65 protein-coding genes, 1 pseudogene, 2 riboswitches and 1 other annotated feature are annotated in these 57328 nt (G+C 41.4%); of the genes and pseudogenes, 14 read left to right on the top strand and 52 right to left on the bottom strand.

Annotated elements, in window-relative coordinates:
• The 30 genes from safA to CHH48_RS05015 form a co-directional block, all read right to left on the bottom strand.
• The coding region (gene safA, locus CHH48_RS19290; RefSeq protein WP_141230050.1) for a SafA/ExsA family spore coat assembly protein at window positions 1–574 on the bottom strand (574 nt) is incomplete at its 3' end.
• A gap of 89 nt (window positions 575–663) precedes the next feature.
• The gene (gene pheA, locus CHH48_RS04875; protein ID WP_095218204.1) at window positions 664–1527 is read right to left on the bottom strand and encodes a prephenate dehydratase; all 864 of its coding nucleotides are present in this window, start codon (window positions 1525–1527) and stop codon (window positions 664–666) included.
• An 18-nt stretch (window positions 1528–1545) separates the two neighbouring features.
• The gene (locus CHH48_RS04880; RefSeq protein WP_038561641.1) at window positions 1546–1995 is read right to left on the bottom strand and encodes an ACT domain-containing protein; all 450 of its coding nucleotides are present in this window, start codon (window positions 1993–1995) and stop codon (window positions 1546–1548) included.
• Between the two features lie 27 nt (window positions 1996–2022).
• Entirely contained in the window at window positions 2023–3303 is a 1281-nt protein-coding gene (gene obgE / locus CHH48_RS04885; protein WP_095218205.1) for a GTPase ObgE, read from the bottom strand.
• A 9-nt stretch (window positions 3304–3312) separates the two neighbouring features.
• The gene (locus tag CHH48_RS04890) at window positions 3313–3846 is read right to left on the bottom strand and encodes a Spo0B domain-containing protein (protein WP_176466364.1); all 534 of its coding nucleotides are present in this window, start codon (window positions 3844–3846) and stop codon (window positions 3313–3315) included.
• A gap of 130 nt (window positions 3847–3976) precedes the next feature.
• Window positions 3977–4267 (bottom strand): 50S ribosomal protein L27, encoded by a 291-nt coding sequence (gene rpmA, locus CHH48_RS04895; RefSeq protein ID WP_038561650.1) that lies wholly within the window; start codon window positions 4265–4267, stop codon window positions 3977–3979.
• A gap of 14 nt (window positions 4268–4281) precedes the next feature.
• Complete coding sequence (locus CHH48_RS04900) at window positions 4282–4611, bottom strand: ribosomal-processing cysteine protease Prp (RefSeq protein WP_095218207.1); 330 nt, start codon at window positions 4609–4611, stop codon at window positions 4282–4284.
• A gap of 8 nt (window positions 4612–4619) precedes the next feature.
• Entirely contained in the window at window positions 4620–4928 is a 309-nt protein-coding gene (gene rplU, locus CHH48_RS04905) for a 50S ribosomal protein L21 (RefSeq protein ID WP_038561656.1), read from the bottom strand.
• 11 nt (window positions 4929–4939) lie between these two features.
• Window positions 4940–5008: a sequence feature (ribosomal protein L21 leader region), on the bottom strand.
• A 36-nt stretch (window positions 5009–5044) separates the two neighbouring features.
• Window positions 5045–6457 carry a ribonuclease E/G gene (locus tag CHH48_RS04910; RefSeq protein ID WP_095218208.1) on the bottom strand — a complete coding sequence of 471 codons (1413 nt, stop codon included), beginning with the start codon at window positions 6455–6457 and terminating at the stop codon, window positions 5045–5047.
• An 8-nt stretch (window positions 6458–6465) separates the two neighbouring features.
• Window positions 6466–7320 carry a M50 family metallopeptidase gene (locus CHH48_RS04915; protein ID WP_095218209.1) on the bottom strand — a complete coding sequence of 285 codons (855 nt, stop codon included), beginning with the start codon at window positions 7318–7320 and terminating at the stop codon, window positions 6466–6468.
• Window positions 7307–8071 (bottom strand): M23 family metallopeptidase, encoded by a 765-nt coding sequence (locus tag CHH48_RS04920; protein ID WP_095218210.1) that lies wholly within the window; start codon window positions 8069–8071, stop codon window positions 7307–7309. Before CHH48_RS04920 ends, CHH48_RS04915 begins: the two co-directional genes overlap by 14 nt.
• Before the next feature lie 99 nt (window positions 8072–8170).
• Window positions 8171–8920, bottom strand: coding sequence for a methyltransferase domain-containing protein (locus CHH48_RS04925; protein ID WP_095218211.1), 750 nt, complete (start codon window positions 8918–8920; stop codon window positions 8171–8173).
• A 154-nt stretch (window positions 8921–9074) separates the two neighbouring features.
• Complete coding sequence (locus CHH48_RS04930) at window positions 9075–9680, bottom strand: trimeric intracellular cation channel family protein (protein WP_095218212.1); 606 nt, start codon at window positions 9678–9680, stop codon at window positions 9075–9077.
• Between the two features lie 76 nt (window positions 9681–9756).
• Window positions 9757–10554, bottom strand: a complete 798-nt coding sequence (gene minD, locus CHH48_RS04935) for a septum site-determining protein MinD (RefSeq protein WP_095218213.1) — start codon at window positions 10552–10554, stop codon at window positions 9757–9759.
• Window positions 10547–11233, bottom strand: coding sequence for a septum site-determining protein MinC (gene minC, locus CHH48_RS04940; RefSeq protein ID WP_095218214.1), 687 nt, complete (start codon window positions 11231–11233; stop codon window positions 10547–10549). Before minC ends, minD begins: the two co-directional genes overlap by 8 nt.
• Before the next feature lie 35 nt (window positions 11234–11268).
• The gene (mreD, locus tag CHH48_RS04945; RefSeq protein ID WP_095218215.1) at window positions 11269–11808 is read right to left on the bottom strand and encodes a rod shape-determining protein MreD; all 540 of its coding nucleotides are present in this window, start codon (window positions 11806–11808) and stop codon (window positions 11269–11271) included.
• Window positions 11808–12704: a rod shape-determining protein MreC gene (gene mreC, locus CHH48_RS04950; protein ID WP_095218216.1), complete on the bottom strand. Its 897-nt coding sequence runs from the start codon at window positions 12702–12704 to the stop codon at window positions 11808–11810. The genes mreD and mreC overlap by 1 nt, the downstream gene beginning before the upstream one ends.
• 12 nt (window positions 12705–12716) lie before the next feature.
• Entirely contained in the window at window positions 12717–13757 is a 1041-nt protein-coding gene (locus CHH48_RS04955) for a rod shape-determining protein (RefSeq protein ID WP_095218217.1), read from the bottom strand.
• 245 nt (window positions 13758–14002) lie between these two features.
• Entirely contained in the window at window positions 14003–14677 is a 675-nt protein-coding gene (gene radC / locus CHH48_RS04960) for a RadC family protein (protein WP_095218269.1), read from the bottom strand.
• A gap of 165 nt (window positions 14678–14842) precedes the next feature.
• On the bottom strand, window positions 14843–15670 hold the full coding sequence (locus tag CHH48_RS04965) for an SPOR domain-containing protein (protein ID WP_095218218.1): 828 nt from the start codon (window positions 15668–15670) through the stop codon (window positions 14843–14845).
• Window positions 15671–15798: 128 nt separating this feature from the next.
• A complete protein-coding gene (locus tag CHH48_RS04970) occupies window positions 15799–16287 on the bottom strand; it encodes a hypothetical protein (RefSeq protein ID WP_095218219.1) in 489 nt (162 codons plus the stop codon).
• Window positions 16284–16787 carry a hypothetical protein gene (locus tag CHH48_RS04975; protein ID WP_095218220.1) on the bottom strand — a complete coding sequence of 168 codons (504 nt, stop codon included), beginning with the start codon at window positions 16785–16787 and terminating at the stop codon, window positions 16284–16286. The genes CHH48_RS04970 and CHH48_RS04975 overlap by 4 nt, the downstream gene beginning before the upstream one ends.
• 14 nt (window positions 16788–16801) lie before the next feature.
• Window positions 16802–17749, bottom strand: a complete 948-nt coding sequence (gene pilM / locus CHH48_RS04980; RefSeq protein ID WP_095218221.1) for a type IV pilus biogenesis protein PilM — start codon at window positions 17747–17749, stop codon at window positions 16802–16804.
• Between the two features lie 13 nt (window positions 17750–17762).
• On the bottom strand, window positions 17763–18518 hold the full coding sequence (locus CHH48_RS04985; protein ID WP_095218222.1) for a prepilin peptidase: 756 nt from the start codon (window positions 18516–18518) through the stop codon (window positions 17763–17765).
• Between the two features lie 67 nt (window positions 18519–18585).
• Complete coding sequence (locus tag CHH48_RS19885) at window positions 18586–19002, bottom strand: type II secretion system protein (RefSeq protein ID WP_095218223.1); 417 nt, start codon at window positions 19000–19002, stop codon at window positions 18586–18588.
• 52 nt (window positions 19003–19054) lie between these two features.
• A riboswitch (cyclic di-GMP riboswitch) is annotated at window positions 19055–19137 on the bottom strand.
• 85 nt (window positions 19138–19222) lie between these two features.
• Window positions 19223–20428 carry a type II secretion system F family protein gene (locus CHH48_RS04995; protein WP_095218224.1) on the bottom strand — a complete coding sequence of 402 codons (1206 nt, stop codon included), beginning with the start codon at window positions 20426–20428 and terminating at the stop codon, window positions 19223–19225.
• Window positions 20429–21469, bottom strand: a complete 1041-nt coding sequence (locus tag CHH48_RS05000; protein WP_095218225.1) for a type IV pilus twitching motility protein PilT — start codon at window positions 21467–21469, stop codon at window positions 20429–20431. It lies immediately after the preceding gene.
• An 11-nt stretch (window positions 21470–21480) separates the two neighbouring features.
• Window positions 21481–23103, bottom strand: a complete 1623-nt coding sequence (locus tag CHH48_RS05005; protein ID WP_095218226.1) for a GspE/PulE family protein — start codon at window positions 23101–23103, stop codon at window positions 21481–21483.
• Between the two features lie 129 nt (window positions 23104–23232).
• A complete protein-coding gene (locus CHH48_RS05010; RefSeq protein ID WP_095218227.1) occupies window positions 23233–23613 on the bottom strand; it encodes a hypothetical protein in 381 nt (126 codons plus the stop codon).
• A complete protein-coding gene (locus tag CHH48_RS05015) occupies window positions 23597–24049 on the bottom strand; it encodes a prepilin-type N-terminal cleavage/methylation domain-containing protein (protein WP_095218228.1) in 453 nt (150 codons plus the stop codon). Before CHH48_RS05015 ends, CHH48_RS05010 begins: the two co-directional genes overlap by 17 nt.
• 37 nt (window positions 24050–24086) lie before the next feature.
• Between CHH48_RS05015 and CHH48_RS05020 the strand changes: the two genes are divergently transcribed.
• A complete protein-coding gene (locus CHH48_RS05020) occupies window positions 24087–25859 on the top strand; it encodes a type II secretion system protein (protein WP_176466365.1) in 1773 nt (590 codons plus the stop codon).
• Between the two features lie 40 nt (window positions 25860–25899).
• Here the strand turns inward: CHH48_RS05020 and CHH48_RS05025 are convergent, their stop codons facing one another.
• From CHH48_RS05025 to CHH48_RS05035, 3 genes are all read right to left on the bottom strand, one after another.
• Window positions 25900–26427, bottom strand: coding sequence for a YceI family protein (locus tag CHH48_RS05025; protein WP_095218230.1), 528 nt, complete (start codon window positions 26425–26427; stop codon window positions 25900–25902).
• A 107-nt stretch (window positions 26428–26534) separates the two neighbouring features.
• On the bottom strand, window positions 26535–28274 hold the full coding sequence (locus CHH48_RS05030) for a sensor domain-containing diguanylate cyclase (RefSeq protein WP_095218231.1): 1740 nt from the start codon (window positions 28272–28274) through the stop codon (window positions 26535–26537).
• A gap of 54 nt (window positions 28275–28328) precedes the next feature.
• Complete coding sequence (locus tag CHH48_RS05035) at window positions 28329–29564, bottom strand: bifunctional folylpolyglutamate synthase/dihydrofolate synthase (protein WP_095218232.1); 1236 nt, start codon at window positions 29562–29564, stop codon at window positions 28329–28331.
• 112 nt (window positions 29565–29676) lie between these two features.
• Between CHH48_RS05035 and CHH48_RS05040 the strand changes: the two genes are divergently transcribed.
• From CHH48_RS05040 to CHH48_RS05060, 5 genes are all read left to right on the top strand, one after another.
• Complete coding sequence (locus tag CHH48_RS05040) at window positions 29677–30570, top strand: ATP-grasp domain-containing protein (protein ID WP_095218233.1); 894 nt, start codon at window positions 29677–29679, stop codon at window positions 30568–30570.
• Window positions 30567–31430 carry an ATP-grasp domain-containing protein gene (locus CHH48_RS05045; protein WP_095218234.1) on the top strand — a complete coding sequence of 288 codons (864 nt, stop codon included), beginning with the start codon at window positions 30567–30569 and terminating at the stop codon, window positions 31428–31430. Before CHH48_RS05040 ends, CHH48_RS05045 begins: the two co-directional genes overlap by 4 nt.
• Window positions 31418–31930 (top strand): 2'-5' RNA ligase family protein, encoded by a 513-nt coding sequence (locus CHH48_RS05050; protein WP_095218235.1) that lies wholly within the window; start codon window positions 31418–31420, stop codon window positions 31928–31930. Before CHH48_RS05045 ends, CHH48_RS05050 begins: the two co-directional genes overlap by 13 nt.
• A 119-nt stretch (window positions 31931–32049) precedes the next feature.
• Window positions 32050–32841 carry an ABC transporter ATP-binding protein gene (locus CHH48_RS05055; RefSeq protein ID WP_095218236.1) on the top strand — a complete coding sequence of 264 codons (792 nt, stop codon included), beginning with the start codon at window positions 32050–32052 and terminating at the stop codon, window positions 32839–32841.
• A 312-nt stretch (window positions 32842–33153) separates the two neighbouring features.
• Window positions 33154–33435: a phospholipase gene (locus CHH48_RS05060; RefSeq protein WP_095218237.1), complete on the top strand. Its 282-nt coding sequence runs from the start codon at window positions 33154–33156 to the stop codon at window positions 33433–33435.
• Window positions 33436–33579: 144 nt separating this feature from the next.
• On the opposite strand, the gene CHH48_RS05065 is transcribed toward CHH48_RS05060, so the two are convergent.
• From CHH48_RS05065 to CHH48_RS05080, 4 genes are read right to left on the bottom strand one after another with little or no spacing between them, the layout of a single operon-like run.
• Window positions 33580–34212 (bottom strand): response regulator, encoded by a 633-nt coding sequence (locus CHH48_RS05065; RefSeq protein ID WP_095218238.1) that lies wholly within the window; start codon window positions 34210–34212, stop codon window positions 33580–33582.
• A gap of 13 nt (window positions 34213–34225) precedes the next feature.
• The gene (locus CHH48_RS05070) at window positions 34226–35266 is read right to left on the bottom strand and encodes a sensor histidine kinase (RefSeq protein ID WP_095218239.1); all 1041 of its coding nucleotides are present in this window, start codon (window positions 35264–35266) and stop codon (window positions 34226–34228) included.
• A 10-nt stretch (window positions 35267–35276) separates the two neighbouring features.
• The gene (gene liaF / locus CHH48_RS05075; RefSeq protein ID WP_095218240.1) at window positions 35277–36053 is read right to left on the bottom strand and encodes a cell wall-active antibiotics response protein LiaF; all 777 of its coding nucleotides are present in this window, start codon (window positions 36051–36053) and stop codon (window positions 35277–35279) included.
• Between the two features lie 14 nt (window positions 36054–36067).
• Entirely contained in the window at window positions 36068–37333 is a 1266-nt protein-coding gene (locus tag CHH48_RS05080; protein ID WP_095218241.1) for an MFS transporter, read from the bottom strand.
• Window positions 37334–37550: 217 nt separating this feature from the next.
• Here CHH48_RS05080 and CHH48_RS05085 point away from each other — a divergent pair, with 217 nt between their 5' ends.
• Window positions 37551–38189, top strand: a complete 639-nt coding sequence (locus CHH48_RS05085; protein WP_095218242.1) for a sigma factor-like helix-turn-helix DNA-binding protein — start codon at window positions 37551–37553, stop codon at window positions 38187–38189.
• Between the two features lie 81 nt (window positions 38190–38270).
• A complete protein-coding gene (gene clpP / locus CHH48_RS05090) occupies window positions 38271–38852 on the top strand; it encodes an ATP-dependent Clp endopeptidase proteolytic subunit ClpP (protein ID WP_095218243.1) in 582 nt (193 codons plus the stop codon).
• 83 nt (window positions 38853–38935) lie between these two features.
• Here the strand turns inward: clpP and CHH48_RS05095 are convergent, their stop codons facing one another.
• The 7 genes from CHH48_RS05095 to CHH48_RS05125 form a co-directional block, all read right to left on the bottom strand.
• Window positions 38936–39187 (bottom strand): hypothetical protein, encoded by a 252-nt coding sequence (locus CHH48_RS05095; protein ID WP_095218244.1) that lies wholly within the window; start codon window positions 39185–39187, stop codon window positions 38936–38938.
• Window positions 39188–39209: 22 nt separating this feature from the next.
• On the bottom strand, window positions 39210–40553 hold the full coding sequence (locus CHH48_RS05100; RefSeq protein WP_095218245.1) for a TRAP transporter large permease subunit: 1344 nt from the start codon (window positions 40551–40553) through the stop codon (window positions 39210–39212).
• Window positions 40554–40602: 49 nt separating this feature from the next.
• Entirely contained in the window at window positions 40603–41496 is an 894-nt protein-coding gene (locus tag CHH48_RS05105) for a DUF1932 domain-containing protein (protein ID WP_095218246.1), read from the bottom strand.
• Between the two features lie 12 nt (window positions 41497–41508).
• On the bottom strand, window positions 41509–42180 hold the full coding sequence (locus CHH48_RS05110; RefSeq protein ID WP_095218247.1) for an RraA family protein: 672 nt from the start codon (window positions 42178–42180) through the stop codon (window positions 41509–41511).
• 144 nt (window positions 42181–42324) lie between these two features.
• A complete protein-coding gene (locus CHH48_RS05115) occupies window positions 42325–43176 on the bottom strand; it encodes a MurR/RpiR family transcriptional regulator (RefSeq protein ID WP_095218248.1) in 852 nt (283 codons plus the stop codon).
• A gap of 171 nt (window positions 43177–43347) precedes the next feature.
• The gene (locus tag CHH48_RS05120) at window positions 43348–43662 is read right to left on the bottom strand and encodes a DMT family transporter (RefSeq protein WP_095218249.1); all 315 of its coding nucleotides are present in this window, start codon (window positions 43660–43662) and stop codon (window positions 43348–43350) included.
• Complete coding sequence (locus CHH48_RS05125) at window positions 43662–44003, bottom strand: DMT family transporter (protein ID WP_095218250.1); 342 nt, start codon at window positions 44001–44003, stop codon at window positions 43662–43664. Before CHH48_RS05125 ends, CHH48_RS05120 begins: the two co-directional genes overlap by 1 nt.
• 68 nt (window positions 44004–44071) lie before the next feature.
• A riboswitch (guanidine-I (ykkC/yxkD leader) is annotated at window positions 44072–44168 on the bottom strand.
• A 178-nt stretch (window positions 44169–44346) separates the two neighbouring features.
• Here CHH48_RS05125 and CHH48_RS05130 point away from each other — a divergent pair.
• Together CHH48_RS05130 and CHH48_RS05135 are read left to right on the top strand one after the other, a co-directional pair.
• Window positions 44347–44985, top strand: coding sequence for a DUF1349 domain-containing protein (locus CHH48_RS05130; protein WP_095218251.1), 639 nt, complete (start codon window positions 44347–44349; stop codon window positions 44983–44985).
• Window positions 44986–45154: 169 nt separating this feature from the next.
• Window positions 45155–45715 (top strand): class I SAM-dependent methyltransferase, encoded by a 561-nt coding sequence (locus tag CHH48_RS05135; RefSeq protein ID WP_095218252.1) that lies wholly within the window; start codon window positions 45155–45157, stop codon window positions 45713–45715.
• 208 nt (window positions 45716–45923) lie between these two features.
• Here CHH48_RS05135 and CHH48_RS05140 read toward each other — a convergent pair whose 3' ends face one another.
• From CHH48_RS05140 to CHH48_RS05155, 4 genes are all read right to left on the bottom strand, one after another.
• Window positions 45924–46775 carry an aldo/keto reductase gene (locus tag CHH48_RS05140; RefSeq protein ID WP_095218253.1) on the bottom strand — a complete coding sequence of 284 codons (852 nt, stop codon included), beginning with the start codon at window positions 46773–46775 and terminating at the stop codon, window positions 45924–45926.
• Between the two features lie 198 nt (window positions 46776–46973).
• On the bottom strand, window positions 46974–47573 hold the full coding sequence (locus CHH48_RS05145; protein WP_095218254.1) for a histidine phosphatase family protein: 600 nt from the start codon (window positions 47571–47573) through the stop codon (window positions 46974–46976).
• A gap of 358 nt (window positions 47574–47931) precedes the next feature.
• Window positions 47932–48189 (bottom strand): HPr family phosphocarrier protein, encoded by a 258-nt coding sequence (locus CHH48_RS05150; protein ID WP_342747518.1) that lies wholly within the window; start codon window positions 48187–48189, stop codon window positions 47932–47934.
• Between the two features lie 135 nt (window positions 48190–48324).
• The gene (locus CHH48_RS05155; RefSeq protein WP_095218255.1) at window positions 48325–49365 is read right to left on the bottom strand and encodes an NAD(P)-dependent alcohol dehydrogenase; all 1041 of its coding nucleotides are present in this window, start codon (window positions 49363–49365) and stop codon (window positions 48325–48327) included.
• Between the two features lie 235 nt (window positions 49366–49600).
• Between CHH48_RS05155 and CHH48_RS05160 the strand changes: the two genes are divergently transcribed.
• Together CHH48_RS05160 and CHH48_RS05165 are read left to right on the top strand one after the other, a co-directional pair.
• A complete protein-coding gene (locus CHH48_RS05160; RefSeq protein WP_095218256.1) occupies window positions 49601–50014 on the top strand; it encodes a MerR family transcriptional regulator in 414 nt (137 codons plus the stop codon).
• 154 nt (window positions 50015–50168) lie between these two features.
• Entirely contained in the window at window positions 50169–50915 is a 747-nt protein-coding gene (locus CHH48_RS05165) for an SDR family oxidoreductase (protein ID WP_095218257.1), read from the top strand.
• Window positions 50916–50997: 82 nt separating this feature from the next.
• Here CHH48_RS05165 and CHH48_RS05170 read toward each other — a convergent pair whose 3' ends face one another.
• On the bottom strand, window positions 50998–51906 hold the full coding sequence (locus CHH48_RS05170; RefSeq protein WP_095218258.1) for an AraC family transcriptional regulator: 909 nt from the start codon (window positions 51904–51906) through the stop codon (window positions 50998–51000).
• 180 nt (window positions 51907–52086) lie between these two features.
• On the opposite strand from CHH48_RS05170, the gene CHH48_RS05175 reads away from it, so the two are divergent.
• The gene (locus CHH48_RS05175; RefSeq protein WP_095218259.1) at window positions 52087–53067 is read left to right on the top strand and encodes an aldo/keto reductase; all 981 of its coding nucleotides are present in this window, start codon (window positions 52087–52089) and stop codon (window positions 53065–53067) included.
• A gap of 354 nt (window positions 53068–53421) precedes the next feature.
• On the opposite strand, the gene CHH48_RS05180 is transcribed toward CHH48_RS05175, so the two are convergent.
• Entirely contained in the window at window positions 53422–54270 is an 849-nt protein-coding gene (locus tag CHH48_RS05180; RefSeq protein WP_095218260.1) for an STAS domain-containing protein, read from the bottom strand.
• Between the two features lie 312 nt (window positions 54271–54582).
• Here CHH48_RS05180 and CHH48_RS05185 point away from each other — a divergent pair.
• Window positions 54583–54794, top strand: a pseudogene (locus CHH48_RS05185) (helix-turn-helix transcriptional regulator); the annotation flags it as partial.
• A gap of 128 nt (window positions 54795–54922) precedes the next feature.
• On the opposite strand, the gene CHH48_RS05190 reads toward CHH48_RS05185, so the two are convergent.
• The gene (locus CHH48_RS05190) at window positions 54923–55678 is read right to left on the bottom strand and encodes a GntR family transcriptional regulator (protein ID WP_095218261.1); all 756 of its coding nucleotides are present in this window, start codon (window positions 55676–55678) and stop codon (window positions 54923–54925) included.
• A gap of 157 nt (window positions 55679–55835) precedes the next feature.
• Window positions 55836–56933: a tartrate dehydrogenase gene (locus CHH48_RS05195; protein WP_095218262.1), complete on the bottom strand. Its 1098-nt coding sequence runs from the start codon at window positions 56931–56933 to the stop codon at window positions 55836–55838.
• Between the last annotated feature and the right edge of the window lie 395 nt (window positions 56934–57328).

Raw genomic sequence — 57328 nt, forward strand, 5'->3', positions numbered from 1 at the left:
GGCCTGTATGCATTCCCGGCATATTCCCGCCCCCATGAATCGGCATGCCGCCGCCATATCCTGGCTGCTGTATCAGCCAGCTTCCCTGGTGCGGCTGCTGCCAGGCACCTTGATGGGGTTGCTGATAAGATGGAAAGCCTTGCATCTGCTGACCTTGATGCATTTGTTGAATTGGCTGCATAGGAAGTGCTCCCGTATAAGCCTGCTGCTGCGGTATATTAGGATAGGAGCTTCCCCCTTGACCTGGCATAGAGATTTGCGGCATCTGCGGCATAATAGGATATGGAGTAGCAGACATGTCATCTTCCTGGATGGCCGGTGTGTTATGGAACGTTTGAGCAGGTGTTTGTTGTCCTGTGTTTGCAGGCGGTGTGCTTCCTCCAGCTTCAGAGCGCAGAACCGCTTCCTTTGCTACTGCTTTTGTTGTTGACGGTATCTTCAGCTTCATCCCTGGCACCGCAAGCTCCGGCTCACGGATATGCCCGTTCAATTCTCGCAATTCGTCAAAACTGACACCATATTTTCTCGCGATACTCCACATCGTATCGCCTTTCTGTACAATATGAATCTTCAAAACTGAAACTCCCCTTTCATGAACTCACGCACTACTCCACCATCTTATGCATCAGATTCAAAAAGGTTGAAATAGAAAAAGCCGGCACGCTATAAATTCGCGCCGGCTTTTTTCTCATATTGATGAATTGGGTAGCTTCCAAGTACCGTGAGACTGCAGCCTAAAGCTGTTAGCTCCTGTTGTACACCTTGGAAGAGTATATCCTCCGCTTCACACGTAACATCCATAATGAAGAAATAATTCCCTAGTCCGGTTTTCATCGGTCTGGATTCGATTTTCGACATATTGATATTCCGCCAGGCAAAAGCTGCCAAAACTTGATGCAGCGCACCTGCGTAGTCACGAGGAAGAGTTACGTATAAAGACGTTTTTCTGTTGGTACTTGAAACGATTGTTTCAGGTACTTTCGCTGCAGGGTTTGCCAAAATAAAGAAGCGTGTATGATTATTTGCATAGTCATGGATATCTTCTTGCAGGATCGTCAGGCCGAACTCTTTTGCAGCCAGTTCATTGCCGATAGCCGCTGCAGGCTCCTCCATTTCAGCAACCATCTCAGCTGCTGTACCAGTGGAGGAAGTTGCATGGGTAACTGCTTGCGGGAGCTTTGTATGCAAAAACTGATGACATTGCGCTATTGCATGACTATGCGAGTACACCGCATTAATCTCACTTAACTCCAGTTCATTCTTCGTCAGTAAATGCTGACGTATCGGAATGACAATCTCGCCAACAATCGGCAGTTTCGCTTGATGGATCAGATAATCCATCGTAATTGGCACTGTACCTTCAATCGTATTTTCAACTGGAACGACACAATAGTCCATTTCCCCATTTGTGACAGCATCCATGCATTGCGGGATTGTCGCATAGCTATATGCTTCTTCACCTGGGAATAACGCATCTACAGCCATTTTCGTGAATGTTCCCTTTGGTCCTAGATAACTGATCTTCATCTTCCTCTGCTCCCTTGCCTAAGCTTCCGAACTCAAAATCTCTACTTTATCTACATATGCTAATGCTCTCAGTTCATCCAGCAGCGACTGGATATCGGTATGCATGCCAGCCGTATTCAATGATATGGTAACGTTGGCTCTTCCTTGCAAGGGTATCGTCTGATGAATTGTAAGGATGTTGCCCCCTGATCTTGCTACGATGGCTAAGAGCTCGGACAGCGTACCAGTCCGATCCTCTAAGTGGAAGAAAAGGGTGATCATCCGCTGCTTCACCATGGCGCGAAACGGGAATACAGCATCCCGATACTTATAAAACACACTGCGGGAAAGGTCAACCTGCTGTACTGCATCGAAAACAGAAGCAACCTTTTTGCGCTCCAGCAGTTCCTTTGCCTGCAATGTTTTTTTCATCGATTCCGGCAGTACATCACTGCGCACGAGGTAAAATTGTTCTTCCTTCTCTGCCATGCTATCCCCACCTTGGCTCACACAGAATCAATCTATAAATTCGAACTCATATTCCAATAGGCGGATTACATCGCCGTTTTTGGCTCCACGTTTGCGCAATGCCGCATCTACGCCCATAGCACGCATCTGTCTGGAAAAACGTCTTGCAGCTTCATCTCGGTTGAAGTCTGTCATCTTGAACAGCTTCTCGATCTGTTCTCCATATAAGACATATGCTCCATCCGGATCGCGAGTGATTTCGAATGGTTTCTCTGATTCCTCGAAACGATACACAACGCGCTCTTTTTGTTCCTCGACAGGTTTTTCGTTTTTCGGAATCTGATCCAGCTTGTCCGCAATAGCGTACAGCACATCCTGAAGACCATCACGAGTAATGGCGGAAATAGGAAATACATCGATATCTGCTGGGATTTTCTCTTTGAAAACAACCAAGTTTTCTTCTGCTTCCGGAATATCCATTTTGTTGGCAATGATAATTTGCGGACGTGTTGTAAGATCCTCATTATATTTCTTGAGTTCTTCATTAATTGTCACATAATCATCGTACGGATCGCGTCCTTCAGTCGAAGCCATGTCAATCACATGGACAATAACACGAGTCCGCTCTACATGCCGCAGAAACTGGTGTCCCAGTCCAATACCTTCATGCGCTCCTTCGATCAATCCTGGTAAGTCAGCTAATACGAAGCTGCGCTGATCTTGCGTTTCCACAACGCCCAAATTAGGAGCAAGTGTCGTAAAATGATAATCCGCAATTTTCGGTTTTGCAGCACTTACGACAGAGATGAATGTGGATTTACCTACACTCGGGAAGCCAACTAGACCGACATCAGCGATCAACTTAAGCTCAATCTGAAGATTACGCTCCACACCTGGTTCACCATTTTCAGCAAAGTCAGGAGCAGGATTACGCGGTGTTGCGAACCGTGAATTTCCACGACCGCCGCGGCCGCCTTTCGCTATAACCGCTTCTTGTTCATGTTTTGTCAAATCCGCAATTACTTCACCTGTGTCTTCGTCACGAACGAGCGTGCCCGGTGGCACTGGCAAGATAAGCGGCTCTGAATTCTTTCCATGCTGCCCTTTACTCATACCATTTTCACCGCGTTTGGCTTTGAAATGGCGCTGATAACGGAAATCCATTAATGTGTTTAAACCTTCGTCAACTTTGAAAATGACATCTCCGCCACTTCCGCCGTCCCCACCTGCTGGACCTCCAAGTGGAATATACTTCTCTCTGCGGTAGGCAACTAGACCATTACCGCCATCGCCTGCTTTTACAAATACTTTGACCTGATCTACAAACATGGTTTCACCTCATATATTGCACGCCAGTACGATAGTACAGCGTGATTTCTTCTCTGGCAGCGATTCAATTTTCACTTCTCGGACATAGTCTTTCTGGCCGATCTGCTGTAAATTATCCCAGCCTGTAAACGTTCCAACAAACGACATTTCTATGACTGGCTCTTCTTCCCGCGTCTTTACATGGAGCAAGCCTTCATATAATTCCATCTCCTGTGCGCTTTCACTTAATGCATCCACTACTGCTTCTAAGTTTTCTCGGATTCTCTTGTCATATTCCCAAATCTTCGGCATAGACTCTTCCACTTGGAATGTAATCCGGAACTGAGAGTAGGTCCAGTTGAAAGAAAGAATCCAGACAAAAGTCTCTGGAATGTTTAGATTGGACAGCTTTCGCTCTTCATCTGCCAAGTGAATGGCTTCCTCGATTTTTTCCTGTACCTTTTCATCCTTACCTAATTTGGAATAGCTATGTAGGAGTTGGAGCCGATTCATCCATTCATGGCGTGTAAATCCTAACAGCGTCATCACTTCATGATATTCCAACTGTATTCCTCCTTTACGAAAAAGCAGTTGAGAGGGCAACTCCTTCTTCATACTCAACAATATGTGGTGCAAATAGATGTGGATTAGAAAAAAAGACTCTAACCCGAAGGCTAGAGTCTCTCTACAAACATTAAGCTTCTTGAGCTACCGGATATACGCTGACCTTTTTACGGTTACGGCCATAGCGTTCGAATTTAACAACACCGTCGATCTTAGAGAACAATGTGTCGTCTCCTCCTTTTCCAACGTTTGTTCCTGGGTAGATTTTCGTACCGCGTTGACGGTAAAGAATGGATCCGCCAGTTACAAACTGACCATCAGCGCGTTTTGCGCCTAGGCGTTTGGATTCAGAGTCACGTCCGTTTTTGGAGCTACCAACACCCTTTTTGGATGCGAAAAACTGCAAATCTAAACGTAGCATAGTGGTGCACCTCCTTATTGTTCGATGATTCTTATATGCTTCCCATAGTCCTGTTCAATCGTTTGGAGCGAGACGAGCATACCTTCCAGTAGAAGAGACGCTTTATCAAACTGCTCCTCGGACAAGTGATCGGGAAGTACTACTCGTAGATACCCACCGTCGCCGCCCTGCTCTACCTCTGGTTCAAACTCACCAAGTACGAAAAGGCCGTTCACTGCTCCGAAACTTACTGCCGAAACAGCTGCACATACGAGATCGTAGCCATAAGGCCCGCTCTCTGCATGTCCGCTCAGCTCAAAACTGTGAATATCCTCATTCGCACGGTTTATTGTAACAGTAATCATGGTTCGCCTTACGCGTTAATTTTGCCGATTGTCAATTTAGTGTAAGGTTGACGATGGCCTTGTTTGCGTTTGTAGTTTTTCTTCGCTTTAAATTTGATCACGTTGATCTTTTTAGCGCGGCCTTGCTTCTCAACAGTTGCAGTAACCGTCGCACCTTCAACGAATGGAGCACCGATTTTAACATCGTCGCCACCAACTACCAATACTTTGTCAAAAGTAACTTCTGCACCGTTCTCTCCGTCCAATTTCTCAACGTAGATAGTTTGTCCTTCTGTTACTTTAACTTGTTTTCCACCAGTTTCAATAATTGCGTACATAACGCACCTCCTCTTAAACTCAGACTCGCCATCACAGGCGCCCTTGGCTTGAAACCTGATCTGCGCGGTTGTAGCACGGGTGCTAACCTCGTGTAACATACTGATGTTATCATACATCAAAAAAGATTGTCAAGACTATCTAACCCATCTCTTCTTACAGTTTCCGTATCTGTCTCCTTCAGTTTGAGCTCATTTGTATCCTGAAATTTTACAAACACGGCTGCATTGGCAGAATTGCTGCCCGTCAGCTTAAGAAAATGCTTGATGTGTTCCTTTTTACCAGAGAGTATATATGTTTTTTCTGCTGACAGACTGATGATTTCCCGCTCAAGCTGAAAACATTGCGTCTCAAAGGAAAGATTCTTGTGAATCGGCGCTTGCAGCTGCTCCATTAACGACGGCCGTTCCCGTTTCCGTGACATTTCCAAAAGACCAAGCTTCGTGAATCCATAGACTTCTGTCCGCTGCGTATCCTGCTGAAGTGCTTGGCGGAAAGTTTGCAGAACAGCACGCTGTTGATCCGGCCGTTTCATGGACACAAAATCTATAAGTATGATTCCGGACAGATTGCGAAATCGAATTTCCCGGGCAATTGCCTTTGCGGCCAGCTGATTGACCATGACAGCTGTCTGGTTCTTATCGGAATGCCCTGTGTAGCCGCCACTGTTCACATCAATCACTGTCAACGCTTCTGTTTGATCGATATGCAAGGTGATGCCTCTGTCAATGTTCGTAATCGGCGCAATTAGTTGCTGCCAAATAGCAGACAGCGGCTGAGGCAGGAGTGTTTCTGCCTCTCTTTCCCACCTGACCTTCTCGCCAAGCTCTGGAAACTGCTGGCGAAGCTGCCTCGCTTCAAATCCATCATCCACCACGATTTCATCTACATTTCCTGTAGGCAAGCGTCGGAACAGCTGATCCGGAATAAGGGCATCCTGGTAGATAACCGCGGGCGGTGCAGTATTCTTTACTGATAAAGTGAACCACTTTCCTCGAAGCCGCTCCAATTCTTCCAATATTACTTCTTCTGGTAATTTATCTGCTTCCGTACGTATAATGACTCCTTCTCCTGGGGTTAGCAGGTTCGCCATCTGCTCTTTCCATTTTGCTGCTCTATCTTCCGGCAATTTCCTAGAGACAGCTACGTAGTTCCCGTTCGGCAAATACACGAGTGTATTACCTGGAATAGTGATAATAGCGGAAAGCTTCGCCCCTTTTGTACCATAAGCGTCTTTTTGAACTTGAACGAAGAGCGTCTGCCCTTCCTGAATCGCCTGCTCGATACGGAGAGATTGATCTTGTTTGCACACCGGAACTTCTTCACGCTGCAAAAATCCTTGCCGTTCGTCTCCAAAATCGACGAAGGCCGCCTGCAAACCATGATCCACATGCCGAACAATACCTTTAAAGATGCTTCCCACTTTCGAATTCATTCCCGGGCGGTCCAAGAACACTTCCTGTACTTGCCCACGCTTGACTGTTAAAGCTACTTTTTCTGTTCCTCTTAAAAACATATATAATGATAGCATTGCTTTCCTCACTGTCTGTTTTGTTGCAGAATATCCGCCACTGTACAATGTGCCTGTTTCCGCTTAAAGTACATATCACTGCATTGCTGTTCATCCAATAATGCATTTTTCCCCTTCACTACAATTATATGCCGCCTGTTTCTCCTGTATTGGGATAGTACATCCAGAAGAGCCGTTTCCGATGTAGCGAAAATCGGAGTGCTGATTCCAGCATTCGTTCCGTATGTAGCACGCTGCAGCAGGAAGCGCAGAAACACATAATAGCGTCGTTTCCATTCTAGCCGATTTTCCCACATTAGAAAACAGAGAAGGCTGACTGTACTTAATGTAAAAGGCATGGCTATACACACATACAGAAGAACAGCTGCCCCGATTATCCAGCTGACAATGATAAGAATTGTATGAGCCTTTCGATAGGGCAGCTGCAAGGAAAGTAATAATCCAACCAGTTTTCCGCCATCAAGCGGCCAGATAGGCAGCAGGTTAAACAGAAAAATGGTCATGTTATACATATAAGCTGTCTCCAGCACTGCTTCCGGTGTGGACGTAGCAGAAAGGCCGGATAGAGCCGCAAATATAAAAAGGTGGACGACGGGTCCTGACAAGATGACGATCGCTTCTTCCAGAGCTCGTCGATTTCCCTGTTCATCGGTTTCCATTACGCCACCGAAAACCCATAGCATGATACGGCGGATGCGCCATCGAAAATGGCGTGCCGCCAAATAATGCCCCATTTCATGCAGCAGTACAATGATGAATAAGATAAGTACTTCCATGAGCATCCCAGTCAATACAGCAAGCAGCAGAAACCCCCAGAATACCGGATGTAAGTGAATAGGCGGGAGCCAATTACGGCGCGTCAACTGGCGCCTCCTGGATCGGATTCAAATACTTGCTCCCCTGCTGCAAGGCGAAATAGACAGACTGGGCATTTTCTGCATTCGGTACAAATTCACCAATCTTTTCATTGGCTCCGATCCGCTGGTATTGGTTTACTTCAATTGCATGCAGGTGACCGTAAATGCTCTTGCTCTTATCTGCGTGCTGCAGAATGATAGTCTTCCCCGTGTCCTGATCATTGCCTGCGAAAATGACGATTCCTTCATCTACCGCTACCACATCCGATTGCTGCGCTGATTCAATCAAAATACCTTCTTTTGATTCCTCAAATGGCTGCACCACTGTGCCATTTACCGGCATCGCCTGAGCTTCTGCTGTATCCGCACTTTCTCCACCAGGACTCAATGCCACCGGATCGCCGAATCGCTCCTGGTACCAGCTATTCACGGTAGCAAAGGGGAACTCCTCCGTCAATGCTGTCAGTACAGTTCCCTTCGTCTTTTCGATAATTGGATGGTCAGCTTGCAAGTAGATGGCTGTTCCAAAAAAAAGACTGGCAGATACTATCAGCCGGAACATGAACCGGGAAGCAAACTTCGAATTATCCTGCGAACTAGGCGGTTCATATTTTGGATGCGGCGGAAAACCATGAGATTCTTCTTCATCCACAGTAATAGATCTAACCGTATTTGCCATGCCTTTTTGAATTTGTTCCCCTTTCAGACGTTTCCTTTCAGCAATCCCTTTCCGTACCGAATGCAGATTCTTGCCCATAATAAGAACCCCTCTCTCCTTCTTTGTACAAGTCTATGAAGAAAGAGGACGAGTTATTAAAACAAGCGAAAAAAGCCTCCCAATAAAGGAGGCGGTAATTCACTTCGGTCTAGCAGCTAAAAGGAACCGATGCTGTCGCACGTCTAAGAACCCATTTTTCTCTATAAAAAGATGCAACTCATATATTGCCTCCCGGTAAGCATCCACTGAGAAGTGCGGCACTTGCCAAGGAATTGCCTTCAAATAGTAGAGAACCGCTCCAATGTCATAGAAACGCATGGACGGAAATGCTTCTCTCGACTCTAGCACGTTAAACTGTCCTTCCAGTTCCTCAGCCGCTGTCTGGAGATTCCATTTCTGGTACATTGGATTGAGTGACGCACCCAACAGCTGATTGAGTTCAACGCAATCCGTTCCTCCTACTTGTTGAGTGAGGAAGATAGCATTTTGTTTCAACACTCGTCTTACTTCGGATACATCGTAAGATTCATGTTTGTTTAAGATGACTTCAAATGACTCATCCATGAATGGTAATTGATCGTCTTCCTTGATTTGGACGACTTCCACTCCTAATGGAGCAAGTCTCATCCTGGCAACTGGCACATTCGGTAAGTAGCTTTCTGTCGCCAAAGTGTAATCTGGCAACGGCAGCAGCTTAGACAAAAATTCCCCGCCACCTGTTCCCATATCAAGCATACTTTTTGCTCCGAAGAGATATTTTCGTGCTTTACTGCCATATGACCAGGGCAGGAGTTCAGATTGTACCCTGCCAGTATCCTCGATAAAAGAAAAGTCCCAACCTTTAAAGGCTTTGTTGCTGTCTTCTAATAGCTGATCGAATAGATTCATCGTTTTTCCTCCTTATACTTGTTAGCTAAAGTTCAAGTAAAGTGGGAGGAGAGCGTATGTTGTGCTCGCCCCGTTGTTATGGATGATATTCCTTGTTCATAGCCATTCTCCTTTTTCCTTATTATAACAAAGAAGATCAGCAATTTGCTGATCTTCATTGATAGTGCATTTTTGGTACCGGCAGCTGCCATTTCTGGTGGAAGGAAAAAATACGCAGGAAAATGATGGCTGCAAACAAAACATAAAGCAAGATAGGATGATCAGAAGCTCCAAGCCCAATGAAAAGTCCCGCCAAAGCTGCCCAAGTTCCGTATATCTCAGCCTTGAACACATATGGTTTCCTGCCAGCCAGCACATCCCGAAGTATGCCTCCTCCGCTTCCCGTAAGAAATGCAGCAACCATTATTGCAAGCAGGCTATGATCGAGACTGGCAGCATGCAGCGCTCCTTGTATGGCGAATGCAGCCAAACCGATTGCATCCGCATACAAACCAGCCTTTTTCCATGAATACGTCATCAGCTTAGGAAAAATCAAGATGATGGTAATGGAAATAAGTGATATATAGAATAAAGTCGTTTGAGACCATAAATAAGAGACCGGCAATCCGATTAATAAATTACGAATCGCTCCTCCGCCAAATGCAGTCACAAAACCTAATATATAAACGCCGAACACATCATACTTCTCGTCCATGGCGACGAGGGCACCACTGATAGCGAATGCCGCAGTACCAATAATACTGAAAATATCCCATGTCATGTTGTACATTCCCCTTGTTTATAATGGACATAAAAAAACTCGTAACTCTTTCCAGAGCTACGAGTTTACCATAAGTTCATTTACTTTTGGAAAAAAGTTTTTTCAAACGGCTGAACATGCCTTTCTCACTCTCGAAGCTCATAAGCGGTACTGATTCACCAAGAATACGTCGTGCGATATTGCGATAGGCAATACTCGCTTTCGTATTCGGATGAAAAGCAACTGGCTCCCCGTGATTGGAAGCTTTGATAACTTCGTCGTCGTCTGCAACAATACCGAGCAAATCGATTGACAGCACTTGGACAATTTCATCCACTTCCAGCATGTCGCCTTCTTGCACCATATGGTTACGGATCCGGTTGACGATTAGTTTAGGAGGTTCGATATCCTCCTGCTCCAGCAAGCCGATAATGCGGTCCGCATCACGTACACTCGGTTTTTCCGGTGTGGTGACGACAATCGCTTTATCCGCTCCTGCTACAGCATTTTTATAGCCCTGCTCGATACCGGCCGGACAATCAATGATGATGTAATCGAATTCCGGCTTTAGCTCGGCTACGATTTTCTCCATCCCATCGGGTGTCAAGTCCGTTTTATCGCTTGTTTGGGCAGCTGGCAGTAAGTAAAGATGATCGAAACGCTTGTCTTTGATCAACGCCTGCTTCAGCGCGCATCTGCCGACAATTACATCGATAATGTCATAGATGATTCTATTTTCAAGACCCATCACAACATCCAGATTCCGTAAACCGATATCCGTATCAATCAAACATACTTTTTTCTCCATCAGTGCAAGCGCTGTTCCCAGATTGGCAGAAGTTGTAGTCTTTCCTACTCCTCCCTTACCGGATGTAATAACGATTGCTTCACCCATTTAACATTCTCCTCTCGAAACTGCTGATGCCCGGACGTTTGCGAATCACTGCCTGCAAACGGTCAATGATAATCTTTTCCTGTTCATCATCGATATGTCCGCATTCCATATAAACACCATCTGTCTCATGATCGGGAGCGCGGCTGATATAATCCGCTATTCGAAGCTGCGTCGGATTCATATATGAAGCAGCAATGACAGCATCAGCGTTGCCATCCTTGCCGGCATGCGCTATCCCAAGCAAATTCCCCATGACGAAAATATTTCCGGTAGCTGTCACACAGCCCCCGGGATTTACATCTCCAAGCAGCAGTAAGTCACCCTTTACTTCCAGTACCTGACCAGAACGGACGACACGGCTGACAGCCTTCACTTCTGCTTCTTCCTTCCACTCATTTGCCGCTTGTTTCGTAATGACATCAGAATGGATGGATTCAATTTTTAATCGCTGTTTACTCGTAATCATCTTACAGAGGATTTCCTCCTGCTCCTTGTACAAATACCTGTTGCCTAATTGAATATGTACACCTACAAGGTGATCAGCCGAATCAATACGATTAGCAGCAAGCTTCTCTTCCAGTTCCTTCAGCAAATCCTCGAAAGAGCAGGCATCATCCATATGCAAGGATAACCCTTCCCGGGTACCTTTGATCGTGATGATCTGTTTGTTTCCAATCAAGATGGTCACCTCCGTTCGTCGTCTGATTTTCTTCTCTATAAGCTAGTCGTTCTTCTAAGCTGCGAATCGGACCATTTCTGCAGAGGCTTGTGGAAAATCAGATACAAGATTACAAGCATGATAAGGTTGGCGCCAAGCGTCGGCAAGAGACGGTGCACTAGATATGTACCGAATCCAATAGGCGTGATGCCAATTAAATGATAGATAAAATAGCCAATCATATCGGCAAAAACTATCGACAGCATCCCCAGCAATGCAGCTACAAGAATATTACCATGCAGCACTCTGCGCAGTTCCAGGATCAAATAGATGCTGAATCCGTATGTGAACATATAGACGCCAAGCATATCTGTATAGACGATATCTTTCAGCAGCCCGAAGATAAGCGCATATAACAGGCTGTAGTATGAATTATCCAAGTCATAAAGCATAGCAATCAGTACAAGGAACAAAAGACTCCAATGCGGAATCAGCCAAGTGTCACCGCCAACAAACTGCTCTGGCAGCATGGCGGTGGCAACTCCTTCAAGACAAACGATCAAAAGCATGATCAGGGGCAAGTATAGCTTTTTCATCACAGACCCTCATCTCCGTTACTCGAAGAAGCGTCTTCAGAAGCAGCATCTATAACTAAAACCTTATCGATGTCATAAAGATCTGCAGTAGGCTTAACGTGAACCGTTTGAGATAAACCATACTCATCTAGTTCAACCGAGTCCACTTCTCCGATAGAGAGAGCCTCTGGGAATACTCCACCAAGACCAGAAGATGTAACTAAAGATCCTTTTTTAACTTCTAAATCGGGTTTCACTCCTGTGAACAGCAGCATGCCATCCTTCTCATCATAGCCTTCAATCAAACCGAAAATGGGATCCTGAGTGTCTCCGTCCTCATTTTCTCCTCCGTCAATCTTGGCAGATATGCGGTTGGTTTCATTAAACCCACTTAATAATTGGACAGATGCCGTGCTGCGACTTACGTCTTCTACTTTTCCAACTAAACCGCTCGCTGTCATGACCGCCATGTTCGTGCTAATACCGTCGTCGGATCCTTTATCAATTGTCAGCTGATCGAACCAACCCTCTGGACTGCGGACAATTACATCAGCCGGAATCGGGTTGTAATCCATCGAAGTGTACTGATTGAACTTGTCAATTGTCTGCTGCAATTCATCGTTCTGGTGTTCCAGTTCCTGATTGCGGGACATCAAGCCTTTGTAATCGTCCACTTTCGATTTAAGCACCTGGTTTTCTTCATAGGTGTTCTTAAGATCTTTAATATTTGTCATTACCGTAGAGGTGAATTGTGCAGGTTTGGAGAAAATATTCTGCACGAATCCTACGGTATCACTGATTATTTGTTCTGGTAATGTCTGGCTGCTCCGATCCCTGGTTGAAAAGCCGATCAATCCGACAAGGATGATGATTGCAATCAGGAATAAGAACATCCTTTTTTTCTTAAAGAAATTCATAATTCACCCAACTTAATTTTTGATAGCTTTGGAAAATACATGTGGATGTGAACGGAAGTGCTCGATGAACTCCAGTGATTTACCTGTACCGATAGCTACACTGTCAAGCGGATTTTCCGCAACAAAAACTGGCATTTTTGTCTCTTCACTGATAACGCTATCCAGATTACGAAGCAATGCGCCGCCACCTGAAAGCACGATACCGCGATCCATGATATCAGCAGCTAGTTCAGGCGGTGTTTTTTCTAATGTAAGCTTCACAGCATCTACAATCGCACTGACTGTATCCGCTAAAGCACCGGAAATTTCCTTTGCGCTCACACTGATTGTCTTCGGAAGACCAGTCAGCAGATCACGTCCGCGGATTTCTGTTTCTTCATCCGGCTCTGGCACTCCAGCATGACCAAGATCCATCTTCAATTGTTCCGCAGAGCGTTCACCGATCATAAGGTTGTACGTTTTGCGGATGTATTGGATGATCGCTTCATCCATATCATCTCCGGCTGTTCGGATAGACTGACTTGTTACAATACCACCTAAACTGATAATAGCAACCTCTGTCGTACCGCCGCCGATATCAACGATCATACTGCCAGTTGGTTCCCATACAGGAAGTCCTGCACCGATTGCAGCAGCGAATGGCTCAGCAATTGGGAAAGCATCCTTTGCACCTGCTTGTTTTGCAGCATCGATAACCGCACGTTCCTCAACCATTGTAATACCAGACGGTACACATACCATTACGTTCGGCTTCTTCGCGAAGGAAGAACGATTACGCTGTGCTTGCTTAATGTAATACTTCATCATTGTCGCTGTTGTATCATAATCCGCGATGACACCATCTTTCATCGGACGGATAACACGGATATTTCCTGGAGTTCTGCCAATCATATTACGAGCGTCGCCGCCAACTGCCTCTACCTGGCCTGTTTCTACATTTGTCGCCACGACAGAAGGCTCACGGACGACTACGCCTTTCCCTTTTACAAAAACCAATGTATTTGCTGTGCCCAAGTCGATGCCCAGGTCTTGTGAAAAACTGAATTTCGCCACAATTAATTCTCCTTTTCCGAGTCCGTTCGTGTTTCAGCAAAGCTGCTTGACAGCAGTGCATACTTTTCATATATTGTCTCATTATGTTGTACTTTATCATATCAGATATTATATCCAATAGACATAGTTGTAAGGTATAAAGCATACCATCAGAAGAAGCGCCAGCTAGTAAGGTGTACCATGCTAGGCGCTTCTCTACAAAGCTAGTTCCAATTATACGAGAAAACCAAAAAAATAGATAGTAATTACAGGTATCCTTTTTCCTTCAATGAAATAAACTTTCGGTCACCGATGACAAGATGATCCAAAAGCTCTATTCCGATCATCTTGCCGCACTCCAGCAAACGTTTTGTAACATGAATATCTTCCTGTGAAGGTGATGGATCACCGGAGGGATGATTATGTGCACAGATGATGCTAGCAGCGGAACGACGGACAGCTTCGCGGAAGATCTCGCGGGGATGAACGATGGAGGCATTTAAACTGCCAATGAAGATGGTCTGACGATGGATGATGTGATTCTTTGTATTGAGAAATAAGACGACAAAATGCTCCTGACTAAGATTGCGCATTTCTTCCATTACATAATCTGCCCCGTCCTTAGGGCTGCGTATTGTATAACGTTCTGCCGGCTTGTATCGATACAGCCTTTGCCCCAGCTCAATCGCAGCCAAAATAAGCACTCCTTTAGCCGTCCCGATTCCTTTAATAGCAGTCAGCTCTTCAATGGTCGCATCACGCAGGAGCTGCAAACCTTCGAAATGCATCAAAAGCCGCTGAGCAAGTAATGTAACAGACTCATCCTTTGTACCGCTTCCTAACAGGATGGCGAACAATTCCGCATTGGACAAATGCGCAGGACCTAGCTCCAGCAGCCTTTCGCGTGGACGATCTTCCTTCGGCACCGATTTTATCGCCATTTCAGTATGCAACAAAAAACCGCCTTCCTTCTGACTCGGATTCCTGTGTGGCAGACAGGTTACGAGAAGCTTATCGGAAGACGGCGCTCTATTCAAATTGATAAATTGAAATTTTATTACGTCTCTCTGTAAGATAATGAAGTAATTAGATCAAAAAAATCAAGTTCATTGACCGCCAGCTGCTAGAGTAGCAGCTTCCTGCCATACCGGCAGCATCATACTAGCTGTGAATGTTCCTTGCTCCATAGCATTGACTGCTTCATCAGATGCCGTTTTAACGCTCTCAGCTTCCGCCGGGATTTTTTCCTGCCAAGCTTTCCAAAGAGCCGGATCCTGATTATCTCCTGCAGCAAGCAAAACGGCCAGCTCGTCCAGCCAAGCACTGCTAGCAGCTTCAACTCCTGGATCCCATTGTTTTACATAGCTTTCATAGCCTTGCGCCTGCAGCTGGGAACCAAGTGTATCAGCTTCTTCCTGAGATCCTGCCATACCTGTCAGCAAGAAGAATTGACCGTTCTTTTCCCATAGCACCGCCGGAATCCCTGCATCTGCGTATTTCTGGACGACATCTTGACCGATGTCCTCTTGATTATAGACGCCTCCCTGCACAACGTAAGCTGTCAAATCACCAAACGCTCCAGCGTTAGCAGCAGCTTCCTTTGTCGCTATCGGGGCTGCCACGCCATTTGTCTCAGATTCAATACCCGCCGTATAACGAAGCAGCAGGAATCCTAGCACGACTCCTATAAGCGCAGCACCCAGTGCAGCTGCAGCCAGCTTTTTCGCAAAAGGAGACAAAGATACTCCATTTTTTTCTGATTTCTTCTTATGCAATTGATCTAATACAGGAACATCCTTTTCGACCGTTGCCGCCGCTTCTTCGTCATAAAGTGTGTAGCTTCCCTCGCCGACCATCTCTTCTTTTGACTGCTGCTGTTGCTTCTTCTGCTTTTTACCGCCAATCTTGACGGAAAAACCCTTTTTCTCTTCCATCCTGGCACCTCTTTTATGATTGATTGGCTCAACTCTAGCACAGCTAGAAATAGAAGTAAGAGAAATGCTGTCGAGACAAAAAAAGAGTGTTCGACAGGAAGAACCTATCAAACACGCTTTTCTACGAATTAAGAAGCAGGATTATAAAATACCCGTAAAGATATCGTTGCAATATAGCTATTTTCCGAAGCATTTGTCACGTCAATTTGTTCTATTTCGGCTTTCCGTTTCATACCATCAACTTCGGTTAAGAATTGGTGCAAAGCTTTATAATCAGAAGAGTCCGTACTTAATTGATAGACATACGCCCCCTCAGAATCTGTTTCTGAATCATTATTAATGGACGTAATCGTTGTATCATTTGCATTTGCTATTTTCGCTAATTCTTTCAGCAGTTCATTTTCAAGCGGAGCTTCTGGTACTACCCCTTGTTCAGCAGGAGCTGTTGATGCGTCAAGAAGTCTCTCTTGATTAGCGACTGCTGTCTCTACTATGCTTGTCTCGTTTTTCATAGGCATAACATAAAGAACAAAACACATCACGGTAAGCAAGATTACAAGCAAAAAGGAAAATATCATGATTTTACGTCGTTGAGATGCATCCGACCAGTTCATCATTCTCCATTCACCTCGCTTGTCCATGCTGCTTGATCAACTGTAATCGTAAAGACAGCTTGGAAACTGTCTGCTCCCTGAGGCGTTAAGGATTGTAAACTAGCGCGCGATACATAGCTCGTGTCCTGCACTTGCTGAATATAATCCGCAGCAGCATCGGTACTATTAACAAGCAGTGTAACTGTAATAGGCTCAGTGCCAGGGCTGGTGTAGCTAATTAAATCTGTTCCTTTTGGTGCCAGTCCCTGCAATTTGTCCATCAATTCGACGCTATATGGCAGTGCTGTTCCGTTATTACCTGCTACGACAGTTGTTTGTGCATCCAGCAAAGTCTGATTAGAAGCTTGCTTCGCTTCAAGATCGGATAGTTGACCTTTCGCAGCCAGCAATTGCCATGTAAATATCACAGCACAAATGAGGATCAGTCCACCAAGAATACTGAGGAACAGAATCGGGGAGCGCTGCGTGTCTGATTGTTTTCGAAGTAAGTTGATTTCGAGCATTTCTTCTGTCCCCTTTATAGCTTCTTCATGGATAGACCGAGCACATCAGCATAAGCCAACGGCAGTTCGTCCATCATCTCTTGCTTGAATGTGATCGTCTCAATCTGCAAACGCTGCCGAAGCTCGTTCATCACGTCACCCAAGTTTTCATAATCTCCGGATACAAGCAGCTTTGTAACACCAGCTTCGCCATTCATCACTGAATAACGGTAGAAATCCATGAACCGCTCGATTTCTGTTAGCTGTTCTTCCAAATACGCTCGAACCCGATCTGCTTCCTCTTGATAAAACAAATCCTGCTCCATATGATCCTGTAAATTACCAAAGCTCGTCTGTGGCTGGCGGATGAATAACGGCATATCCTGATGGAAAGCAGTTAGAATCAAGCCGCTATGATTCCATTGTAATAGAAGCAAATGGTCCTCAATTGTTTCCTTGTATTGTTCTATGTATAAACGATAAAGAGATAGCGAAGCCAAGTCTGCAGCAACAGGCTGAAGCCCAGCTTCCTTAAAAGCTTGTTGATAAGCCTCCACACGCCGTCCCGGATAAGCAACAAGCAGGATCGTGTTTGATTCTTCGCCTTCCTCAAGCACTTCAAAATCCAAAACCGGACCTTCAAACGGCAGCTGAATTGTATGCTCCAGCTCCGTATACAGAAATGGCTTAATTTCTTCCCGCTTCAATTGCTTCGGAACTTGATGTTGGCGCAGCGTCACAGCTTGGTCTGGCAGCGTGAACAATAAATCTCGGCCCTTCCAGCTGTTTTCCTCAACTAATTTACGAACAGCTTTCGTCAGCTGATCCCTATCCTCCAGTTTCCCCTGGCGGATTGTCCCCTGCGGCAGCTCTAAGCTGCCGAAATTATTTCCTTTGCGGAAGCCAGCCGGTTCACCTGCCATATAACGCAAAACCGTTTCCTGTATGATGATGTACACTTGTTTGCTTTGCTTCTTAAACATGCTCTTCCCTCATTTAAAAGAATGAATTAATGTACCAGCTAATCATTGCGTCACCGTGAAAATAAGTGATCAATACGCCTAACAAAATATACGGACCAAATGGTATAGCCTGTTTCCGTTTGAGTATCTTCGCAGATAGGAGGACTAGACTTATAACAGCTCCTATAATAGAAGATAGGAAGAAAGTGAGTAACACACCCTTCCAGCCCAATACAACACCAAGCACAACAAATAACTTCAAATCTCCACCACCCATACCTCCCCGGCTGAATAGAATGACGAGGAAAAGCAGGACAAACGCTACAGCAGCTCCAATAATTGAGTCCCACCAGGGATCCAATGGAGTGATGATACGGAGAATGATGAATAGAGGAAGGAAGAAGATTAAGATCTTATTCGGAATGAGCATGAACCGCATATCCGTTACAAATAGAATCGCAGCCATTGATACTAATACAAATGCTGTAACCAGTTCCCACTGCAGTCCGATCATATAAAGGCTATATCCGAACAGTAGACCAGTCGCTAGCTCAGTGAAAGGATAAAGAGGTGAAATCTTCTGTTTACAGTTACGGCATTTCCCTCGGAGTACTATATAAGAAACTACTGGGAATAGGTCGTATGCCTTGATTTGATGTTTGCAGTTTGGACAGTATGATCGTTCTGATTGGAACATTTTCTTTTCTGGGACACGCATTCCGACGACGTTGTAGAAGGAACCGAGGACGGCGCCAAGTATGATAAAGTAAATTAGTAGGAAAATCGACATATTATCACTCCTTGCTTATGTAAAGACAGAAATCTCTCACTAGGAGAGATTTCTGTTATAGTTATTATTATTTTCCAGAATCAGTAGTTGTTTCTTTTGATCCTGCTGTTCCTTTAGCACTTCCAGCTACAATTTCAGCAGTCCATTGACCATTCTGTAATTGTGCAAAACTATCGTCTCTATCATAAGGAGAGCCCTCATCTTCAGGATTTGTTGGAGCACTAAGATACTCTTTTTCAATCAAATAATCTAATGTATATTTATTATTTGTTCCTTCGTCACCTTGTGCCTGTGCAAGTCTTGCCGCTTCAATCATCTGTTGCGCGTTAGAATCATGTGCATCTTGTTTACTATCGCCAATTAAATTAGCAATTACTGGAATAGCAATCGCTGCTAGAATACCTAAAATAACAATAACTGCAAGCAACTCAACAAGCGTAAAACCTTTTTCCGATTTCAGTTTCTTACTTAAAAACTTCTTCATTGTGGACACTCCTCCGATATGTAGTTGTTTCCGGCCATAGGGAAACAGTCTTGATCAATTTGGCCGGTTGCACTACTAGCTCCAAAATAACCAAGTGCCCACATAAGGTTATTTCATCGTCGCTTCCTATTAATCTAGTAAGATTATATCAAAAGACCCAAGAAATTCTACCCATTACATGAAAAATTTACAGTTATTCTGTCGTTCTTATAGTTATTTGTTACTGTATGTTCTCATATAATGAAAACATCGGAATAACTACTGCTGTTACAATACTTCCAACCATAGCTGATAAGATTAGGATTAGAATAGGCTCCAACATCGCCTTCAACCTTTCAGCAGCATAATCCAATTCCTGTTCGTAAAAGTCTGCCGCCCGGTGGAGTAAGCTATCCAATGAACCTGATTTCTCTCCAACTCGAATCATTTGCGTGACCATTGGCGGAAATGCCCAATGTTTCTCCATCGGGGTAGCAAGCGAGTCACCCTTTTCAACTGTTTCGTAGCAATCTTGGATTATATGTTCCATAAGTTTATTCTGCAAAATCCGACTAGAGATCTGTAAAGTATCAAGAATCGGTACAGAACTTTCCAATAGTGAGCTCATTGTTCTTGTCATTCGAGCAAGAATTGCTTTTTGATAGAAGCTGCCTAGTACTGGAATCTTTAATTTCACAGTGTCCATGAACAGCTTACCTTTTGGCTTAGATACAACTATTCGATATAACACTACACAAAGCAATAAGAAAAGTACCCCAAAATACCAGTATTTCTGCATACTTTCCGATAAGCTTAGTACAAATGCTGTATACGTAGGAAGCTCGGCATCCATAGTTTCGAACATGCTTGTAAATTGAGGAAAGACCACAACTAAAAGCGCTATACATATAGCAACTGCAACAAACGCAACAAGTACCGGATAACTCAAAGCTGTAATAACTTTCTGTCGCATATCATATTGCTTCTCATAATAGACAGCCATCTTATTTAGAACATCATCCAGTTCCCCGCTCGCTTCACCAGCTCGGATCATGTTTACGAATAACTCCGGAAATATTTTAGGATGCTTTGCAACAGCATCTGAGAAACGGACACCTTCGACCAAATCTGAACGCACATATTTAAGAGTCTCTTTTAAAAACTTGTCCTTTGTCTGTTCTTGCAATAAACCTGTTGCCTCCACCAAAGGTACACCAGCCTCTATCAAAGTGGACAATTGGCGAAGAAAGATAATAAATTCCTTCTTCTTCACTCTTTTACCAAATGATAGTTCTTTATTCAAAGTACGATTCAATTCTTTTAACTCAAAGACAATCATTTGCTGTGATTGAAGCTTCTCTAATGCTTCTCCACGACTTTCTGCTTGGACTTTCCCTCTTTTGGGTTTACCGAGAATGTCTCGGGCATTGTATTGAAAGTAATGCATTTAAACACCCCACTCTTCCAAAAATGGCGCTACTTGATCCATCGTAACTATTCCTGAAGCGACCATCTTGCGAATACTCATATCCATCGTGTGCATTCCTTGATCACGCGAAGTCTGCATGATACTCGGAATTTGATGCATTTTACCGTTACGTATTAGATTCTTAATGGCTGATGTACTGATTAGCAGTTCAGTCAGTGCTTTTCTTCCTTGTCCATCAGAACGTCTCACTAAACGCTGCGACAATACTGCAGTTAATACGCTGGCAAGCTGAATACGGATTTGCGGCTGTTGTTCAGCTGGGAATACATCCACAATTCGATCTATTGTTTGTGAAGCGGAACTCGTATGCAGTGTTGCCAGTACAAGATGCCCTGTTTCTGCAGCTGTAATTGCTGTCGAAATCGTCTCCAAATCTCGAAGCTCCCCTACTAGGATTACATCCGGATCCTGCCGCAAACAAGCACGTAAACCATTTGCGAAGTTATCTGTATCCAATCCAACCTCACGTTGATCAATAATGCACTGATTATGCTTATGTAAGTACTCAATAGGATCTTCTAGAGTAATAATATGCCGCTGCATGCTGGTGTTCATATGATGAATCATTGCAGCCAATGTTGTGCTTTTACCGCTTCCAGTAGGTCCGGTCACTAGTAGCAGACCCTGTGGCTTGCCCGACAGAACCTTCAGCACATCCGGTAAATCAAGATCTTCCAGAGTCGGTACATTCCTTGGCACTACTCTTACTGCTAATGACACACATCCGCGTTGATGATATACATTAATACGAAAACGAGAGACTCCTGGAATGCTATAGGAAAGATCTACTTCCCCTACCTCTTTAAACCGCTCCCACAATTTCTCACTCAAGATCGCCTTTGCCATCTGCTCCGTATCAGCAGGAGTTAGGTTTTCACTATGATGGCGCCTTAGCACACCATGCACACGAAAAACTGGCGGAACAGCAACCGTCATATGAATATCTGAAGCTTTAATTTCCATAGCAGTAATTAATAATTCATCAAATGTCTCTTTCATCTTGCCTCTCCTTAACTATCCACGGTAATCCGCAGAACCTCTTCCACTGTTGTCATTCCTTGTAATGCCTTCTCTAATCCATCATCAATTAACATTTTCATGCCATTTTCTATTGCAGCTTGTTTGATTTCATCTACTGAGCGATTCTTTATTAGTAAATCACGTATCTGGTCGTCTACAACAAGCAGCTCATGAACTGCCATTCGCCCTTTATAACCTGTCTGCTTGCAACTGTTGCATCCTCTACCTCGGTATAAAATTTCATTATCTAAGCTATGTCGTCCCAACAACTCTGCTTCCACTGATGATGGGGAGTAAGCTTCCTTACAATCTCGACAAATTCGTTTAACGAGCCGCTGTGACACAACACCGGAAACTGAAGAAACGACCAAGTACGGTTCAATTTTCATGTCCATTAATCGTGGTATAGATGCAATAGCGTTATTTGTATGTAATGTACTGAAAACAAGGTGACCGGTAAGTGATGCGCGAACTGCTATTTCCGCAGTTTCACTATCTCGTATTTCTCCGACCATGATGATATTTGGATCTTGCCGGAGGATTGAACGCAGACCTGTTGCAAAGGTTAGACCGATATTGCTGTTAATCTGCATCTGATTCACACCTTGTAACTCAAATTCAACAGGGTCCTCAACGGTTATGATATTGTACTGCTCACGATTCAAATGGTTAATTGATGCGTAAAGTCCTGATGATTTACCTGATCCGGTTGGACCTGTGAAAAGTATCAGCCCAGATGGTTGTTCAATTAAATGACTGTATTTTTTAAAGTTGTCTTCACTAAAATCAAGCTCGTCCAATCCTTTTATTACATTACTTAGATCAAGTATCCGGATAACAACTTTCTCACCAAATACTGTGGGCAGAACACTGATACGCAAATCCACATGGGTATTTTCCATTTTGAGTTTAATTCGGCCATCTTGCGGAAGTCGTGTTTCAGTTATGTTCATGTTAGCCAGAATTTTCACACGTGCTACAACAGCTGCCTGAATTGATTTAGGCAATGTTCTTTCACGGCGAAGGTCCCCATCTATCCGATAGCGAACTTGTACTTCATTTTCATAAGGATCCATATGTATATCACTGGCTTTGAGCTGCACTCCTGCAGCAATCAACTGCTCGACAATTCGAATTGCAGGTGCTGCTTCTGCAGCAACATCATTTCGAGCTTCTCCAGTTTCAGCCTCCTTGTAAACAGCAGTAATAGCTTCCAGAATATCGGCTTTAGCTGCTATTACAGGCTTAATGGAAAACCCAGTGTACATTTCCATATCATCGATTGCGTAGTAGTCCATCGGATCATGCATCGCGACTGTTAGGATATTGTTCTCTCTGCTTAACGGAATAATAATATGCTTACGAGCAAATTGAATCGGTACAAGCTTCACCAACTCGAATTGGAAAGGATAGCGGAAAAGAGAAACATGAGGAATGCCAAGCTGGAATTCTAGTACTTCAATTAATTGCTGTTCCGTTATGTATCCTTTTTCGAGTAGCAAATCCCCGAGTTTCTGCCCCGGCTGCTGCTCTCTTATAGCAGCTACAATTTGCTCCTCCGTCACTAGTCCAGCTTTCTTCAGCAATTCACCCAGTTTCATCTTTTTAGCCATAATTCCACTTCCATTCTTAAGTTTATACAAAATTTTTCCGGTCTCTTGCTATTAGATTACTAATAATATAGTCTTAGATTAAATCCAAAAGCAATACTTTAGACGGATATTCGTTGAAGTTATATTCTATTATTTAATAGGGATTTTTTCTCTCCTGTGACCATCGGTTGCATCAAAGGTTATGTCTAATAAAATCTCATTCTCGTTATTTTCGTTTACATTAGCCTCTAATGTGATCTTATTATTATCAATTTCAATTTCTTTTGGCAGCTGTCCCAGTGTCTCTTCCAGAGAATCATGTGTTGCATTTTTTTGATTGATGAAAGTACTTACATACAAAGTGGCCATATTGGACAAATCTGACTCAAGCGTAGCTTCTTCCTGTTTATTCATTTGTAAGGTAGTGGTCAAAAGCTGCGAGAAAAGTATTGTTCCTAAAATTGTCAGCAATACAATTATCCAAAGGACTAGTACCAAAGCGGCCCCTCTTTCATTATGGAGTCTGCACATCGGTTTCCTCCTTGTTAATCAAAAATTTAATAGCAGTACCTCTAGTAACAGGAGTGTTTTCAGAATTTTGAACTTCAAATTCTGCCTGGATAAGACCTGTAACGTTATTCTCGTTATACTTACATAAAGTTACTTTACTTTGATACGGGGTACCTCCTACTACTTCATTCTTAGGAAGCGACACTGTTTCTAAAGCTTGTTGTGAAGAACACTCAGCAAGTGTTGAAGTATTCCCTATTATTTTTTGAATATCTGATAGAGTTTCAAACTTTGAAGCCACAACTTGAGCAGCTTCATTTGTCCTTAATGATTCACCATTAACTCTATTATGAATAGCTGCCTGAGTGAACATAGGAATAAAAGCAATTATGATAATAGCTAGAATAGTTATACTGACTAAAATTTCAATTAACGTGAAGCCATGTTGTTCTTTCACTTATACCACCTCATCTTTAATATCGGGAGTGTTCTTTATGTCGAATGAAAAAGGATTTACACTAATAGAACTACTTGCAGCACTTGTCCTTTTTAGTTTAATAACTATCTCGGCTGTTTCAGTAACTGCTCAGGCGCTTCAGCAAAATGGCAATGCTAAACTAACGAATAGTTTGCGAAATGATGCTACTTATGTAACACAAGTACTGCGCACCGCTTACGAGAACGACACATTGGACAATATGTGTGTCGAAAATGGTACCATTCAAACCGATGATATACATTTACAACTTACACCGGGTAATAGAATTAGTGAGATGAACTTCTCCTATCACGATGAAAATAGTTCTAATTGCTTTCATTCTCAACCAGAGAAACAAACATTGCAAGTAAATTTTACTATATCTAAAATGGAAGACGATAAAATTATTGAGTCTTTTGACGTAGATACCGCCTTTACGAAGCCAACTGCTGATGACTTAACTGTTACTATTTCACAACCTACTCTCCCTCCTACCAACCCAGACGACGGTAAGGATGAAGAAGAACCAGGTGAACCGATAACTCCTGGAGAAGGGGAAGAAGATCCCGGAGATGGCGGAGAAGAGACACCAAGCAATCCTGACGAAGATCCGGAACCAGAAACACCCGAAGAACCAGATACGGATTCTCCTTTTGTCGATACTTGTAAAGTATTAGAAAATGAGATCGTTAAGACAAATACAGACAAAGGGAAAGGAAACGGTAGTGGAAGAGAAAGTAGCGTATACACTGGAGACACTACTCTTTCCGAGACACAATTCAATACGAATAACTATAATAGTGTAAAAGTATCAAACGGAAGTCTCGCCATTCCAAACAGTGTCTCTATACATAAGATATTATTCGAAGTGGACCATAATTTTAATGTAAATGGCTCATTGGATCTCCAAGAATCTTCTGATACGAATATCGGCCAGAAAACGTCTGTAAAACAAAACTTAGGTTTATTTGCTAAATCCTCTTTAGAAACTGGAACACTCTATATAACAAACCAGCTAACTGCTCATAATCAATCCGTTCTAATGGTACACGGCAATGCCGAAGTTGGAAGCGGTCATTTCTTTACGAAGAGTGCAAGTTGTATAGGCGGAGATGCAACTTACAAAACCGATCTTGAGTTCCAAAATTTCAGTACTTATATTTCTGGAGGAAAATTGACTGCACCTGTCCTGCGTATGTTCTCTCAATCAACCGTGAAAATGGAAAAAGCTGCTGAAATTACAGGAAATATAAATCTTGAAAACGACGCCCGTCTTGAAGTTGGTGAAGATATATATGCGGGTGGAGACACTACATTAAACAGCAGTGCATATGTGAGTGCTAATGGACCCGGAACTTTCAAGAAAAGCTTGACCGTACGTAACAGTGCTGAACTTTCTCTCGACGGCAATGCTTCAGTAGGTGGGACTACTCTTATTGAATCCAATGCTAAATTTATTATTGCTGGCTCGGCAACCTTTGGTAACGATATCACATTACGCAACAGTGGTGGACAGTTTACTGTCCATGAAAATACAACTGTTAACGGTTCAATTAACATGGATCAAGATGCCATTATGTACGTAAAAGGTAATGCTTATTTAAATGGTAATGTCCATGTGCCACAGAATGCGAAAATAATTGCTGATGGTGACATCCACATCAAAGGTAAAATATCTCCTGACTGGGGCGGTGGCACTATATGCGCTAAAGGAGACATTAAAATGGATCAGCCATATACTGGTCACGAACTAAAAATCCTCCCCAACAACCAAAAATGCCAAAAATAAAAGACCTATCCCCCAGGGATAGGTCTTTCCTATATCCTTCTTACTCTACTACAAACTCAAAGTCAGCAGTGAACTTAACGTCTTTACCGATCAATACGCCGCCTGTTTCAAGTGCTGCGTTGTAAGTCAGGCCGTATGCTTCACGGTTGATTTTGCCTTCTACTTCGAAGCCGGCGATTGTGCTGCCGTCCATTGGGTTTTTGGAAGTGCCGTTGTATTCTACTTTGAATGTTTCTTCGTTAGTTACGTCTTTAATTGTGAAGTCTCCAGTGATTTCGAATTCATCATCGGATAATTTCTTCACGGATTTGCTTTTGAATGTCATGGCAGGATGGTTGGCTGCGTCGAAGAAGTCTCCGGATTGCAAGTGACCGTCGCGGTCCGGGTTGCCTGTGTTGATTGTAGCTGCTTGAATTGTTGCTGTGATGGAAGCGCTATTCAAATCATTCAAGTCTCCGCTGAATTGTACGTCGAAGTCTTCGAATTTCCCCTTAGCTTTAGATACCATCATATGTTTTACCGTAAATGAAATACTGCTGTGTGCTTTATCTAATTTCAAAACTGCCATGTTTGTTCCTCCTCAGTGGTATTTCTTTATTAAGTTACTTTACGTAAGTAACTATATATTAATCACTTCGTTACGTCAAGCATTACTTTATAAAAAAAACATTCCTTTTACGAAGGAATGTTTTCAGTTTTTTGATTCAGTTCGTGGTATATGCTTACTCGATTCCGACCTTTCTGTTTGGCACCGACGTACATAGCACGATCGGCATGCCGAACCAATTCCAATTCATCTTCACTGTTCTCCGGATAAGATGCGACCCCGACACTGACTGTCATTTTTAATAAGACGTTCTGATCGAAATCTAATGTATTTTTTGTATGGAAAGGTTGTGCAGTAATGCTGCGCCATAATGTATCAGCCACTTTTGCAGCTCGAGCAGAACCGCAATTTGGTAGGATGACTGCAAATTCTTCTCCGCCGTACCGAGCTAGAACCACATCCTCATCCACTATCTCCCGGCTCAATCTTGCAGCCACCTCTCGCAACACATCGTTACCTGCTTCATGTCCATACGTGTCGTTCACTTGCTTGAAATGATCCAGATCCATCATAATCAACGACACAGGATTTTCAGGTGCACGCTCCTGAAATAGTCCCTTAAGTGCATCATCAAAGTAACGATAATTATATAAGCCTGTTAATGCACAATGCTCACTGATCTGCTTTGTCTGTTCGTAATGCTGCGCGTTGAGCAGACTTACTGCCATGAAATTGGCCAGTAACTCTATCAGCATGAATTGATATTTCTCATAAATGTTCCTTTGTTCAGATAAAAGGACGAGGATACCGACGACTTGGTTATCCCGTTCAATCGGCAAACACATAAGGCTTTCACTATGTGGAGCTGTCAGATTCCATTTCTTTTCCCATTGTTTTCGTTTTCCATAGCGGACCCCTGCACCTTTCTTCCAAACGAAACCGGACACACCTTCTCCTTTTTTCTTCCGATCACCCTGCTTGTAAATGGAACGCTCTTTCGGATCATACAGCCGAATCAATTTCAGTTCCTTGCCATCTGTCACATCATATAAATAAGCTAAATCCGCTGGCACGAGTGATACGATTCTTTCCATAAATAAATCCAATGTTTCTTTAACATTCAACTGGGCTGTCAATTCATGTCCAATCTCACTTACAAGACGAAGGTGCTCGTTCATGCTTCTGCTTCGATAATAAAGCTTCAATATATAAGATGTGCTGACAATTGAAAATCCAATAAACACGACAGCCACTGCACCAATTTCATGATAAAGTATATGCAGAAGCAGCGCTGCTGGCAGGATATAGATAGTCGTCATGAATTCCCAGAAAAAGCTGCGTTCAAAGAACTTATCTCTTTTGCCGTAAATATATCTTCTGGTCAGTGTAATAAGGATATGATTCATCATGAACAGTGTCATGGAGTATGCCAGGATACCAATTATATGCATTGGTGTATCCAACGCTTGTGCAGCAGTTACCGGGAAGTCGAATAACCTGTATACTCCCGCTGCCGAGACACTCATCAGGAAAAACATCACATAATTCAACGGAATGCGAAACAGGTCTTGTTTCGTCATGCGCACTTGCAGCAGCACGATCGTGACACTGATTGTCGTAATGATCATCTCTACAAACAAACCGAAATTTAAATAAATGACAAGCGTGATACCATTCAGGAAAAAGACAGGAATTTGGTTGACCATGATCGGAAATAGAGCCACAATGACAGCCAGTGCGGTAAATGCACCTAAATCAAGCCATTTAAAATTGTCCAAATTTGTCTGTTGATAGATAAGAAAAAGGGAAGCTGGCCAAATGATAGCCCAAGCTGCCCAGATCCATCGTTTCTTGCTGCTGTTCACCATCTAGCTTCTTCCTTCCTATCATCCGTACACATATAAAGATTCAGATAATTTAAACTACCACATTTTTCTATTTTGAACAATATACTTTCTGACTTGGTAGATTAAATGCAGGGAACCTGTTACAAAATAGACAGTGTCTGTTTTGTAGTCTTTATAGAGCTGCTTAACCCATTCCTGCCAATCGCCTGTAACTTCTACTGCCGTATATGCTTCTGACAAAGTCTCTATATCTGCTGCACGTGGATGATCGAAAGTTGTCAAAGTAATATCAGTTGTAATTTCTTGAAGCTGCTGAATCATTTGTGCAAATGGCTTGTCCTGAAAAGCGCTGAACAATATTTCAACTTTATTATTCGGGTAATTTTGTTTCACCGTTTCGATAAAAGCAGCCATCCCTTCTGCGTTATGCGCACCATCCAGGATGATTGTTGGAACATTTTCCACAAGTTCAAATCGGCCAGGAAGCTTAGCTTGATTTATAGCTTCTTTGACTTTATCAATGTTTAATCGGAATCCCATCTCCTGCAGCAAATGACATGCCTCTGCGGCAAGTGCCGCATTCACCCGTTGATGAGCTCCTTTCATTTGCGGATTAATGTGAAGTCGGTCAGAATCATCTGCTTCTATCCAATTAATCGGCACTGCTAACGCTCTCGCTTGCTTCTCAATAACTGCTCTCGCCTCATCTTGAGTCACCGCACTTATGACCGGGGCTCCAACTTTGATAATCCCAGCCTTTTCCTCGGCAATCTTTTCAATCGTATCCCCAAGGAAACGTTGATGGTCGAGTCCGATATTGGTAATAATGCTGAGTAAAGGCTGCTGCAGGACATTCGTCGCGTCACCGCGTCCGCCCATACCAGCTTCTATCACACTAATGTCCGCATGTTTTGCTAGATAGGAAAACGCGATACACACATGAATTTCGAATTCACTCGGATGATTGTCCTGTCGATCCATCTCTTCTATAGTAGAAAGAAGTGCATTACATTCCATGACGAATGCTTCCTCGCTTATCCATTGGCCATTTACTTGAATGCTCTCGAGGAATCCTCCAGGGGTTGGGGAAATGAAGCTTCCCGCTTTATATCCGTTATATGTTAATGCGTTAACTAGAAACGTCGATGTTGAACCTTTGCCATTCGTTCCAGCTATATGTATACTTTTCATTCGACGTTCGGGATTGTCTGATGCTTGCAGCAGCTGCTGCACCCGATGCAGTCCCGGCTTGATGCCAAGATGTCTGCGGCTCGTTAAAAAAGCTTCTGCTTCTGCTAGGTTTGCAAACATAAAGCATCTCCTTCCATGTATAATTGACTATTATATCAAACTAGTTTGTGCTGCCACTATAGAAATAATTTCTTCATTTGTTGGGCATCACCTAAAGAAAGGAATTACAGTTATGGCTACACCAAAACTTGGCTGGGTCATTTATAACGGCCATCTTGGCGGTAAGAAATTTCTTGATTTCGCTGAATGGATACAGCGTGCTGCCAAAGCCCAAGGTATTGAAATGAAAATCATTAAAAATAACGCGTTGCTTGGTATGGTCGGAACAGACAACAGCCTGCTTAATGATGAACAACAACTGCCGGACTTTGTCGTTTTCAGCGACAAGGATATCCCGCTTGCCCAGCAGCTCGAAGCAATGGGAATTCCGCTTTATAATTCCAGCAAATCGATTGCCGTCTGCGATAATAAAATTCTTATGTACCAGGCACTAGCTGAAGCAGGGATAAGAATTCCAAAAACGATTATCGCACCGAAGATATTCCCTGGTACAATGCCGATACAACTGGATACTTTTAATCCCGCCATTGTGGAGCTCGGCTTTCCGATGGTCGTTAAGGAAGCTTTCGGTTCATTCGGAGAACAAGTATATCTGATCCACAATAAAGAGGCATTACACCAGAAGATTAGCGAAATAGGAACGAATCCATTCGTCTTGCAGGAATATATCCAAACAAGTCACGGCAGAGATATACGAATCAATATCGTCGGCGGCAAGATTGTCGCTTCTATGATCCGTACCTCTGATACAGATTTCAGAGCGAATGTGTCACGCGGAGGCAGCATGCAGCAGTATACGCCAACCGAAAAAGAGTCCGAGTTGGCCATTACAGCTGCTTATGCTGTCGGAACTGATTTTGCAGGAGTGGATTTGCTATTCGGTCCCGGTGAAGAACCGCTCGTATGTGAAGTGAATTCTAATGCGCATATTCGCTCAATCTACGACTGTACAGGGGTGGACGTAACCGAATCAATCATCTCCTACATTAAAGAGGTGCTTTCATGAGAGGCTGGCTGATCTACGATCGAAAAGACGCAAAACGCAATTCCGCTTTTATAGATTGGTTCCTTGAGGAAAGTGTCTCTCTTAACATAGACTTACAGTTAGTCTATACAGACAACTTGAATGTCACACTCCGAAATGGACAAGTATCTGTACATACTAAGCAAAAACAGGACACCCCGGACTTTAGCATTGTTCGGACAATTGATCCTCTTTTGACCGCACAGTTGGAGCAAGCGGGTATCACCTGCTTTAATAATGCTGAGATTGCTGCTCTTGCTAACGACAAAATCAAAACACATCTGGAAATAGCAAAACTGGATATCCCAATGGTTGATATGCATTTGCAGACAAATGCACCTCTACCTCAGCCGCCGCTAGCCTTTCCTTTTGTATGGAAAACGGCAAGTGGCCGTGGTGGAAAAGAAGTACACTTAGTTGAAACTGAAGCACAGTATCAGAATCTACAGCAGCAATATGCAGATCAGTCTGTCCTTATGCAGCAGTTAGCTCAGACACCTGGTAAAGATGTGCGTGTTTTTGTAATTGGCAAAGAGATCATTGCTGCTGTTCTTCGCAGCAGTGATCAGGATTTCAGAGCAAACTATACACTGGGCGGAAGCGCGTCTCTTTACACATTGAATACAGAGGAACAAAAGCTTGTCCAACGTATCGTCAATCATTACGACTTTGGCTTTGTTGGCATCGATTTTCTATTCGATGAGAATGGCAGCTTTCTTTTCAATGAAATGGAGGATGTTGTCGGAAGCCGAACACTTAGTAAGGTAAGCGATGTGAATATCGTCCGGCATTATCTGGAGTTTATAAAGGAACGTATGGAGGATACCGGATGTACGCGATAGTTGGCTATTTTGATGAGGTAACCGAAAGTATGATAGTGAAATTGTGGGAAGATTTGCGAGATAGAGCTATCACAGATTACCCTTTTCGGCGCATGGGACACCGCCCACATCTCACCTTCTCATCCTTCCCAGAACTTAATTCTGATTTGTTGCAAAAACTTGAGCCATTCGCGGATCTCTCAGAAGCCCTGCCCTTACGATTCCGGTTATTTGGAAGCTTTATAAAAAGCGATTCGTTTCTGCTGCTTCCAGATCCGAGCAGTTTGTTATCAGAATTCCAGCGGGAAGTTTATGCCCTGCAAGCTGCATCTTCTCTTTATTCGCCGGAAAAATGGATTCCGCATGTGACTATTGCCAACCATCTGAACCTAGATCAACAGTCAGCTGTTCAGCATTTAGCCAAGAAACGGCTGGAACCTTTTTCAGGTACCTTGTCTAAAATCGCACTTATACAAATTACTGAACATGCTGTGATAGAATTACAGCTATATTCATTATAGGCGGCAACTTGCAACGTAAAGCATACCGCCACACACTAAATTATTTCAATGTTTTGAAAATATATGATATCTCTGATTTAATGACCATAATAGCTAACAGTCTGTAGGAGGTAATAGATTTGATAGTAGAGTTGGAGAAAGTTTCACTCAAAAGAGACGGTAACTGGATATTGCAGGATCTTGATTGGAAAATAGAAAAGGGGCAAAATTGGGTATTATTCGGGCTGAATGGCTCTGGTAAGACATCTCTGTTGAGTTTACTGAATGCCTACACCTTCCCCACGACCGGAAACATGTGTGTTTTGGGTATGGAGTTTGGAAAGACCTATCTTGCCGAAAAACTGCGAATACAAATTGGCTTTGTGTCCTCTTCTCTTCAACAAAAGTTCGACTTGGGTGATAATGCATTTGAAGTTGTACTTAGCGGTGCTTTTGCATCCATCGGGCTCTATGAAACACCTACAGATAAAATGAGAACAAGAGCTGCACAGCTGCTGCATGATCTGGGCTGTTTCGCTTATGCAAATAGACGTTACGAAACACTTTCACTCGGAGAAAAACAGCGTGTTTTAATCGCACGAGCTCTAATGGCAGATCCTCCCCTGCTTATCTTAGATGAACCTGCTAACGGATTGGATTTTTTAGCGCGTGAATCATTATTGGAATCCATTGAAAGAATCAGTAAAAAACCTGACGCACCTACTATCATCTATGTAACCCATCATATTGAAGAGATATTACCTACTTTTGACCAAACACTTTTGCTTAAGGATGGAAAAGTCTTTGCTTCCGGAAGTACAACTGACATGATCTCAAGCGAGCGGCTCTCAGAGTTCTTTGGTATTCCAGTCAACGTAATGTGGAATCAGAATCGCCCACTCCTTTCGAGAGTATTTGCGACAAATAAGTAAAGCTGCCTTTTTTAAAATAAACCCTTATCTAAAAGTGGAAACACTGCGTTATTGCATGAAGTACTATAAAAGAATATTATTTTCGACTAAAAGCTGCTGATTAGCGGCTTTTTTTATAGGAGTATTTATACTTTAAAGATATATGTACTATATCGATGTCAGTTACCCAGATTTCCTCCCATAACCTGCACGGTTCACATAGCAACACTAAAAAAAGCCTCAAGAATTTGTTGAAATATGATAACCGCTTATACAAATTGAATACATTGTGAATAGGTTGGACTATAGAGTTTCTTATAAGGAGGTCTTATAATGCCACAGAGGTTTTTCCGCTTCTGTATTTTCCCTGGATATAACTGGTGCGGTCCTGGCTGCAGCGGCCCTGGTGCTCCAGTAAACAAGGTAGATGCTGCATGTAAACAGCATGATATGTGCTATCGAAAACATGGTAATCGATGTGAATGCGACCAGATGTTTTTGAATCGGCTGCGTCCTCTAATCAATTCCCGCACACAAGAAGGACGACATGCAAAAACTGTCTATAACTATATGAAGCTTCAAACAGCAATAACATGTAGCAGATATAGAAAGTAACATCATTCCTTTTTTTGAAGAGCAGTTTGAAGCATTTTTTTAAAAAAGAATGCTCATATAGCATTCTTTTTCATTGGTACCAGAAGTATAGCGGGTATCTACTAAGATTAATTGTTAACCCAAACGTATCAGCATGCTATTATGTTAATACTTCAGCAATTTATTCTGATGCACATACACCGCTGCCTGCGTCCGATCATTCACTTGCAGTTTCGCCAATGTATTACTCACATGTGTTTTAACTGTTTTGATGCCTATGTACAGCTTATCCGCAATCTCCTGATTCGTCATTCCCTTGCCGATACAGCACAGTACTTCGAATTCCCTTTCGGTCAAATGATCATGCAGGAGCTGTTTTTTCTGGCGAAAGCTGTTCATCACTTTCGCCGCAACAGCAGCCTCCATTACCGTTTCACCTTTGGCTGCTTTTCTAATGGATTCGGCAATTTGCTCGGCTGTTGATGTTTTAAGCATATAACTGAATGCTCCTGCCTCCAAAGCCGGAAAAACCTGTTCATCGTCATAGAAGCTGGTGAGAATGATAATCTTAGTGGCAGACCCTGCTTTTATAATCTCTTTGGTAGCTTCTATCCCCGTGCCATCTTCCATGATCAAATCCATGAGTACGACATCTGGCTTTTCCGTTAGAACTAACTTGACACCTTCCCGACCGCTGCTCGCTTGGCCGATGACGTCAAATCCGTCCTCTGTTTCTAAATAAGCTATCAGCCCTTTTCTAACAATATCATGATCATCTATCACAGCAATTCTTATCATCGTTCCAACTCCTTCACTTCGTTGGTATTCGGAGACCTATTTGTGTACCCACACCTACGCTTGCCCGCAGCATAAACGTGCCTCCTAATTCTTCGCAGCGTTCTTGCATGGATTTTAACCCGAACGATGTTTTTCGCTGCTGCATAGCTGTCGTATCAAATCCTTTTCCATTGTCCTGGATAGTAACAGCCACATCCATTCCCCTCGTTAACAATTCAACTGTTACTTCACTTGCTTCTGCATGACGCAGTGTATTCGATAGAGCTTCTTGAATAATTCGGAACAGATGCTCTTCGACCGATTTAGACAACTCCATTGTTTCTTCGATCTGTATATGAAAAATGAGTTGGGTACGCTGTTTCAGCTCATCAACCAGCTTCCTGACTCCACTGCTTAAAGAGTCTCCTGAAAGATGGACAGGCCGCAAATGCAGAAGCAATGCTCTCATTTCAGTCTGAGCCTGCTGCGCAATCTGAGATACTTCTGTGAATTTGTCTTTTGCTGCTTCCGAATTTTTATCAAATAATTTCATGCCGGCTTTTGACATCATCGTAAGCGCGAATAATTGCTGGCTAACCGCATCATGCAAATCTCTTGCAAGGCGCTGGCGCTCTTCTATTGCTGCTGCTCGGTGAGCACCTTCTGCAAGCTCTGCCTTTTCATCCGCCAAACGTTGAAGCGATTTCACCTGCGTATGCATCTTATCTGTCAGCTCATTTAAATCTTTACCAATTCGGGCAATCTCATCGTTGCTGTTGTCTACAATCTTCGCTTGATAATTACCATTAGCAACCATTGTAATGAACAAAGACATATAATCCATACGATCCTTTATTTCTTTACTGTCTTGAAATCCAATAACAACGGATGTAATAAAATGAAGAAGCAGATATAGGAGAAAGAACGTGAAAATTGCTTGGACACTAAGCCACATAGGTTCCAGCAAAACATAGATAGACAGTAGGATACCAAGGAGTAGAATTGCATTTAGAAACAATGTGCGTAAATTAGTTTTAATGTATGAGTATCGAATACTATTAAGTTTTTTTAGCATCACTGTCACCTCAAATCCGATCCACTCTTATTCGCCCGGCCTTATAGTCGATGTAAATATCCAGCTTCCTAGTCGCATCTGCATAACCTGGAGTTTCATAATACGAGCTTTGGTTGATGCCCTCTGAAAGTTCTCCGAAAACATTTATCTCCCCAGCCTTAACCAATGCTTCCAAACGAAATTCCACGTTATCGGGGAGGATTATCCGTACTTCCCCGGCCCAGCCTTTAAGATGGAATGGTATTTCATCGTTCGGGATAAGAGCTTTCGTAAAATCTACATAGTACTCCCCTACAGCATTCTTCACCTGGGTAGGTTCAACTGTCCAGCCTTCACTTTCAAACCGATGCTCTCCAATTGCATAGTTATGGTTCTTCTTATACTTCTTTTTGTCTTTCTTTTTTTTAGTACCAGCTTCCCATTCCATATTCACATTAGATTTACGTTTATTTCCCTTCTTGCCAAAGCGAAGCAGACTAAATCCGAAGTAAATGATAAGAAGCGGCCAAAGCTTGAATACATCTTTAAATTCAAATGCAAGTACTTCAAAACGATCAAGGATAAGCAGTCCGCCAAACAGAATACAAAATATGCCGAACCAAAATCCTCCTTCTCCCCGCAAGAAATCAATTAATATTTTCAGCCCTAATAAAAGGATGAATACAGGGTAGAGATAATGCCAGCTCTGACTGTAATTCCAATCAATTGCACCTATGTTAGACAAGATCAGCACTAGACCGATCACTATTATTCCGATAGCAAAAAGATTACTCCATATTCGTTTCATATTATCCCACCTGCTTATAACATTTCTTGTTGCTCTACTTTATTATAACTGTTAAATGCAGTCAGTTGTTTATTCCGCAAGCATAAAATTCCAGTAATCATCACAAGAATTCCTCCAGTTATACAGAGAACCTGAATACTGATACCAATTCCAAGGAGTGCTGATGTTACCATATAAGACACTGGAATTAGGCCAGTTGAAGCAAGTGCCATGATACTCATCACCCGGCCAATCATTCGCCGATCGGTTGTTTGCTGCAGCATAGTTGAAATAGGGATATTGGTGAATTGAAGACATATACCAATAACAAAAATAGCTGCAGCCGAAGACCAGAAATGAAGCGCAGAACCGTATAGGATGAAAAATGCACTCATGATGATCAAGCTGAAAATTACTGTATGGCCTGGACTTTTAAGATTTTTTAGTAACACCAGACTAAGAGCAGCAATAAGAGATCCAATTCCTAATGCACCTTCTAAAATTGTCAGACCTAACGCATTTGTTTGGAAAACATCCTTTGCCAGCAGGGCAACAGATAAAGAAACAGGACCTGTCAGGAAAAAGTTGATAAAGAAACTTACTGTCATAATTGTCCGGATCAGCGGATTATGTTTTACATAGTGAAAACCTGCTTTCACATCTTCTAATGGGGATTTTTTCACTTCAGCAATTTCCTCATCCTGGGAGATGATTCGAAGCAAGGATATAGACACCGTAGCTGCGCATAACATGACTATTGCCAGAGTAAATACTGCTGAAAAGCCACCTAACACAATGAGGCTTCCGCCAATTGCTGGTCCCAGAATAGGACTAATCATATTCGTCATCTGAACCATTGCATTCCCTTGCTGCAGGTTTTCCGGTTTAAGTACTTCCGGCAATAACGACCCTGCTGCTGGGTAAGAAAAAGCATCTGAAACACCGAACAGTGCAGACAGAACCAGCAGGTGCCAAGGCTGCAGTATATCCATTAGCAAAAGTCCGATGACAATACCCACCAATACTGCCCTGGAACCGTCAGATAGAAGCAAAATTATTTTCTTTGAAAAGCGATCAGCTGTTATACCGCCAATAACAATGAATAATAATCGAGGAACGGAGGCTGCAAAGAAGAGCATTCCAAAATAAAAGCGATTATCCGTAATGGACAGCATCAACCACTCCGCGCCCATTAAGTACACATAATAACCTGGAGCGGAAAATAACATACTGATAAAAATGAGTCTAAAATTGCGATTGCGAAACAGCTGCCATTTGCTTACTGGTGCTACTTCTACCATTCTTTCAACCCTCTTTCCATTAGTTATTCATAGTATAAACAAATGGAAATACCCGGAAAACAATCTGCAGAATGGACTTGTATCCGCCTTAAGGCGGAGTCTTTTTTCCGACTGACAAAGCTGTTGCATCCTGTAAGAAATCTTCTTATAGTAAAATAAATGAATACCCGTATCTTTCTAAAAGATAAAAACGTCTAAGGAATAAAGGGGTGAAAAAATGAAGCAGCCCAAACAAGTTGATCGTCAATCACAGATAGAAGAAACAATGGATAAGTTATCGTATTACTGTTTGTATCTCACAAAGAATAAATGGGATAGTGAAGAAATAACGCAGGAGGCAGTCTTAAAGACGCTGATAAAATATCCCGAAGACACCTTTCCACCGCCTGTTAGTCTGTTGAAAAAGATTGCTTATCACGCCTGGATAGACAGAATACGTAAACAAAAGAAAGAAGAGCTTGTTTCTGAGATTCAGGATACAACGTTAGCTGAAAGACAAGACAACGTGCAGCAAATGGAGCAACTGCGAAAACTTACTCCAAAGCAGCTGGTTGTGTTTGTTTTAAAAGAAGCTTTCCATTATCAATCTGCCGAAATTGCAGATCTGCTCGAATTAAATGAATCAGCTGTAAAAGCGCTCCTGCATCGGGGACGCATAAATATTCAAGCTGACACGATACATCCCCTCGTCCGGAGCTCGTGGGATAACTTAGAACAGGAAGAGTTTTTTGAGCTGATAGAATTAACTCTCAACAGAGGCGATCCAGCAGAAATGATCCGCATTCTCCCTAATGTGTTTCGTACTTCCAAGCTCTACTTTCAAACAAATTCGAATCTATGCATGGCTGCAGCCTAAGGTTGCAGTTATTTTTTTGCCCATATCGTATGTCATTTTACATTCGTTCTAATTATGAAAAACGAAAGGAGAGTGTAAGTAATGACAGCAATACCTTATGTAGTGGAGCAATCGAATACTGGCGAACGATCTTATGATATCTACTCAAGACTATTAAAAGATCGAATCATTATGGTCAGTGAAGAAATTAATGACAGTATGGCCAATGGGATTGTAGCGCAGCTATTATTTCTAGCAGCAGACGATCCCGAAAAGGATATTTCGCTATACATCAACAGTCCTGGAGGTTCAATTTCAGCTGGTTTTTCAATACTTGACACGATGCAGTTTATCAAACCGGATGTGCAGACAATTTGCACAGGCATGGCCGCTTCTTTTGGCGCCATGCTGCTGCTTGCCGGCACGCCCGGGAAAAGATTTGCTCTGCCAAATAGCGAAATTATGATTCACCAGCCGCTTGGAGGTGCAAGAGGTCAGGCAGCCGATATTGAAATAACTGCTAAAAGAATCATTAAGCAAAGACAGCATATCAACCAAATGATTGCAGATTTTACCGGCCAGTCAATCGAGAAAGTAGCTGCCGACACTGACCGGGATTATTTTATGAGCGCTACGGAGGCGAAGGATTACGGGATTATTGATCAGGTTCTATTGCGGAAGTAAAGGGAGATCTCTTTTCCCCAAGAATACACCTTAAAATATAGTAAGACCTGAGTCATGAAAACTCAGGTCTTTTTTATGCTATATCAACTGCCGGACATACTTTTATCTTGTTCATTAACATTTTTCTTTTTTGGCAAGTAGTTCAACGAGAAACCGACAAGGCTGAATATTGCACTCAAAACAATTGTGGGATTCTTAAACCAATCTGCACTTTGGATGATAAGGTCTCCATTTTGCAGGATTAAGCCCAGAATCTGTCCAAACACCAGCAATGTACCGCATGCTAGGAATGCGACAAGAAATACTTTAAACAACAGTTCTGCAAGCTTTCGCATAATTACCAACTCCTTATCCCTTTTATACTGGAAGTATTTCCATTCCTATTAACCAGCCTATTGTTACAATTGGCAGCATGTAATATAAAATTAACGGTATGAATGTTTTTTCCGGTCTTGCTCCTGCTAGTCCGGATGCAATGAATATCGACCCTGAAGCTGGTGGAGAAGCTCCTTCAGTTGAAGAGAATGCCAGTATAGCTACTACTGCCACCAATGGGTCTACTCCGGCGGCTGTTAAAGCTGAGAAGGATACTAATCCAACTGCAGTAAGCGTTGCTGTAGAGGATAGCGGCCCTGCTACCAATGTAACCAATATACCTACCATAAGGACCATCAGCCATTTCGGTATATCAAGTGAAGATGTAATTTGACTCAAATCATTCGCAAGCCCTAGTTGTGATAGAACTTCACTGGCAGCTACCGCGAATAACATGAGCGCCCCAATTGTAGTAAACTGCGGGATAGCAGATGATAGCATCCGGGACCAATTCGCCAGAGATCCTGGTGTTTTGTTCCACCCGATTATCAGACTGATGATCATAATTAAAATTGGTATCCAAGTGATCAACGAAATCTGATCCATTGCCACTGGTCCAATGTTAGGATTGTTCGCTAATGCGTCCGCAAGCGGACCAACAGTAACGATTATCGGAATCAATGCACCGAAGAATATGAAAATGGATTTCCACCCTTGCTTAATGGCTTCCCTGAAGCCAACGATATCCTCTGAGGGAAGAGCCTTGATACCGTTTTTCTTGACAAGCAAGAATACTAAAATGATTCGGTATAAAACCTGGTATGCGCCGCCAATCAAAAGAGCAATATATAGGTCTCCCTCTGCAACTACAGCTCCTATTGGTGCAAACCCAAGCATGATGAACATAGAGGAATTCGGTGGTAATGCAGCGCCTAATCCACCATTTCCAGCTAGGATAGTCGCCGTCGTTTCACGGCTCCATCCAGATCTAATCATCCACTGTGCAGTGATTGATCCGGTTGTCGCGGTATTTGCCGAGTTGGACCCGGAGAGAGCACCAAGGACAGCAGAACCTACCGTACTCATGTAAGCTGCACCACCTGGCAGCTTTCCGATAAGTGAATTGAATATGCGTAAAAGAGCTTGAATCAAGTTGAGCTGATCAACTAAGAAAGCCATGAAAACAAAGGCAACAGCAGCGTATAAAACTTCATAAGTAGAAGCAAAGACTAAACCGTCCCAAAATAATTTTGGAGCATCTGTTCCGCCAAACAATACAGTGGCAAAGAAACCTAGAAACATCGCTTCCCCCATGTTGCGCTTTACTATTACATTCCAGATAATAATAACTCCTATGAACACTACCAGCGCAATAAAACCGGTCATCCGTTCTCCCTCCCTCTTGACACTAACCAAAAAATAAAACGCTTACAAATTAAGTGTGATATATTTCATTTTCCTTCATTAACAACGCAAGGATTTCTTCCCAAGTGTCTGGCTTGCTACCTTTATATCTGTCTGGAATATTCAATTCAGCAAGCCGTTCCAATTTCTTTTGTGCAGCAATCGATATACTCGCATCTAAATTGGATCCTTGCAGCATTTCGATACTGCCACTTAATTCCACCGCGCGTCTTTTTGCGTGGAGTGCGCTACCTGTTACAAGCCGATTCATTGTTTCAACAAATGTCTTGGCATTCATTGTTTCGTCAATGGAACGAATGGCTGGTTCTTCTACTCCATAAGTCTTGGCTGCTTCTAAAAACTCAACCATCAAACCAACGACACCTTTCATATAGATGCTTCTTATGAGTTTGAGAGCTGAAGCATCACCAGGATTGTCGCTTATTTTAGTAATTTGCATGCCATAATTCGCTAGGTTCTCAATAAATAGATCTGTACCGCTTCCACTTGCAGAGATTGGTACCTTGTGTTTATAAACAGGTAATGGACCAAGCATTGCTGCGTCCACAAAGAGAGAGCCTTTACCCTCTACCACACTGGCAACTTGTTTCTTTACTTCAGGAGTGGCAGCAGATACATCCACATAAACCAAATTATCCTCAAAGCTATCGGTTAGTGAACGTGCTACTTCCAACGTCTTGTTGGCAGGCACTGCAGCGATAACAATTGTACATAAATCCAAAACTTCATTAGCACTTCCCACAAGCTCTACATTTGCTTCGGAAGCTCTTTCTCTAATGCGTTCGGAGAGACTGGGTTCATCTAACAGAGCATCAAATGCATAAAATTTATCAATGCCTTCGCTATGCAATCCCAATGCCATTTCATAAGCAGCTTCTCCAAACCCGACAAAACCTAACTTCATATCTCTCAACCCCTATTCTTGGTATTGTTTGATCTTGCTTTCTAACCATTTTGGCGCTAAAGACATTGGATCAGGATGTTCCTGGTGGGAATATTTCGCAATTGCCTCCAGACGTTTTTCTTCATATGACAATTTTTCTGACGCCTTACGAAGCACTTCATCTATTTGATCGGCAGGTACAACAACTACACCATCATCATCTCCTACAACTAAATCACCAGGTGCTACACGGATTCCTCCGCAAGAGATGACTTCATTTATTTCTCCCGGGCCATCTTTAAAAGGACCATTCGGATTAAAGCCCTTGCTGTATATGGGGAACTTCAACTCATGCAGTGCTTTTTTATCCCTTACAAGTCCATCAACTACAATACCTTCAACTCCGAGGGCCTGAGCTGAACTAGCCATAAGTTCTCCCAAGTAAGCATTATTCGTGTGTCCTTTTCCATCGACCACTAAAACGTGGCCCTTCTTGGCTGAATAGATAGCTTGGTGAAGAAATAAATTATCTCCAGGTCTTAAGCTTACTGTCATAGCTGTACCTACAATTTCCATACCAGAACTTACTGGTTTGATCCGGTAATCCATCGAACCTGTGCAGTCCATAACATCAGCAAGAAGCGTCGTATTTAGCTTTTTAGCCCGCTCAATAAAATCAATTGGCAATAACGATACAGTTTCCATCTGTAATCCCCCTCGTAATATTTATTACTTATAATTAAAGTAAGGTAATGATTATTACTTTGATGGTGCGATCATACCACTTTATCCCATTCCGGTAAAGCGCTTTCATAAAAATATTCAAAATAAAAATGAGTTACCGCACAATTATCGTTTTGTGTGATAACTCATTTTTGTAAGAATTTCATTGATTTTATCTAGTCTCGGCTTAGTTCTTTCAGGATAATTTATAGCTAAAGCACTTAATATATAGTCCACGATAAAAATTGCTGACACAATGGAATTATGAGAAGCTGCACTTGCAGAGGAACAAGGTAAGATAAAATCAGCATACTTTGTTATTGGAGAAGAATAACTATCCGTTATTAGGACGATTTCAGCACCACAGGACTTGGCTACTTCTAACATATTTGCAATTCGTTCCGCATATCGCGGGTAACTTACTGCTATTATTAAATCTGACGAAGTGAGATTGATCGATTCATCAACCCATTCACTCTTATCCGCATCAATATATTTGCAGTTCCCAAGAATTCTATTTATCCCAAATGCAATGTATTCTCCTACTGGCCTTCCGCTCCGTACACTGGTACATAGGATGTTATTTGATGCTTCTATCTTTTTTATGATTTCTTGTAATGTACCTTCAGCAATGTTGTCTAAGGAATATTGAATATTATCTAATTGCAATTCAACATGCTGCTGTAAAAGTTCACTTTTATTAGCATCTTTTAAATTAGCTTCTAACCTAGTTTGAGGAGCAGCTTTATGCTTCATGTTTGCTTGGAGTTCTTTCTGCAGTTCTGAAAAACCTGAATAGCCAACTGCCGCAGAAAATCTCATAATAGTAGCTGTACTTGTTCCTACCGTTGATGCTAATTTGTCGACAGTAAGAAAAGCTACTTCCATAGGATGTTGTACAACATAATCAGCAATTCTCCGCTGCGCTTCCGTTAGTTCAAATGCTCTGGTTTGCAATCTATGAATTAAATCACCCAATGTATCACCTGCTCCTGATGAGATATGACATGAGAATTTAGTACGTCAACCGTCATTTTGATTCCTACTTAGTATAATAACACTTTTATTTTTTTTCCCAAAGTGGGATTCGGCTTACTCCAGAAAAGAGGTCCTCTCCGAATTGGAATAACCCCAATTCAGAGATACTTCCTATGAAACTAATTTCAATCCTACCGCTGCTCCCAATACCATAGCGATAAACAAGATTCGTTTCCAATCCTTAGATTCATTAAAGAATAACATTCCAATTATCGCACCGCCTGATGCTCCAATTCCCGTCCAAACGGCATAGGCTGTGCCCATTGGCAAGCTCCCCATCGCAATAGAAAGAAACAGAAAGCTTGCACCAAATCCAAGAATCAGCAGGACTACTGGTTTCCAGCTTTTATCCTTATGCAGTTTACTTATCATTGCTACACCAAACATCTCAAACAATCCAGCCAAAATTAAAAATGTCCACGCCATTACTGTTCCGCCCCCTCTGCTTCTTTATCTTTCGTAACAAGTTTCAGACCAATTACACCTGCAAGTAATAGAGCTACCAACAAGAACTTATTAAGGACAAATGGCTGTCCAAAGAAGAGAATCTCCGAGAAAAAGGTACCCGCTGTTCCCAGTCCTACAAATACAGCATAAACCGTTCCAACTGGTATATAGCGCCCGGCTCTTATCATCAGATAGAAGCTAATCACGATCGCTATTATAGTTCCAATCCATTCCAAAGCACCACTTGCATGTTTTAATCCAATAACCCATAGAACCTCAAATACTGCTGCCACAATAACCATGAACCAATGTTTGTTCAATTTTCCCACCTCCGGATTTTAGTATGTCCTTGAAAAGAAAAAAAGCCTGGGAGTAACTGTTAAACAGTTTCTCCCAGGCTTTTATCCTTCCGTGACACAGTGAATACTGTGAGTTTTCTCTCGGACCAGACCAGCTGCAGCTGCGGAACCCTAGAAAACATTTACAATATTCAATTCACTACATTCTATAGGGTCTTACTTAAAAAATCAAGCTTTAAATAGGAGTGAGACATTATTAAATGGACAAGGCATTAAAGAAGTATATCGCCCTATTCTTAGATAGGGATAGGAAAAGTATAATAATAATGAAATCCTAATGCTTGCAGAAATTGGAGGGATCCAAGTGGTAAAATCAGGACTTTTAGAAGAGAAATTTGAAAGTAGAGAATTAAATAGCTTATTCCAATGGCGTAATGAACCCAAGAAATGGTCCATTGACACAACAGCTTCTCAATTAATTTTAGAAACCGATCCGGAAACTGATTTCTGGCAAAAAACACATTATGGCTTTGAAAATGACAATGGGCATTTTCTTTATATGAAAACAGAAAAGAACTTTAGAATGACCACAAAGGTTAAAGCTTTGCCAAATGCAAAGTATGACCATGCAGGATTGATGATTCGCTACTCAAAGGATGTATGGGTTAAGACTTCTTTAGAGTATATAAGCACCAGTTTAAGTAAATTAGGCGCTGTTGTTACAAATCGAGGGTACTCCGATTGGTCAACCCAATATGTTAAAGATAAAGATATTGACTTACACTTTCGAATATCCAAGATTGGTCAAAATTGTTACATGGACTTCTCCTGGGATGGCGAAGAATGGATGCAAATGCGCATCGCTCATTTGGACATTCCAGATGATGCTCCAATTTCAGCTGGAATATTTGCATGCAGCCCTCAAGGAAAAAATCAATCTGTTCGTTTTGATTTTCTTTCTATAGAGGAGCTATCTTCTGATCCGAACGAAGCTTACTTATAACCAACTTTTCAACTACGCTGCCAAAGGGCAGCTTTTTTATGTTCAATTCATGTTAGAGACATTGTTGAGGCACTTTAAATAATCGTAGTGTATTACTATTTACAAAAAGATGCACATCAATTATAGTTATTATAGATATTCTTTATCCGCGATTAAGGGAGATATTTATATGAATCCAAAATTACAAAAGAAAATCAGCAACTTAGAAAATATCGAAAGATTTCCAGCAGATAAATTGTTTGAGTTCCTACCTATCAAGAAAGATGACAATGTATTGGATCTTGGAGCAGGTACTGGTTACATTTCTCTCGCTATTGCTGAACGTGTTAATACTGTATATGCATTCGATTATGATGAAGATATTCTTAATTACCTGGACACAGCAGCTAAGGGAAAAGGAATTGAAAATATTAAAACTATAGCAGGAAACTTTAAGGATATCACATTAGATAGTCATACTATTGATATAGCTATTGCTTCCATTGCTTTGCACGAAGTTCAACCCCTTTCAACAGCTTTGAAAGAGATCAATAGAATTTTAAAAGACAAAGGCTTATTCTTGTGTATTGAATTGGAGAAGACAGAGAACTCAAGCGGACCAAGAGTTTCTGCTAATGATATGGAATCTCAAATCCTCCGTGCTGGCTTTTCCATCGTTGATAAAATTTATCCATCAACAAAAATTGCAAATCAATCCGTCTATATTATCCTTGCTCAAAAGAATAAGTAATATACATTTATGGTGTCACTAGTGATGGAGCACCTGATAAAAAAGGCTGAAAATAAACTTTTTTATGTTCAGTCTTTTTGTGTTATGAGAGCCGTTAAATAACAAAGAAAGAGCCGTTTCCTTATAGAAAACAGCTTTTTATAGACTCTGCTCCTTACATATCAGGAAGTGTTTTAAAGTTCTTTATCTTATAAATTTGCAAATGTACTTAAATATCAAGCTTTCTTGTACTGATCCCCTTCACCATTTCTGGATCACGGTGTGAAAAGAACAAGCTTTGTTTGGTATCTAATGCAGCAATTTTTTTATTGTCTTCTTCAGTTAATTCAAAGTCAAAGATATCAAAGTTCTCAATTATTCTTTCTTTACGAACAGACTTCGGAATGGCAACGACACCTCTTTGTGTCAGCCAGCGCAGAATTACTTGAGCAACGGATTTTTTATACTTTTCAGCAATTGATACTAGGACCTCGTTCTGGAACATGTTATTTTTTCCTTCAGCAAATGGTCCCCAAGACTCTATTTGAACGCCGTTTTCTTTCATGAAATCATGACTGTCTATTTGCTGGCAGAACGGGTGCGTTTCAACCTGGTTTACTGCAGGAACGACTTCATTTTGAATGATCAAATCAATTAGACGGTCGGGGTGGAAGTTACTAACTCCTATCGCTTTCACTTTACCTTCCTTGTACAGTTCCTCCATTGCACGCCATGATCCATGAACATCGCCAAATGGCTGGTGTATCAAATACAAATCCAAGTAATCCAATTGCAGTCTTTCCAAAGATCTAGCGAATGCTCTCTTTGTGTTCTCATAGCCGGTATCCTGCACCCAAAGTTTTGTAGTAATAAATAACTCTTCTCTAGCTATACCGCTCCGTTTAATTGCTCTGCCCACTGCTTCTTCATTTAGATAGGAAGCAGCTGTATCGATCAGACGATAGCCTGCCATAATAGCGTCATAAACGGCTTGTTCACATTCGTTTTCATCTTGAATTTGAAAAACTCCAAATCCAAGGATAGGCATTTCCACACCATTATTTAAGTTTACTTTTTGCATATGAGATCCTCCTGACTTAATCTTCTTGCATTATGTTGTATCTTTTTATACAACTCCATTCTCTTATTATGCATTAGTTTATTAATAAGCAGGTATCCCATTCTTGTCAGATAAATGCCTAATCCTCTCATTCGACTCCATTATATTAAACAAATTAAAAAGACACTCGTAGGAGTGTCCCAGATTGTAATATTGGAGTTAAGAAACTATTGTAATCCCACCAATTAAGTCACTAAAGTCATGATTAATTATCTCAACTAATTTAAATTCCTTGTTTTCATATTCAAATTTCAAAATGCAGCAATTTCCGATTTTGTTTTGCTGTACGATAGCACTTGTATGTTCCCAATACCTCATAAAGTTTCTGCATGCCGCTCCATGAGAGACTGCTAAAACAACTTTATTATCTTCTTCCATAATTTTTTGACAGGTAGCCGCAACTCTTTCTTGTAATTCTTTTTGATCCTCACCGCCATACTTCACAAAGAAATCATTATAAGGCAGCGGCGGATTCAAATCTTCACTTTCCCCTTCAAACGTTCCAAAATTCCATTCCTTCAATCCTTTTAATCTTGTATAAGGCATATCTGTTACTAGTTCTAACGTGTCACTTGCTCTTTCAGACGTCGAACTGTATGCATCATCAAAGATAATATTACGCTCTTTAAAATACTCACCTGCAGTCTCTGCTTGTCTGACTCCTAATTCTGTCAGTGGTGAATCACACCAACCTTGAACTTTTTTTCTCTGGTTAAATAATGTTTGTCCATGCCTCATTAGATAAAGCGTCTTTTTCATCTGTATCCTCCCCATGCACTATTAGAAGAATATTGAGATATATAAAATGTACTTCAATCACTCAGAATTGGTTACCTTTTATTCTTATTTAGAATGAGAACTATACATACCAATAAAAGGCATTTTATAATGTATTAAGGTGAATCATACAGATACTTCTACTGCAAAGACATTAAAAAAACCGCTACGAATACTCTTCTTAGTTTTCGAACCGTTCCTTTTTATACAATCATCTTTTGTAAGAATGTACTCTTGCTGTTGTGTTTGAGGCTGGCTATAACCTGAAGTATTGCTTAATACTGATTCTATGGTCTAATTTAAATTCTAATGCAGCTCTTATTTTATGTGCTGGAAAGTTCTATTTTTCTAAAAGGAAACTCTTTAAAGTGTCAAAAGTAACATGCTCATCACACCCATGTACCATCAGCATGATTTCGTCACCATCCTTAACGTTCAAATCCATCACTCTCATAAGCTTTTTTCCATCACTGGATATTCCGCTTTTAGAAAGAATCACATCACTAGTAAAGGAACACGCTTTATCAACAAATATTGCAGTGTTCCTTGCTTGCAATCCTCGGTGAAGGTTCACTGTTATCTTTGTGACCAGCATCATTTCCACCTTCCTCAAAAAGTTTCAATAGTCTCATTACTAACTATGCCATGCTGAAACATGTACTTACTTCGTATAAAAAAGGATGGCCCAAAAGCTGAAAAATGGGACATCCTTTGAGATTGGCAGTTAAATATTTTACAACGTACTGTTATCGATAACAAAGCGATACTTTACATCTGAAGAAAGAACACGTTTATATGCTTCGTCAATTTCATCAGCAGCTATCACTTCAATTTCCGGAGCAATATTATGTTCTGCACAGAATTCTAACATCTCTTGCGTCTCACGAATGCCTCCGATCAACGAACCTGCAAACGAGCGACGATGACCGATGAGAGACATCACGTTTAATGACAACGGATCAGCTGGAGCGCCGACATTTACCATTGTGCCATCAAGATTCAGTAAGGAAAGATATGCATTAAGATCAATCTTTGCACTTACTGTGTTAATGATTAAGTCAAAAGTTCCTGCAAGCTTGTCGAATGTTTCTGGATCACTTGTTGCATAGTAGTTGTTTGCACCGAATTGCAAACCATCTTCTTTTTTCTTCAATGTTTGGGAAAGAACAGTCACTTCAGCACCCATAGCATGTGCAATCTTGACAGCCATATGGCCTAGACCGCCTAAACCAACGACCGCAATTTTTTTACCTGGTCCAGCTCCCCAGTGGTTTAGTGGAGAAAATGTCGTAATACCAGCGCAAAGCAATGGAGCTGCAGCATCAAGTTCAATATTATCGGGGATACTTACAACGAATTCTTCCGTTACGACGATATGGGAAGAATAGCCGCCTTGCGTAGGTTCACCGTATTTATCCACGCCAGCGTAAGTAGGAATATTTCCTTTATGACAATATTGCTCTTCACCTTTTACACAATTCTCACATTCTCCGCATGAGTCAACCATGCATCCGACGCCTACTCGGTCACCGATCTTATACTTCGTAACTTCGGAACCCACATCTGTAACGATTCCCGCAATTTCATGTCCTGGTACAAGCGGATAGTTTACTGCTCCCCACTCGCCGTGAGCAGTATGTATATCAGAGTGGCAAATCCCGGCAAACTTAATTTCGATTAAAACATCATGTAAATCAAGATCACGTCTTTCAATTTCAGCAGCTCGAAAAGATTTATCTGGACCGTCAACAGCTCGTGCTTTAGCGATTACCATTTTAAAATCCTCCATAAGATTATGATTTTAAGAGAATACAACTGGACAAATTCCATCCTTCCTTCTCTCGCTTACAATTCTAATCTTTAGAGTCAACTCTAAGTCAAGTGAATATTTTTTTAAAAAAATATAACTCAATCATGTCGCTTTGACGTTTAGTAAATCCTATGATAAAATCCTCCTCACTTATAGAGATAACTTAAAGGCTAAATAATCATGGAATAGGAGGAATACGATGAAGACATTTTCTATCAGTGAAGTTGCAAAAGAATTAAATGTCACCGCTTATACCTTGCGTTACTATGACAAGGAAGGCCTTATGCCTTATGTTGAACGCAAAGAAAGCGGCCAGCGATTATTTAAAGAATCCGATATTGCCGCTTTAAAAGTGATTGAATGCTTGAAATCAACTGGTATGCCGATTAAAGAAATAAAGACATTTATCGATTGGTGTACGGATGGCGATTCCACCCTTCAACAACGATTCGACATGTTTATGGAACGAAAAGCCGTTGTGGATATGCAGATAGCAGAATTAAAGAAAACGATGGAACTCATCGATCATAAATGTTTATATTATAAAACAGCATTAGATGCTGGAACCGAGGAAATACACAAGAACGACAAAATAGAAATTCCCCATTACTAATAAAAGAAGAGGCCCTCGTACTATCAAAAATTACGGGGGCCTCTTTTTCTATTGATGTAAGCAAATCCGATATAAACTTTTTTAAGTATTTCCCCTTGCTTTAGAGTCGGCTCTAAGTTGTAGGCTTATTGTATTCAGTAAGGGAGGAATAAATATGACAATCGAAAACAAAGTAGTTATAATCACTGGAGCATCATCTGGAATTGGGGAAGCAACTGCAAAATTATTGGCTAGCAAAGGAGCCAAAATAGTTTTGGGTGCTCGCCGTGAAGACAAATTAAAAGCATTGAAAGAGGAAATTCAACAATCTGGCGGTCAAGCTGTTTACCGCGTCACAGATGTAGTTAATCCAGATGATAGTCATCAGCTTGTTCAATTAGCGAATGACACTTTTGGTGGTGTTGATGTAATCTTCTTGAACGCAGGACTGATGCCTAATTCACCACTTTCCGAATTAAAAACGGATGAGTGGAACAGTATGATTGACGTTAATATTAAAGGTGTATTGAATGGTATCGCAGCAGTATTGCCAACATTTACATCTCAGAAATCTGGACATATTATCACTACTTCATCAGTAGCTGGGCTTAAAGCTTACCCAGGCGGTGCTGTTTATGGTGCAACAAAGTGGGCTGTCCGTGATTTAATGGAAGTTCTGCGTATGGAATCTGCTCAAGAAGGCACTAACATCCGCACAGCAACTATTTACCCTGCTGCAATCAATACAGAATTACTGGATACTATAACAGATAAAAATACTTCAGAAGGCATGACTGCATTGTACGAACAATACGGTATCACACCTGATCGAGTTGCCAATATTGTAGCGTTTGCTATGGATCAGCCAGAAGATACAAACATCAATGAATTCACAATTGGACCAACAAGCCAACCTTGGTAAAATTCAATTATATAACAATCTTAAACAGAGGCTGTCCAGAAAATATCGACAGCCTCTTTTAACTTTAAAGTAGCTCCTTACATCAAACATTTTCTTTTAGCTCCTCTCTTAATCTCTTCATATCCGCTCTGGGTGAAACTCCAAACATGCGGGCATATTCGCGAGTGAATTGTGACTGACTTTCATACCCCACTTGGAATGCGACCTCAGCTATATCGGGTAACTCCGCCATTAACAAACGCCTGGCTTCCTGTAATCTCAACTGTTTTTGAAACTGAATTGGACTCATAGCAGTCACCTCTTTAAAATGCCGATGAAGTGAAGACACACTCATATTCGCTATATCCGCTAAATCTTCTATTCGAAATGACTTTTCAAAGTCACTAATGATATATTCAATTACATCTCTAATTCTCATAGTATTACTGCCTACTACAGCCATTTGTTGCAGTGCATCCCCATTTGGACCTTGCAAAACCCAATACAATATTTCTTTCTTATATAGCGGGGCTAGTATTGGAATATGCTTTTGTTTGTCTAACAAACTAGCTAACCTAATTACCGCATCCAATAAAGAAGACTCTGACTCACCGATAAACATGGCTCTTTTCGTATCTTGTCTCTTTCCAGATCGTATACCAGTTTCATGTAAAACCTCTACTATATCCTTAGGCGTAAATTCAAGTTTAAGGGCAAAATAGGGAAAATCATATGTTGCATTAATTACTTGCCCGGTTACTGGCAGCTCTACTGATGCCACAATAAAATTTCCCGGTCCATATTTAAAGCATTCCTCCCCCAGCAATACTTCCTTTTCTCCTTGGACAATAATGCAAAAAGAAATTTCGTTAACTCTAGCGACAGGTTCACTGATAGTGGATTCACGGATAAGAAATAACGATTCTATAGATGTAGGATGAACACCGTCTGAATCTGTATACTTGCTAATAAGCTTGCCTAGTTCTTGCTGCTTGTCGTAATCACTGATCATCTCTTATTCGTCTTCTCCTTCGGTTAAGTTTAGTTTATTTTAATTGATATTCTTTCAGCTAGAAAGGTCTTTGATAGTATTAGGCAAAGATTTGAGACAAATGAGTTTATAGTTCATATAGAAATTATGAGACAATGAAAGAGGTTACAATGAACGAGCGATAAAGGGAGGATGATATAAATGGAATATGTAAAACTAGGAAATACAGGTTTGGATGTATCTAAATTATGTCTTGGCTGTATGAGCTTTGGTGATGCAGAAAAATGGATTCATCAATGGGTACTTGATGAAGAGCAGAGTCGCTCTATCATTAAAAAAGCACTTGAACTTGGAATCAATTTCTTTGATACTGCTAATGTGTATTCAATGGGAACTAGTGAAGAATTCCTAGGACGTGCTTTAAAGGATTATGCCAATCGAGACGAGGTTGTGCTGGCAACAAAAGTCCATGGACGTATGCATCAAGGCCCTAATGGTGCGGGTCTTTCCAGAAAAACCATCATGAGTGAAATTGATAAAAGCCTTAAGAGACTAGGTACAGATTATATAGACCTTTATATCATCCATCGCTGGGACTACAATACCCCTATTGAGGAAACAATGGAAGCATTGCATGATGTGGTGAAAGCCGGAAAAGCAAGATATATTGGCGCCTCTGCCATGTATGCTTGGCAATTCCAAAAAGCATTACACGTAGCAGAGAAAAATAATTGGACACGCTTTGTATCGATGCAGAATCACTACAACCTTCTCTACCGTGAAGAAGAGCGGGAGATGCTGCCTCTCTGTAAAGAAGAAAAAATTGGTGTGACTCCCTACAGTCCGCTTGCATCAGGAAGACTGACACGTGATTGGTCGGAAACAACTCATCGTTCTAAAACAGATCAAATTCAAAGATCCAAATACGATGCAACTGCTGATGCAGACCGATTAGTTGTAGAACGAGTAGCAGCGATATCGGAAAAACATAATGTCCCTCGTATCCATATTGCACTTGCCTGGCTGCTATCAAAAGAAACAATAACAGCACCTATTATTGGTGCCACTAAAATATCCCATCTCGAAGATGCTGTAGGTTCTCTATCAGTTAAGCTAACTGCTGAAGATATTGCTTTTCTCGAAGAAGCCTATGTACCGCATTCTGTAGTGGGACCTAATTAATTTATCGAAAAATGCAGCAACTCAATCTTTCTCATAATCAGATTGAGTTGCTTTATTTGTGACTGTTTTTGAATATGTAATGTTTCCCTCAATTAGAAATAAAGGTTTAGGATAAAGAAATATCGGGCAAAGTAGTTTAGTTGAGGGGGACAGCAAAGACGTGTACTTAAATGAAAAAAAATTAATTTATAGGGAACTCGCCAGGTTAATGCATGATTTCGACAGATGTCCAGATGAATCTATAAAAAAACATATTACAGAAGACATAGCACTTTTAAATGAAGCAATTCAATATAAAGTAAAAAAATAACTCTCCATTTTTCATTAAACGAAAATGGAGAGTTTCTGTCTGTCTCACTTCAATATATATCGATCTACTGCAGCTTTCAAAGAATGTGTAGTTTTAACATCAAAACCAATCCCTAATTGCGTTGCAGTCTGTGCTATTTCAGGTCTTATTCCAGACAAAATAGTTTCTACACCAAGCAACTTCAAAGAGTTGACTATGTTAAATATACGATGAGCAACCATTGTATCAATAATTACCACACCTGACATGTCGATAAATAAGTACTCTACTCCCAACTTCGCACATTGCGATAGAACATTATCCATCATATACTTAGCCCTATTCGTATCAATATCACCTACTAGGGGCAGCAGCGCAACTTCTGGAGTCAATGATATCACTGGCGTACTAAGCTCCAAGATCATTGCTTGCTGTGCAGCTAATTTAAATTCAGCTTGTTTTGCATTCTCTCTAGTAAACCAGACAATGATCTGATTAAAAGCGCTTGTTATTTTCCTCGTATAACTAAGTGTTTCTTTACCACATAAATCATGTTCTGCTACAAAACCATCTAAAAGCTCTAAATACAATGCTTCCGTTCTATTAAATTCATCTATAATATCTTCAATCGGCGTGATTAAATGCTGCTCATCTTTGGATATCTCCACTATCCATTCTTCGAATAATTCGTAAGATAGAGGACTTTCAGGATCAAACAACTTACAAAAACGCACATGGAAATCTCTATTTTGTTCTTTTAAAACGTCTATTACTGCTTGATCATCAGAACCATAAACCCCTTCTGCCTTTGTAAGTCCAGCAAACCATTCATCATTCAATTGATCTATATTGTCACAAAGAAATTCATGTAAATCTTTATCTGCTGCTACTTGCAGTTTTTTCTCGATTGCCATTACTATATCTCCTTAGTCTATATATGCTCAACACCTTATTTTAGCATGTGATATAACAAATACCTATTATTATAATGTAATAGTAATAATTGCCCTTACTGTGGAATGCATTTAATCTAAAGATTAAGTTTTGACAAGTGAATATGCACTTTAGAAGATTATTAGTTCTGGTGAGATTATGTCTATAAAGACTTTCCAAACAATAATAGCCTAACACATAGAAGATTGTAGCTAAGGAAAGGATATTATGAACTGTTCTATTTATATCTTCCACTTGAGTCTAAAGCCGGGCAATAAGCCGATCTGAGAAGTCGTTATTTTCAGCGAATAGTAAAACTATCTCCTTTGAGCTATGTAACTGATTATCATATTCAAAAAAGCTGCTCCTGCTTCAGAATACAAGTACAAATGTCACAGATGTAAGTTATCAAGTAGGATTTAATAGTACCAGTTATTTTATTGTTAAGTTCCGTAGATCTGTAGGTATGACACCGTTAGCTTATAAGAAAGAACAGGAAAAGTAGTTATAACAGTTATAACTACTCTCAAAAAGTCTAAGCTCATTATTCTCTAAGAAGGAAAAAGAAACACAAAAAACCTGAAAAGTTGCAGGTTTTTTCAGCTTTCACCCTTTTTCAGAGTAAACTATACATCAGTTTTGTATTAGATTTTCAACCACGCCGAGTATTTCATTACGTGCACGATTCCTGTGCGATTGCATCAAAACACTAGCTGCATTACCGTCTTTCGCCTTCATACACGCTACAATAGCCTTATGCTCAACTATTGAGTGAAAAGGAAGCGGACGGTCGTCTACTGTTAATAAACGCGCTCTATATAGCTGATCCGAATGAGTATCTATAACTGCTCTAAGTCGCTTGTTTCTCGCATAATCGATAATTAGATGATGGAACTCATCATCTAATATTGCCCACTGCTTTAGATTCTTTTGCTCAAGCGCCTGTTCCTGTTGTTCAATCAACCTTTCCAATTCACCTATCTCTAGTTCCCCAACCTTTTCAGTAGCTAGACTTACCGCTAGACCATCTAGCGTTTCCACAATTTCATATATCTGTTCGAGATCTTCTGTCTCGATCGGCTTCACTATGAACCCCCGTCTAGGTACAAGCCGGACCATGCCTTCTGTTTCCAGACGCACAAGCGCTTCTCTAACCGGTGTACGACTCATCTGTAATACTTCAGCCATTTCTCTTTCTAAAATCGTTGTTCCAGGACGAAGAATTAAATCGCGGATAGATAGCCGAACAATCTGATAGGCTCTTTGAGGCAAACGGTACTCATCAAGGCCTTCTATATTATTGATGAGGAGAGAGATTTCTTTCTCGACACTTGTATCACTTAAGGAAGCATCTTTTTCTTTATCTTTTTCGGTTGGAATCTTTTTCATATTATTCACCTATTCCATTATGATTGTTCATGTTGTTTAAAATATATCATAACCAACAGCAGAAGCATCTCAAATTGTAATGCGATAGTTATTAATGCAGTGTAAATCCTTATAGAAAAAAGACTATGGATCCCAAGAAATCCACAGCCTTTTCTTCTTAAATTTCTGCTTTCACTTTAGAAAGGTTTTCTATAATAGAATCCGTGATCTCATCCGTGTTGTATGTTCCCCCAAGGTCTCGAGTAAGAATCCCCTGACGTGTCGTTTCTGCAATTGCTTTATTGATAAGTTCTGCTTCCTCATTTAATCCTAGGTGATCCAGCATTAGTGCAGCACTTCCAATAGCACCGATTGGATTAGATATTCCTTGACCGGCGATATCAGGTGCCGAGCCGTGAACTGACTCGAACATACTCGGCGTGTTCCCTTCCGGATTAATATTAGCGCTGGCAGCTAATCCTAAGCTTCCCGCTAGAGCACTACCTAAATCTGATAGTATATCCGCAAACAAGTTGGATGCGACTACTACTTCCAGCTCTTCCGGTTTCAATACAAATTGTGCAGCCGCTGCATCAACAAGCCACTGGTCTGTCTCTACATCTGGATAATCTTTACTCACACGTGAAAACACTTCATCCCAAAGCACCATCCCATATTGCTGCGCGTTACTTTTCGTGATACTTGTTACTTTTTTTCTTTTACGCGTACGAGCCAGATCAAAGGCATAACGGATAATACGTTCGCATCCGTGCTCTGTAAATAAAGCTGATTGAACAGCAACTTCTTTGCCAAGACCTCGTCCAGAGAAATTACGACCGCCTATACCTGAATATTCACCCTCGGAGTTTTCTCTGATTAAGACCCAGTTTAGCGAATCAACATCTGGATGATTTAGCCTTCTTGGAACACCCGGTAAAAATTCGATAGGGCGGATATTAGCCCACTGATCGAATCCTTGGCAAATTGCTAAACGTAATCCCCACAAGCTAACATGATCTGGCACACCTGGAAATCCAACAGCACCAAAATAGATAGCATCATACCCTCTTAGTCTTTCAACTCCACCTTCTTCCATCATCTTTCCATGCTCTAAATAATATTCACAGCCCCACGGAAAGAAATCGCTTTCAAATTCAAACTTACCATTAGATGCTTCTGCCAAATGATTAATTATTCTAAGACCGGCTTCAACCACTTCCGTACCAATACCATCACCAGGAATCACCGCTAAACGAATTCTTTTTGTTTCACTCATTTGTTCTTCCTCCTTGTTTATTTCATCTTTTCAGTTAATTGGAAAGAATTGCACCTTATTGATTTATATACTAGATAACGTATACATTAATGTCAATAATTATTTGATTTTTTAGAATCAACATGAGTTTTAAAAATGTATACTAAACCTTAAATAATTCACCATTATGAACTACCACAATTGTTTTAATAGGCTAACCAACACCTTGCCCACAAATAGCTGCATTAATTATAAAATTATATATCAAAATATCCAATTGACAATTATGTATACGTTAATATACAATTCGTTTAAGCTACGTTAAATGATTACACAACCACTCATTCTGTTCTTATCTGAAAATGGAGGTGGGATAATATGAATGCGCTCTTAGTAAGATTGACTTTTTTGAATAA

The sequence above is a fragment of the Terribacillus saccharophilus genome (assembly GCF_002272075.1).
In the GTDB taxonomy this organism is placed as follows: domain Bacteria; phylum Bacillota; class Bacilli; order Bacillales; family Amphibacillaceae; genus Terribacillus; species Terribacillus saccharophilus_A.

Coding starts and splice junctions, on each gene's coding strand:
- pheA (WP_095218204.1), bottom strand. CDS start 1,527: ATGAAGATCAGTTATCTAGGACCAAAGGGAACATTCACGAAAATGGCT.
- CHH48_RS04880 (WP_038561641.1), bottom strand. CDS start 1,995: ATGGCAGAGAAGGAAGAACAATTTTACCTCGTGCGCAGTGATGTACTG.
- obgE (WP_095218205.1), bottom strand. CDS start 3,303: ATGTTTGTAGATCAGGTCAAAGTATTTGTAAAAGCAGGCGATGGCGGT.
- rpmA (WP_038561650.1), bottom strand. CDS start 4,267: ATGCTACGTTTAGATTTGCAGTTTTTCGCATCCAAAAAGGGTGTTGGT.
- CHH48_RS04900 (WP_095218207.1), bottom strand. CDS start 4,611: ATGATTACTGTTACAATAAACCGTGCGAATGAGGATATTCACAGTTTT.
- rplU (WP_038561656.1), bottom strand. CDS start 4,928: ATGTACGCAATTATTGAAACTGGTGGAAAACAAGTTAAAGTAACAGAA.
- CHH48_RS04910 (WP_095218208.1), bottom strand. CDS start 6,457: ATGCTATCATTATATATGTTTTTAAGAGGAACAGAAAAAGTAGCTTTA.
- CHH48_RS04920 (WP_095218210.1), bottom strand. CDS start 8,071: ATGGGCAAGAATCTGCATTCGGTACGGAAAGGGATTGCTGAAAGGAAA.
- CHH48_RS04925 (WP_095218211.1), bottom strand. CDS start 8,920: ATGAATCTATTCGATCAGCTATTAGAAGACAGCAACAAAGCCTTTAAA.
- CHH48_RS04930 (WP_095218212.1), bottom strand. CDS start 9,680: ATGACATGGGATATTTTCAGTATTATTGGTACTGCGGCATTCGCTATC.
- minD (WP_095218213.1), bottom strand. CDS start 10,554: ATGGGTGAAGCAATCGTTATTACATCCGGTAAGGGAGGAGTAGGAAAG.
- mreD (WP_095218215.1), bottom strand. CDS start 11,808: ATGAAAAAGCTATACTTGCCCCTGATCATGCTTTTGATCGTTTGTCTT.
- mreC (WP_095218216.1), bottom strand. CDS start 12,704: ATGAATTTCTTTAAGAAAAAAAGGATGTTCTTATTCCTGATTGCAATC.
- radC (WP_095218269.1), bottom strand. CDS start 14,677: ATGGCGATAAAATCGGTGCCGAAGGAAGATCGTCCACGCGAAAGGCTG.
- CHH48_RS04965 (WP_095218218.1), bottom strand. CDS start 15,670: ATGGAAGAGAAAAAGGGTTTTTCCGTCAAGATTGGCGGTAAAAAGCAG.
- CHH48_RS04970 (WP_095218219.1), bottom strand. CDS start 16,287: ATGATGAACTGGTCGGATGCATCTCAACGACGTAAAATCATGATATTT.
- CHH48_RS04975 (WP_095218220.1), bottom strand. CDS start 16,787: ATGCTCGAAATCAACTTACTTCGAAAACAATCAGACACGCAGCGCTCC.
- pilM (WP_095218221.1), bottom strand. CDS start 17,749: ATGTTTAAGAAGCAAAGCAAACAAGTGTACATCATCATACAGGAAACG.
- CHH48_RS04985 (WP_095218222.1), bottom strand. CDS start 18,518: ATGTCGATTTTCCTACTAATTTACTTTATCATACTTGGCGCCGTCCTC.
- CHH48_RS19885 (WP_095218223.1), bottom strand. CDS start 19,002: ATGAAGAAGTTTTTAAGTAAGAAACTGAAATCGGAAAAAGGTTTTACG.
- CHH48_RS04995 (WP_095218224.1), bottom strand. CDS start 20,428: ATGCATTACTTTCAATACAATGCCCGAGACATTCTCGGTAAACCCAAA.
- CHH48_RS05000 (WP_095218225.1), bottom strand. CDS start 21,469: ATGAAAGAGACATTTGATGAATTATTAATTACTGCTATGGAAATTAAA.
- CHH48_RS05005 (WP_095218226.1), bottom strand. CDS start 23,103: ATGGCTAAAAAGATGAAACTGGGTGAATTGCTGAAGAAAGCTGGACTA.
- CHH48_RS05010 (WP_095218227.1), bottom strand. CDS start 23,613: ATGTGCAGACTCCATAATGAAAGAGGGGCCGCTTTGGTACTAGTCCTT.
- CHH48_RS05020 (WP_176466365.1), top strand. CDS start 24,087: ATGTCGAATGAAAAAGGATTTACACTAATAGAACTACTTGCAGCACTT.
- CHH48_RS05025 (WP_095218230.1), bottom strand. CDS start 26,427: ATGGCAGTTTTGAAATTAGATAAAGCACACAGCAGTATTTCATTTACG.
- CHH48_RS05030 (WP_095218231.1), bottom strand. CDS start 28,274: ATGGTGAACAGCAGCAAGAAACGATGGATCTGGGCAGCTTGGGCTATC.
- CHH48_RS05035 (WP_095218232.1), bottom strand. CDS start 29,564: ATGTTTGCAAACCTAGCAGAAGCAGAAGCTTTTTTAACGAGCCGCAGA.
- CHH48_RS05040 (WP_095218233.1), top strand. CDS start 29,677: ATGGCTACACCAAAACTTGGCTGGGTCATTTATAACGGCCATCTTGGC.
- CHH48_RS05045 (WP_095218234.1), top strand. CDS start 30,567: ATGAGAGGCTGGCTGATCTACGATCGAAAAGACGCAAAACGCAATTCC.
- CHH48_RS05050 (WP_095218235.1), top strand. CDS start 31,418: ATGTACGCGATAGTTGGCTATTTTGATGAGGTAACCGAAAGTATGATA.
- CHH48_RS05060 (WP_095218237.1), top strand. CDS start 33,154: ATGCCACAGAGGTTTTTCCGCTTCTGTATTTTCCCTGGATATAACTGG.
- CHH48_RS05065 (WP_095218238.1), bottom strand. CDS start 34,212: ATGATAAGAATTGCTGTGATAGATGATCATGATATTGTTAGAAAAGGG.
- CHH48_RS05070 (WP_095218239.1), bottom strand. CDS start 35,266: ATGCTAAAAAAACTTAATAGTATTCGATACTCATACATTAAAACTAAT.
- liaF (WP_095218240.1), bottom strand. CDS start 36,053: ATGAAACGAATATGGAGTAATCTTTTTGCTATCGGAATAATAGTGATC.
- CHH48_RS05080 (WP_095218241.1), bottom strand. CDS start 37,333: ATGGTAGAAGTAGCACCAGTAAGCAAATGGCAGCTGTTTCGCAATCGC.
- CHH48_RS05085 (WP_095218242.1), top strand. CDS start 37,551: ATGAAGCAGCCCAAACAAGTTGATCGTCAATCACAGATAGAAGAAACA.
- clpP (WP_095218243.1), top strand. CDS start 38,271: ATGACAGCAATACCTTATGTAGTGGAGCAATCGAATACTGGCGAACGA.
- CHH48_RS05095 (WP_095218244.1), bottom strand. CDS start 39,187: ATGCGAAAGCTTGCAGAACTGTTGTTTAAAGTATTTCTTGTCGCATTC.
- CHH48_RS05100 (WP_095218245.1), bottom strand. CDS start 40,553: ATGACCGGTTTTATTGCGCTGGTAGTGTTCATAGGAGTTATTATTATC.
- CHH48_RS05105 (WP_095218246.1), bottom strand. CDS start 41,496: ATGAAGTTAGGTTTTGTCGGGTTTGGAGAAGCTGCTTATGAAATGGCA.
- CHH48_RS05110 (WP_095218247.1), bottom strand. CDS start 42,180: ATGGAAACTGTATCGTTATTGCCAATTGATTTTATTGAGCGGGCTAAA.
- CHH48_RS05120 (WP_095218249.1), bottom strand. CDS start 43,662: ATGGCGTGGACATTTTTAATTTTGGCTGGATTGTTTGAGATGTTTGGT.
- CHH48_RS05135 (WP_095218252.1), top strand. CDS start 45,155: ATGAATCCAAAATTACAAAAGAAAATCAGCAACTTAGAAAATATCGAA.
- CHH48_RS05140 (WP_095218253.1), bottom strand. CDS start 46,775: ATGCAAAAAGTAAACTTAAATAATGGTGTGGAAATGCCTATCCTTGGA.
- CHH48_RS05145 (WP_095218254.1), bottom strand. CDS start 47,573: ATGAAAAAGACGCTTTATCTAATGAGGCATGGACAAACATTATTTAAC.
- CHH48_RS05150 (WP_342747518.1), bottom strand. CDS start 48,189: ATGATGCTGGTCACAAAGATAACAGTGAACCTTCACCGAGGATTGCAA.
- CHH48_RS05155 (WP_095218255.1), bottom strand. CDS start 49,365: ATGGTAATCGCTAAAGCACGAGCTGTTGACGGTCCAGATAAATCTTTT.
- CHH48_RS05160 (WP_095218256.1), top strand. CDS start 49,601: ATGAAGACATTTTCTATCAGTGAAGTTGCAAAAGAATTAAATGTCACC.
- CHH48_RS05165 (WP_095218257.1), top strand. CDS start 50,169: ATGACAATCGAAAACAAAGTAGTTATAATCACTGGAGCATCATCTGGA.
- CHH48_RS05170 (WP_095218258.1), bottom strand. CDS start 51,906: ATGATCAGTGATTACGACAAGCAGCAAGAACTAGGCAAGCTTATTAGC.
- CHH48_RS05175 (WP_095218259.1), top strand. CDS start 52,087: ATGGAATATGTAAAACTAGGAAATACAGGTTTGGATGTATCTAAATTA.
- CHH48_RS05180 (WP_095218260.1), bottom strand. CDS start 54,270: ATGGCAATCGAGAAAAAACTGCAAGTAGCAGCAGATAAAGATTTACAT.
- CHH48_RS05190 (WP_095218261.1), bottom strand. CDS start 55,678: ATGAAAAAGATTCCAACCGAAAAAGATAAAGAAAAAGATGCTTCCTTA.
- CHH48_RS05195 (WP_095218262.1), bottom strand. CDS start 56,933: ATGAGTGAAACAAAAAGAATTCGTTTAGCGGTGATTCCTGGTGATGGT.